Annotated in this window: 46 protein-coding genes (2 of these 46 running past the window's edge); 18 read left to right on the top strand and 28 right to left on the bottom strand. The window is 73.8% G+C overall.

Annotated features, from left to right (window positions below; genetic code table 11):
• A protein-coding gene (locus tag ACZ6WH_RS13860; RefSeq protein WP_469728306.1) for a hypothetical protein crosses the window boundary here: on the top strand, window positions 1-893 show its 3' portion. 58 nt of this gene lie to the left of the window's left edge; the window shows 893 of its 951 coding nt (coding positions 59-951); its start codon lies beyond the left edge, outside the window; the stop codon is at window positions 891-893.
• Here ACZ6WH_RS13860 and ACZ6WH_RS13855 read toward each other — a convergent pair.
• The 4 genes from ACZ6WH_RS13855 to manD form a co-directional block, all read right to left on the bottom strand.
• The gene (locus ACZ6WH_RS13855; protein WP_469728305.1) at window positions 856-1,899 is read right to left on the bottom strand and encodes an L-idonate 5-dehydrogenase; all 1,044 of its coding nucleotides are present in this window, start codon (window positions 1,897-1,899) and stop codon (window positions 856-858) included. The two genes, ACZ6WH_RS13860 and ACZ6WH_RS13855, sit on opposite strands and share 38 nt — an antisense overlap.
• Entirely contained in the window at window positions 1,896-3,290 is a 1,395-nt protein-coding gene (locus ACZ6WH_RS13850) for an MFS transporter (RefSeq protein WP_469728304.1), read from the bottom strand. The genes ACZ6WH_RS13855 and ACZ6WH_RS13850 overlap by 4 nt, the downstream gene beginning before the upstream one ends.
• Before the next feature lie 74 nt (window positions 3,291-3,364).
• Window positions 3,365-4,825 (bottom strand): mannitol dehydrogenase family protein, encoded by a 1,461-nt coding sequence (locus ACZ6WH_RS13845; protein ID WP_469728303.1) that lies wholly within the window; start codon window positions 4,823-4,825, stop codon window positions 3,365-3,367.
• Window positions 4,826-4,830: 5 nt separating this feature from the next.
• A complete protein-coding gene (manD, locus tag ACZ6WH_RS13840; protein ID WP_469728302.1) occupies window positions 4,831-6,039 on the bottom strand; it encodes a D-mannonate dehydratase ManD in 1,209 nt (402 codons plus the stop codon).
• Between the two features lie 194 nt (window positions 6,040-6,233).
• Between manD and ACZ6WH_RS13835 the strand changes: the two genes are divergently transcribed.
• Window positions 6,234-6,947, top strand: a complete 714-nt coding sequence (locus ACZ6WH_RS13835; protein ID WP_432861753.1) for a GntR family transcriptional regulator — start codon at window positions 6,234-6,236, stop codon at window positions 6,945-6,947.
• Window positions 6,948-6,957: 10 nt separating this feature from the next.
• Here the strand turns inward: ACZ6WH_RS13835 and ACZ6WH_RS13830 are convergent, their stop codons facing one another.
• From ACZ6WH_RS13830 to ACZ6WH_RS13795, 8 genes are read right to left on the bottom strand one after another with little or no spacing between them, the layout of a single operon-like run.
• A complete protein-coding gene (locus ACZ6WH_RS13830; protein ID WP_469728301.1) occupies window positions 6,958-8,640 on the bottom strand; it encodes a class I adenylate-forming enzyme family protein in 1,683 nt (560 codons plus the stop codon).
• Window positions 8,637-10,331: a CoA transferase gene (locus tag ACZ6WH_RS13825; RefSeq protein ID WP_469728299.1), complete on the bottom strand. Its 1,695-nt coding sequence runs from the start codon at window positions 10,329-10,331 to the stop codon at window positions 8,637-8,639. The genes ACZ6WH_RS13830 and ACZ6WH_RS13825 overlap by 4 nt, the downstream gene beginning before the upstream one ends.
• Window positions 10,328-11,173, bottom strand: coding sequence for a methyltransferase domain-containing protein (locus tag ACZ6WH_RS13820; protein WP_469728297.1), 846 nt, complete (start codon window positions 11,171-11,173; stop codon window positions 10,328-10,330). The genes ACZ6WH_RS13825 and ACZ6WH_RS13820 overlap by 4 nt, the downstream gene beginning before the upstream one ends.
• 30 nt (window positions 11,174-11,203) lie before the next feature.
• Entirely contained in the window at window positions 11,204-12,799 is a 1,596-nt protein-coding gene (locus tag ACZ6WH_RS13815) for an AMP-binding protein (protein WP_469728295.1), read from the bottom strand.
• On the bottom strand, window positions 12,786-14,156 hold the full coding sequence (locus ACZ6WH_RS13810; RefSeq protein WP_469728293.1) for a protoporphyrinogen/coproporphyrinogen oxidase: 1,371 nt from the start codon (window positions 14,154-14,156) through the stop codon (window positions 12,786-12,788). The genes ACZ6WH_RS13815 and ACZ6WH_RS13810 overlap by 14 nt, the downstream gene beginning before the upstream one ends.
• Entirely contained in the window at window positions 14,153-15,133 is a 981-nt protein-coding gene (locus tag ACZ6WH_RS13805; RefSeq protein WP_469728291.1) for a UbiA family prenyltransferase, read from the bottom strand. The genes ACZ6WH_RS13810 and ACZ6WH_RS13805 overlap by 4 nt, the downstream gene beginning before the upstream one ends.
• Window positions 15,134-15,150: 17 nt before the next feature.
• On the bottom strand, window positions 15,151-16,281 hold the full coding sequence (locus ACZ6WH_RS13800; RefSeq protein ID WP_469728290.1) for a DegT/DnrJ/EryC1/StrS family aminotransferase: 1,131 nt from the start codon (window positions 16,279-16,281) through the stop codon (window positions 15,151-15,153).
• The gene (locus ACZ6WH_RS13795) at window positions 16,278-17,366 is read right to left on the bottom strand and encodes a DegT/DnrJ/EryC1/StrS family aminotransferase (protein ID WP_469728289.1); all 1,089 of its coding nucleotides are present in this window, start codon (window positions 17,364-17,366) and stop codon (window positions 16,278-16,280) included. Before ACZ6WH_RS13795 ends, ACZ6WH_RS13800 begins: the two co-directional genes overlap by 4 nt.
• A 331-nt stretch (window positions 17,367-17,697) precedes the next feature.
• Here ACZ6WH_RS13795 and ACZ6WH_RS13790 point away from each other — a divergent pair, with 331 nt between their 5' ends.
• The 6 genes from ACZ6WH_RS13790 to ACZ6WH_RS13765 are packed head-to-tail and all read left to right on the top strand — an operon-like array spanning window position 17,698 to window position 23,421.
• On the top strand, window positions 17,698-18,732 hold the full coding sequence (locus ACZ6WH_RS13790) for a Gfo/Idh/MocA family oxidoreductase (protein ID WP_469728287.1): 1,035 nt from the start codon (window positions 17,698-17,700) through the stop codon (window positions 18,730-18,732).
• A complete protein-coding gene (locus tag ACZ6WH_RS13785) occupies window positions 18,722-19,621 on the top strand; it encodes a sugar phosphate isomerase/epimerase family protein (RefSeq protein ID WP_469728286.1) in 900 nt (299 codons plus the stop codon). The genes ACZ6WH_RS13790 and ACZ6WH_RS13785 overlap by 11 nt, the downstream gene beginning before the upstream one ends.
• Window positions 19,618-20,943 carry a M20/M25/M40 family metallo-hydrolase gene (locus ACZ6WH_RS13780; protein ID WP_469728285.1) on the top strand — a complete coding sequence of 442 codons (1,326 nt, stop codon included), beginning with the start codon at window positions 19,618-19,620 and terminating at the stop codon, window positions 20,941-20,943. The genes ACZ6WH_RS13785 and ACZ6WH_RS13780 overlap by 4 nt, the downstream gene beginning before the upstream one ends.
• A complete protein-coding gene (locus ACZ6WH_RS13775; protein WP_469728283.1) occupies window positions 20,940-22,064 on the top strand; it encodes an Ldh family oxidoreductase in 1,125 nt (374 codons plus the stop codon). The genes ACZ6WH_RS13780 and ACZ6WH_RS13775 overlap by 4 nt, the downstream gene beginning before the upstream one ends.
• Window positions 22,061-22,996, top strand: coding sequence for a Gfo/Idh/MocA family protein (locus tag ACZ6WH_RS13770; protein ID WP_469728282.1), 936 nt, complete (start codon window positions 22,061-22,063; stop codon window positions 22,994-22,996). The genes ACZ6WH_RS13775 and ACZ6WH_RS13770 overlap by 4 nt, the downstream gene beginning before the upstream one ends.
• A complete protein-coding gene (locus ACZ6WH_RS13765; RefSeq protein ID WP_469728280.1) occupies window positions 22,993-23,421 on the top strand; it encodes a DUF6917 domain-containing protein in 429 nt (142 codons plus the stop codon). Before ACZ6WH_RS13770 ends, ACZ6WH_RS13765 begins: the two co-directional genes overlap by 4 nt.
• A gap of 86 nt (window positions 23,422-23,507) precedes the next feature.
• On the opposite strand, the gene ACZ6WH_RS13760 is transcribed toward ACZ6WH_RS13765, so the two are convergent.
• From ACZ6WH_RS13760 to ACZ6WH_RS13750, 3 genes are all read right to left on the bottom strand, one after another.
• Window positions 23,508-24,041, bottom strand: coding sequence for an EF-hand domain-containing protein (locus ACZ6WH_RS13760; protein ID WP_469728278.1), 534 nt, complete (start codon window positions 24,039-24,041; stop codon window positions 23,508-23,510).
• A gap of 157 nt (window positions 24,042-24,198) precedes the next feature.
• Window positions 24,199-25,458: a nucleotide sugar dehydrogenase gene (locus ACZ6WH_RS13755; protein WP_469728277.1), complete on the bottom strand. Its 1,260-nt coding sequence runs from the start codon at window positions 25,456-25,458 to the stop codon at window positions 24,199-24,201.
• A 37-nt stretch (window positions 25,459-25,495) separates the two neighbouring features.
• On the bottom strand, window positions 25,496-25,801 hold the full coding sequence (locus tag ACZ6WH_RS13750; protein ID WP_469728275.1) for a hypothetical protein: 306 nt from the start codon (window positions 25,799-25,801) through the stop codon (window positions 25,496-25,498).
• 166 nt (window positions 25,802-25,967) lie between these two features.
• On the opposite strand from ACZ6WH_RS13750, the gene aac(3) reads away from it, so the two are divergent.
• The gene (gene aac(3), locus ACZ6WH_RS13745; RefSeq protein WP_469728274.1) at window positions 25,968-26,825 is read left to right on the top strand and encodes an aminoglycoside 3-N-acetyltransferase; all 858 of its coding nucleotides are present in this window, start codon (window positions 25,968-25,970) and stop codon (window positions 26,823-26,825) included.
• A gap of 31 nt (window positions 26,826-26,856) precedes the next feature.
• Here aac(3) and ctaD read toward each other — a convergent pair whose 3' ends face one another.
• From ctaD to ACZ6WH_RS13720, 5 genes are all read right to left on the bottom strand, one after another.
• The gene (ctaD, locus tag ACZ6WH_RS13740; RefSeq protein WP_469728272.1) at window positions 26,857-28,587 is read right to left on the bottom strand and encodes an aa3-type cytochrome oxidase subunit I; all 1,731 of its coding nucleotides are present in this window, start codon (window positions 28,585-28,587) and stop codon (window positions 26,857-26,859) included.
• Between the two features lie 114 nt (window positions 28,588-28,701).
• Window positions 28,702-29,412, bottom strand: coding sequence for an ANTAR domain-containing protein (locus tag ACZ6WH_RS13735; RefSeq protein ID WP_469728270.1), 711 nt, complete (start codon window positions 29,410-29,412; stop codon window positions 28,702-28,704).
• 388 nt (window positions 29,413-29,800) lie between these two features.
• Complete coding sequence (locus tag ACZ6WH_RS13730) at window positions 29,801-31,039, bottom strand: cytochrome P450 family protein (protein ID WP_469728269.1); 1,239 nt, start codon at window positions 31,037-31,039, stop codon at window positions 29,801-29,803.
• 147 nt (window positions 31,040-31,186) lie between these two features.
• Window positions 31,187-32,713, bottom strand: coding sequence for a sensor histidine kinase (locus tag ACZ6WH_RS13725; RefSeq protein WP_469728267.1), 1,527 nt, complete (start codon window positions 32,711-32,713; stop codon window positions 31,187-31,189).
• Window positions 32,714-32,806: 93 nt separating this feature from the next.
• Window positions 32,807-33,463: a response regulator gene (locus ACZ6WH_RS13720; RefSeq protein ID WP_469728266.1), complete on the bottom strand. Its 657-nt coding sequence runs from the start codon at window positions 33,461-33,463 to the stop codon at window positions 32,807-32,809.
• 143 nt (window positions 33,464-33,606) lie between these two features.
• Here ACZ6WH_RS13720 and ddaH point away from each other — a divergent pair, with 143 nt between their 5' ends.
• Together ddaH and ACZ6WH_RS13710 are read left to right on the top strand one after the other, a co-directional pair.
• Window positions 33,607-34,440 carry a dimethylargininase gene (gene ddaH / locus ACZ6WH_RS13715; RefSeq protein ID WP_469728264.1) on the top strand — a complete coding sequence of 278 codons (834 nt, stop codon included), beginning with the start codon at window positions 33,607-33,609 and terminating at the stop codon, window positions 34,438-34,440.
• A 60-nt stretch (window positions 34,441-34,500) separates the two neighbouring features.
• Window positions 34,501-35,679: a MalY/PatB family protein gene (locus ACZ6WH_RS13710; protein WP_469728262.1), complete on the top strand. Its 1,179-nt coding sequence runs from the start codon at window positions 34,501-34,503 to the stop codon at window positions 35,677-35,679.
• A 15-nt stretch (window positions 35,680-35,694) separates the two neighbouring features.
• On the opposite strand, the gene ACZ6WH_RS13705 is transcribed toward ACZ6WH_RS13710, so the two are convergent.
• From ACZ6WH_RS13705 to ACZ6WH_RS13690, 4 genes are all read right to left on the bottom strand, one after another.
• Window positions 35,695-36,606 (bottom strand): DMT family transporter, encoded by a 912-nt coding sequence (locus ACZ6WH_RS13705; protein ID WP_469728260.1) that lies wholly within the window; start codon window positions 36,604-36,606, stop codon window positions 35,695-35,697.
• Window positions 36,607-36,633: 27 nt separating this feature from the next.
• Window positions 36,634-37,557, bottom strand: coding sequence for a DMT family transporter (locus ACZ6WH_RS13700; protein ID WP_469728259.1), 924 nt, complete (start codon window positions 37,555-37,557; stop codon window positions 36,634-36,636).
• 48 nt (window positions 37,558-37,605) lie between these two features.
• On the bottom strand, window positions 37,606-38,343 hold the full coding sequence (locus ACZ6WH_RS13695) for an SDR family NAD(P)-dependent oxidoreductase (protein ID WP_469728258.1): 738 nt from the start codon (window positions 38,341-38,343) through the stop codon (window positions 37,606-37,608).
• Between the two features lie 233 nt (window positions 38,344-38,576).
• Window positions 38,577-39,332, bottom strand: a complete 756-nt coding sequence (locus tag ACZ6WH_RS13690; protein WP_469728256.1) for a polysaccharide deacetylase family protein — start codon at window positions 39,330-39,332, stop codon at window positions 38,577-38,579.
• A 68-nt stretch (window positions 39,333-39,400) separates the two neighbouring features.
• Between ACZ6WH_RS13690 and ACZ6WH_RS13685 the strand changes: the two genes are divergently transcribed.
• On the top strand, window positions 39,401-40,594 hold the full coding sequence (locus ACZ6WH_RS13685) for an MGDG synthase family glycosyltransferase (RefSeq protein WP_469728255.1): 1,194 nt from the start codon (window positions 39,401-39,403) through the stop codon (window positions 40,592-40,594).
• A 78-nt stretch (window positions 40,595-40,672) separates the two neighbouring features.
• Window positions 40,673-41,599 carry an esterase/lipase family protein gene (locus ACZ6WH_RS13680; protein ID WP_469728253.1) on the top strand — a complete coding sequence of 309 codons (927 nt, stop codon included), beginning with the start codon at window positions 40,673-40,675 and terminating at the stop codon, window positions 41,597-41,599.
• An 18-nt stretch (window positions 41,600-41,617) separates the two neighbouring features.
• On the opposite strand, the gene ACZ6WH_RS13675 is transcribed toward ACZ6WH_RS13680, so the two are convergent.
• Genes ACZ6WH_RS13675 through ACZ6WH_RS13660 form a run of 4 tightly spaced genes read right to left on the bottom strand, consistent with a single transcriptional unit; the run spans window position 41,618 to window position 50,899 of the window.
• Window positions 41,618-42,613, bottom strand: coding sequence for an LLM class flavin-dependent oxidoreductase (locus ACZ6WH_RS13675; protein ID WP_469728252.1), 996 nt, complete (start codon window positions 42,611-42,613; stop codon window positions 41,618-41,620).
• 28 nt (window positions 42,614-42,641) lie between these two features.
• A complete protein-coding gene (locus tag ACZ6WH_RS13670) occupies window positions 42,642-44,225 on the bottom strand; it encodes a long-chain-fatty-acid--CoA ligase (protein ID WP_469728948.1) in 1,584 nt (527 codons plus the stop codon).
• Window positions 44,226-44,257: 32 nt separating this feature from the next.
• Window positions 44,258-50,575 carry a type I polyketide synthase gene (locus ACZ6WH_RS13665; protein ID WP_469728250.1) on the bottom strand — a complete coding sequence of 2,106 codons (6,318 nt, stop codon included), beginning with the start codon at window positions 50,573-50,575 and terminating at the stop codon, window positions 44,258-44,260.
• 15 nt (window positions 50,576-50,590) lie between these two features.
• Window positions 50,591-50,899: an acyl carrier protein gene (locus ACZ6WH_RS13660; RefSeq protein ID WP_432861848.1), complete on the bottom strand. Its 309-nt coding sequence runs from the start codon at window positions 50,897-50,899 to the stop codon at window positions 50,591-50,593.
• 134 nt (window positions 50,900-51,033) lie between these two features.
• Here ACZ6WH_RS13660 and ACZ6WH_RS13655 point away from each other — a divergent pair, with 134 nt between their 5' ends.
• The 5 genes from ACZ6WH_RS13655 to ACZ6WH_RS13635 form a co-directional block, all read left to right on the top strand.
• Window positions 51,034-52,485 carry a CoA transferase gene (locus tag ACZ6WH_RS13655; protein ID WP_469728248.1) on the top strand — a complete coding sequence of 484 codons (1,452 nt, stop codon included), beginning with the start codon at window positions 51,034-51,036 and terminating at the stop codon, window positions 52,483-52,485.
• 95 nt (window positions 52,486-52,580) lie between these two features.
• Window positions 52,581-54,173 carry an aldehyde dehydrogenase family protein gene (locus ACZ6WH_RS13650; RefSeq protein ID WP_469728946.1) on the top strand — a complete coding sequence of 531 codons (1,593 nt, stop codon included), beginning with the start codon at window positions 52,581-52,583 and terminating at the stop codon, window positions 54,171-54,173.
• Between the two features lie 5 nt (window positions 54,174-54,178).
• The gene (locus ACZ6WH_RS13645) at window positions 54,179-55,330 is read left to right on the top strand and encodes an acyl-CoA dehydrogenase family protein (protein WP_469728247.1); all 1,152 of its coding nucleotides are present in this window, start codon (window positions 54,179-54,181) and stop codon (window positions 55,328-55,330) included.
• Between the two features lie 16 nt (window positions 55,331-55,346).
• Window positions 55,347-55,856: a PaaI family thioesterase gene (locus ACZ6WH_RS13640; RefSeq protein ID WP_469728245.1), complete on the top strand. Its 510-nt coding sequence runs from the start codon at window positions 55,347-55,349 to the stop codon at window positions 55,854-55,856.
• A protein-coding gene (locus ACZ6WH_RS13635) for a thioesterase II family protein (protein ID WP_469728244.1) crosses the window boundary here: on the top strand, window positions 55,853-56,502 show its 5' portion. Its footprint extends 133 nt past the window's final position; only the first 650 of its 783 coding nucleotides appear in the window; it begins with the start codon at window positions 55,853-55,855; the stop codon falls past the right edge of the window. Before ACZ6WH_RS13640 ends, ACZ6WH_RS13635 begins: the two co-directional genes overlap by 4 nt.

Raw genomic sequence — 56,502 nt, 5'->3', positions numbered from 1 at the left:
CCGTCGCGTCGGCGCCCGCCAACTCGCAGCTCGCGGGCGTCCTGGCAGGCTTCGTGTTCGCGGGATTCGTCATGATCCTCACCGAACGCAGAATGAGCCCGCTCCGGACCGCCACCCTCCGATTATTCATCGCCGGATTCATCGTCCTGGCCCTCGACAGCTACGCCTTCTCGCTGCTCACCGGAGACGTCGCGGAGCAGGCGTGCGGCCGGGTGTGGACCGAGTCCCTCATCGCCAGCGGCATGCTGGTCGTCGGTGCCGTCGCCGTCATCAGCGGCATGTCGTGGCTGCTCGCCTCGTACGTCGAGGTGCAGAGCGGCGAGGAGCCGGACGACGGCACGGCCCCGGCCGACGGGCACCAGGAGGCCATGCGCACCCTGGAGCGGCTGCTCCGCAGATCCGTCTACGGCATCACGACGCTGACCGTGCTGCTGCTCTCCACGGCCGCCCACGACTACGTCAACGTGGTGTTCGGCGGCCGGCAGCCGCCGGGGTGGGCGTCATGGGTGTCGCCCCTGTACGTCCTGCTGGTCGGCGCCGCGATGATCGTGACGGTGTGGCGGCGGCAGCGGAGACGGACGCGGCGGGCCGGGGAGCCGGCGGCGCCGCCGCGCAATGAACTGCCCATCGCCTTCACCTGCGCGGTCTCCTACGCGGTCCTGGGCACGGCGGCGATCGGCGTCACCACGAGTACGCCGGTCAGCGCCTGGAACCCGGTTCCCGAGGCGGTGGCCGCCTGCACGGTCGGGGTCGTGCTGATCATGCCCGTCCCGACCGTGCTCGCCCTCATCTACGCCATGCCCCGCTCGGCAGCCCGGCTGCCCGGCCCGCGGGCCTCCCCGGACTCCGGGGCGTTCACCGGCCCGGAGTCCGCAGGTCCAGACGGAGCATGACCTTGCTGCTGCCGCTCGTACGGTCGGCGGCGACGGCCAGCGCCCGGTCCGCCTCCGCCAGGCCGAAGCGGTGGCTGATGACGGGCGACACGTCGAGGCCCTGCCGCATGGCTTCGAGCGCGTCGTCGATCTCCTCGGCGAAGCGGTACGAGCCGACCCAGGTGATCTCGCGGGTGACGAGGTCGCCGAGGGCCGCCGGGGCCGCCGCGCCGGGGAGGTTGCCGACCTGGACGAGCGTGCCGCCGCGTGCGGTCGCCCGGAGAACAGGGCCCAGCGCGGCCGGGGCACCGGACGCCTCGAAGACCAGCTCCACGTCCTCGGGGAGCGCAACCCCCTGTCCGAGGTCGACCGTCTCGTCAGCGCCCATGGCCCGCGCCACCGCGAGGGAGGAGGCGGAGAGGTCCGCGGCGATCACCGTGCCGGCACCGCGGTGCTTCGCCGCGGCCACCACCAGGGAGCCGATCGGCCCGGCCCCGTTGACCAGTACGGTCTTCCCGCGGACGTCCCCGGCCCGGTGCACGGCGTGCAGGGCGACGGCCAACGGCTCGGCGAGCGCGCCGTGTTCGGTGCTCACGTTCTCCGGCAGCGGCCGGACCTGCGCCGCGCGGACCACCCGGTACTCGCTGAACCCGCCGTCGGTGTGCGGATGGAAGGCGGCCGAACCGAAGTAGCGGACGCGCGGGTGCAGGTTGGTGCGGCCGGCGAGCCGGTCGGGCAGCGGCTCGTCGCCGACCGGCGTGGCCGGGTGGACGGTGACCGCCCGGCCCTCCGCCAGGCCGGTCACGCCGTCGCCGAGGGCGGCGATCCGGCCGGCGACCTCGTGGCCGAGCACCAGCGGATCCTTGAGCACGGCCGTACCGGTCCCGCCGTGCTTCCAGTAGCCGATGTCGGAGCCGCAGATGCCGCCCCACTCCATGGCGAGCAGCACCTCGCCGGGGCCCGGTACGGGGTCCGGACGCTCGTCGATCCGGAGGTCACCGGGACCGTGCACGACAACAGACTTCATACGGCGTCCTCCAGACGCACCAGGTCACGCCCGCGCGTTTCGGGGGCGAGGACGATCGAGACGAGGGTGATGAGCGAGTAGACGATCAGCATCGCCGCGACGGGCCACCAGCTGCCGGTGACGGCGGTGAGGGTGGCCGCGACGACGGGGCCGATGGCGGTGGCGAGGATGCCGCCGATCTCCTTGGCCAGCGCGAGCTGGGTGAAGCGGGTCCGGGCGCCGAACAGTTCGGCCATGGTCACGCTCTCCAGCGAGAAGAGGCCCAGGACGCCGACGTTGAGCCCGATGATCATGCCGGCCATGACGCCCGCCGTGCTGCCGGAGGCGATCAGCAGCATCACCGGGAACGCCAGCACGATGGTGAGCACCGTGAGCGCGATGTAGAGCGGGCGGCGGCCGAACCGGTCGCCGAGCAGGCCGATCAGCGGCACGGTGGCGAAGCCCAGCAGCGAGCCCCAGACGATGGCGTCGGTCGGCACGGACCGGTCGGCGCCCAGCGTGGTGGCGATGTAGCCGACGAGGAAGGTCTGGACGAGGCCCGAGTTGCCGGCCTGGCCGAAGCGCAGCCCCAAGGAGAGGAAGAACGCCTTGCCCTTGCGCTGGCGGAGGCCGGCTTCGAGGACGCTCTGCTGCTCCTCGACGGTGTCGTGGGCGACGGCGGTGGCGACCTCGGCACGGGACATCGCCACGCCGTCCACGACGTCGGCCCGCTCCTCGAAGACCGGGCTCTCCTTGAGGTTCCGGCGCAGCCAGACGGCGAAGAGCATGAGCGCGAAGCTCAGCAGGAACGGCAGCCGCCAGCCCCAGGAGACCAGCTGCTCCTCGCTGAGCACGGCCAGCAGCACCGCCCACAGGCCGGACGCGGCCAGGGTGCCGGAGTTGGTGCCGAGGGAGACCAGGGACGAGACCAGTCCGCGGCGCTTGGTGGGCGCGTACTCGGCGAGCATGACCGTCGCCCCGGCGATCTCGGCCCCGGCCCCGAAGCCCTGGACGAGCCGCAGCGCCACCAGGAGGATCGGCGCGAAGATACCGATCATGCCGTACGTGGGGAGCACGCCGATCAGCGTGGTCGACGCGCCCATCAGCAGGATGGTGAGGAAGAGGACCTTCTTGCGGCCGATGCGGTCGCCCATCCGGCCGAAGTACAGCGCACCGGCGAGCCGTGCGACGTAGCCGACGCCGTAGGTGGCCATGGCGGCGATCAGGCCGATGGCGGGGCTGACGTCGGGGAAGAAGATCTTGTTGAAGACGATGGCGGCCGCCAGCGAGTACAGCTGGAAGTCCATGAACTCCATGGCGGTACCGAGCCAGCCGGATACGGCTGCCCTGGTGAGGTCGCGGGTGGTTCTCCGCGCGGGGCTGTTCGGCTCCGTCTGCGTCGTGTCCGTCATGAGGAACTCCGTTGTTCTCTGGCCGTGCGGGAGCGGGCGGTACGGGGCTTTCGGGGGGCTGTCCTGGTGGCGGGTCAGATCTCCACGCGGCCGGCGCGCAGCGCCGGGAGCCGGGTGGCGACGGCGGTGACCAGGCCGGGGTCCGCGGCCAGGTCCGCGGCGCCGAGCGTGTGGAGCAGCCGGCGGACCGTGTCCTCGGGGTCCGTGCCTTCGTGCCAGCAGCGGCCGAGGGCAGGGGCGGCAGGGTCGGTCGTGCCGAACAGCTGGCCGCCGTCGTCGGCGGGGCGGGTGGCATTGGCCCAGGCGGCGAGGGCGAGTTCGAGCACCGGCGTGGCGGCGGAGGCGGCCCGCAGCGTCCGCAGGGCGTCGAGCCACCGTTCCGGGATCTTCAGGGACCCGTCGGAGCCGATCTGCCGCAGCAGGTGCCGGATGCCGGGGTTGCCGAACCGCTGGACCAGGTCCTCGGCGTACGCGGCCGGGTCGGGGCCGCCGGCGGGCAGCGTCGGGGCGATCTCGGCGCACAGGGACCGGACGAGCCGTTCGCCCCAGCCGGTCGCCATGGCGTCGGCGACGGTCGTACTGCCTGCCGCCGCGCCCAGGTGGGCCAGCGCCGAGTGGCAGCCGTTGAGCAGCCGCAACTTGGTGAGCTGGTAGGGCACGACATCGGGCACGAACAGGGCGCCGTCCAGCTCCCACGGGGGCCGCGGGCCGGCGAAGGAGTCCTCCAGCACCCACTGGCGGTACGGCTCGCCGACGACCGGCAGCGCGTCGTGCACCCCGAGCGCGGCCCGCGCCGCCCGCCGGTCCGCCTCGGTGGTCGCGGGCACGATGCGGTCCACGATCGTCGAGGGGAACGCGACCGAGGCGGCCATCCAGTCCAGTACGGCCTGCCGGTCCGGCCACGGCGCCGCCGCGACGAAGTCGCGCACCACCCGGCCGAGCGCGGCGCCGTTGGCCGCCATGTTGTCGCAGGACACGACGGTGACGGGGGCCCCGCCGGCGCGCATCCGCGCGGCGAGGCCGGCGGCGATCCGGCCGACGACGGTGGTGAGCGCCGCGGTGTCCGCCGCCGCGAGGTCGGCGGCGACCGCGGGCGCCGCGGTGTCCAGCGCGCCGGTGCCCGCGCGCCGGTGGTAGCCCTTCTCGGTGATGGTCAGGGTCAGCACGGAGACGTCGGGCGCGGCGAGCAGCGCGTCGAGCCGTTCGGCGCCGGGCCGCATGCCCAGTGCCTCGACGATCGCCCCGGACACCCGGGTGACGGTGTCCGAGGGCCGCAGCTCGGTCAGCGAGTAGAGGCAGTCCTGGGCCCGCAGTTCCGCCGCGGTACCGGCCGAACGCGGGGCGACGGCGACGATGCCCCAGGGATCCCCGGAGCGGTACGCGGCGTTCTCCGTGTAGCGGGCCTGGTGCGCCCGGTGGAAGGCGCCGAGCCCGAAGTGGACGATGCGGGGCCGTAGTTCGCGCGGGTCGACGGGCGGCCGCAGGTGCTCCGGGACGCGGGGCAGGGCGGCCAGGTTCAGTACGGGGGAGGTCATGGCGGTCACCAGTCGTGCACGGAGCCGTCGAGGCGGCGCGCGACGGGCAGGTAGCGGGCCTGGTACGGGAAGCGCTCGGCGGCCTTCTCGTCGTACTCGACGCCGAGGCCGGGCTCCTCGGACACGTGCAGCATGCCGTCGGCGAACGTCACCCCGCTGCGGAAGACCTCGCCGGTCTCGTCGGCATGCTCCATGTACTCCTGGATGCCGAAGTTCGGGACCGCGGTGTCGAGGTGGACGGCCGCCGCGAGGGTGACGGGCGAGAGGTCGGTCGCGCCGTGCGAGCCGGTCCTGACCTGGTACAGCGCGGCCAGGTCGAAGATGCGGCGCAGATGCGTGATGCCGCCCGCGTGCACGACGCTGGTGCGGACGTAGTCGATCAGCTGCTCGGTGATCAGGTGCTGGACGTCCCAGATCGAGTTCAGCACCTCGCCCACGGCCAGCGGCGTCGTGGTGTGCTGCCGGATCAGCCGGAACGCCTCCTGGTTCTCGACCGGCGTCGGGTCCTCCATCCAGAACAGCCGGCAGTCCTCGATCTGCTTGCCGAAGCGGGCCGCCTCGATCGGGGTGAGCCGGTGGTGGACGTCGTGCAGCAGGTGGAAGCCGAAGCCGAAGCGCTCGCGGACCGCTTCCAGGTAGGTGGGCGCGAACCGCAGGTACGCCTCGGTGTCCCAGGGCTGCTCCTCGGGCAGCGCGCTCGCGGCCGGCTCGTAGACCTTGCCCTTGCGCACCCCGTAGGTGCCGCCGACGTCCGGGACGGCGGCCTGGGCGCGTACGGCCCGGTAGCCGAGGTCGAGGAAGCGGTCGACGTCGTCGAGGAGGGCCGGGGTGTCCGCGCCGCTGGCGTGCCCGTAGACCATGACGCCGTCGCGCGAGCGGCCGCCGAGCAGCTGGTAGACCGGCAGGCCGGCGACCTTGCCCTTGATGTCCCACAGGGCGGTGTCGACGGCGGCGATCGCGGTCATGGTCACCGGGCCGCGGCGCCAGTACGCGCCCCGGTAGAGGTACTGCCAGATGTCCTCGATGCGGGCCGGGTCCCTGCCGATCAGCAGGGGGACGAGGTGGTCCTGGAGGTAGCCGGCCACGGCCAGCTCGCGGCCGTTCAGCGTGGCGTCGCCCAGGCCGGTCACGCCGTCCGACGTGGTGATGCGCAGGGTGACGAAAGTCCGCCCCGGTGAGGCGACGAAGACCTCGGCACGCTCGATCTTGCTCACAGAAATCTTGCTCCTTCGGAATCCGCATCGCGGCCGGTGGCCTGCGCCGATCCGCGCGTACGGCACACGTCGCCCGGGGCGACTGGTCGACCAGCACTGGTATACAAGCATTGGTCGTACAGGTGCGCAATACTTTGGAAACATCGATCGACCTGCGGGACGGCGAGAGCGGCGAGCCCCGATACGATGAGCGCATGGCCCGATCGAACCGGCAGCGAACCAGTCGCCGCGCCGTCTACGAGACGCTGCGCCGCAAGGTGCTGACCCTTGAGCTCCCGCCGGGCGCCGCGCTGTCCGAGAACGAGCTCGGGGCGTCCCTCGGGGTGAGCCGGACCCCGGTCAGGGAGAGCCTGATCCTGCTGGCCCAGGAGGGCCTGGTGCAGATCTTTCCCCAGGTCGGGTCCTTCGTCTCCCGCGTCGACCCGGCCAGGGTGGCCGACGCGCAGTTCCTGCGGGAGGCCGTGGAGCTGGCGGCCCTGGACGACCTCCCGGCCGAGCTCGACCCCGAGCTGGTCGAGGAGCTGCGCCGCAATCTCGCGGAGCAGCGGCGGCCGGGCCTGGGCCTGGAGGAGTTCTTCGAGCTGGACGAGGCCTTCCACCACGCCCTGCTGCGGCTGAGCGGCCACGGCAGCGCCTGGGCCACCGTCGTCTCGGCCAAGGGCCACCTGGACCGGGCGCGCCGGCTCGGCCTCTACGAGACCGCCTCGCCGGACGGGTTCGCCGCCCAGCACGTCGAGATCTTCGACGCGGTGCTCGCGGGCGACGCCGCACTGGTCCGCTCCGCCATGCGCGCCCACCTCCGGGCCGTCTTCGACGACGTCGAACGCGTCCGGGCCCGCTCCCCGGAACTCTTCGCGGCGGACACCGGCTCCGTCCCCGTACGCCGCAACGTCGTCGTCTGGGAGTGACGGACCGGCCTCAGCGGCGGCGCGCGGGGAGCGGCAGCCCGGCGGCGCGGGAGGCCAGGGTGCGGCGGCAGATCTTGCCGGTCGGGCCCAGGGGCATCTCTTCGACGCGGAGCAGGAGTTCGGGGAGTTTGCGGCGCTCCAGGCCGCGGGCCTCCAGGAAGGCGGTGAGGGCGGGCAGTGCGATCGCGGGCGCGCCGGGTGTCCCGCGTACGCAGGCGCACAGCCGCTCGCCCAGCTCGGGATCGGGTACGGCGACGCAGGCGACCTCGGCGACGGCGGGATGGGCCGCCACCTCCCGCTCCACCTCGGCGGGGCTGATGTTCCAGCCGCCGCGCACGACGACCTGCCGGAGCCGGCCGAGCACGTGCAGCCGTCCCTCGGCGTCCAGCAGCCCGCGGTCGCCGGTGCGCACCCAGCCCGTCGCGGTGCGGTAGCGCGCGTCGAGGTCCGGGCTCGCGACGTAGCACAGCGGGGTCATCGGGCCCCTGGCGAGGATCTCGCCCGGCCGTCCCGGGCCGAGGACGGTGCCGTCCTCGGCGGTGATGCGGATCTCCGCGACCGCCGGGTCGGGGCGGCCGGTGCCGGTCTCCGGCGTGAGGCCGGTCGCCGCGGTGTGGCAGTTGACGCCGTCGGAGGAGCCGTACACGGCGATGACCGGGCGGCCGAAGCGCCGGCGGCAGGCGTCGGCGGTGGCCGGCGGGAGGGCGGCGCCGCTGGCGACGAGCGCCCGCAGGCCGGTGAGGTCCTCGCCGGGGACCGGTGGCCGGTCGGCGAGGCGGCGGAGCATGGTCGGCACGCCGAGGACGTGCGTCGGGCGGTGCTCGCTGATCATGCGGAGGGCGCCGGCCGGGTCGAAGGAGTCCTGTACGAGGAGGGTGCCGCCGAGCGCGGCGACCGTGACGGGCGTCCCGCAGGAGCCGAACGACGAGGCGAGCGGGACGAGGACGAGGTGGCGGGGCGGCGTGCCGCCGGTGTGCAGGGCGCGCACGTACGCGGCCCGGCCGCCGGCCAGCGCGTTGTGCGAGTAGGCGACCATCTTCGGCTCGGCCTCGGAGCCGGAGGAGACCAGGATGCGGGCGGGGGACCCGGGGTCGGGGGAGGCCGGGCGAAAGCCGGGGGGCGGTGTGCTGTGCCGCTCGTCGCCGGGGGAGGGGAACGGCCGGACACCGGGGACACCGGGGGTGGCGTCCCCGGTGGCACCGGTGGTGAACACCGCTCGCAGAAAAGGCAGTTGGTCCCGCAGGGCGAGATCGGCGGGGGAGGAGAGGACGGCGCCGCGGGCGCGGGCGCGGCCGAGCAGGCTCAGCGTGTCGCGGGTGCCGCGGCCCGGCGGGTACGGCAGGGACACCGCGCCGATCGCGGCCACCGCCAGCTCGGCCACCACCGCGTCACGCCCGTTGGGCAGCCGGATCGCGACGATGTCCCGTTCGCCCAGGCCGGCGGCGGTGAACGCGGCTGCCGCGCACCGGACGCGGGCGGCCAGCGCGGCGTAGTCCAGCACGCCCGCCGAGTCGATGACCGCCTCCCGGCCGGGGTGCCGGCGCGCGTGCCCGGCGAAGAGGGTGTAGAGATCCCGGTCCGGGCAGTGGTCTTCGGCGGCCCACGCGCGGCGGTACCGCGCAGGCACCAGGTCGCGGACGGCGATCCCGTCCCGCGAGGTCCACACCGTCGCCGGGGCTTCCGCGGTGGTCATGTGAACTCCCAGGGGGTGCGCGGGAACACGTGCTCGGCGCTGGCGAGGGCCCGGTGGAAGGCCGGGGCGCGGGGCAGGTCCCGCAGGTCGGTGCAGACCGGCGTCGCCGTCAGGCCCGCCTCGTGCAGTAGCGGCGACCAGTAGCCCGTCGGCCGCAGCCGGAAGCGGAGCAGCGTCGTGGCGAGGTCCGCCGACGCGCCGGGCCCGGTGAGCCGGGCGACCAGCTCCGGCCGGGCGCGGGCGCCGGGGCCCAGCGCGAGGTAGCCGTCCGCGGTACGCAACGGGTGGTCCAGCGGCGTCCATTCGACCCGGCGCCGGCGGCGCGGGATCACCGCGGCGGCGGACAGCAGCGAGGAGTCCACGCGCCCGCCGTAACCGGTCCGGACGCGGGTCAGCAGCGCCGCGAGCACCCCCTGTGCCGACACCAGTCCGCCCAGCACGTCGGTGAGCGTCATCAAGGAGGGGACGGGCATCTCCTCCGCGGGGCGGAGCGCCGCCGCCAGACCGCTGCGGGCCTGCACCAGATAGTCGGTGCCGACCGGCGGCCCGGACCCGAACGCGTCACCCCACCCCGAGGCCCAGGCGTACACCAGGCCGGGGCGGGTGCGGCGCAGGTCGTCGGCGTCCAGCCGGAGCTGGGCCGCCTTGCCCGGCGCCCAGTTGTGCAGGAAGACATCGGCCCGGGCGACCAGGTCGTGGACCTCGCGCCGGCCGGCGTCGGTCGTGATGTCGATCTCCGCCACGGTCTTGTCCGCGTTGAGCGCGCTGAACCGTGCCGAGCAGGTGCCCGCCATCGGCGGGATGCCGCGCATCGGGTCGCCGCCCGGCGGTTCGACGCGCATCACCTGCGCGCCCAGCAGCCGCAGTACGTGCCCGGCGAGCGGGCCCTGCACCCGCCGCGTCGACTCCACGACGCGCAGGCCGTCGAGCGGCCGCTCCCGCGCCGGGCGGGGCCGGCCGGCCGCCCGCTCCGGGAACGGCGTCCGGGTCCACGGCCGGATGCCCATCGGGGGGAATGGGTCCTCCCGGACGGTCAGCACGCTGACGCCCACCTGCACGGCGGCGTGCCGTACGGTCCGGAACGGTACGCGCGCCACCGCCTCGTGCAGGCCGAGGGGCAGGGGACAGGTGGCGGTGGCGAAGCGCTGCTGGAAGGGGAGCCAGCCGCGGCTGACGTCGGCCGGGGGAGCGCCGAGCAGCCGCCAGAACGCCTGCCAGCGGTGCGGGTCCAGGGTCTCGAACTCGAAGAGCACCCCGTCCAACGTGGTCCACGAGCAGTCGCCCGGCGCGAAGGGCTCGGGCGGGCCGTCGTCGGCGGTCGCGGCGGCGAGGTACTGCGCGACGGACAGCAGCGCGGCCTGGGCGACCGAGGTACGGACCCCGTCCAGTGCGAGCCCCCGGGAACGCGCGATCAGGACGGCCAGGGCGCCCTGCGCCGCCAGCACACCGGCCACGGCCGAGGCGTAGTCGACGGCCAGCGGCGCAGGGCGGCCGCCCGCGCGGCCGTGGACGTGCATGATGCCGCAGGCCGCCTGCACGGCGCGTTCCTCCGACAGCGGCAGGCCGACCGGTCCCGCCCAGTCGATCTCGTACGGGGGGCGGCCGGCCCGGGGCGCGTCCGCGAGGTCCAGGGCGCGGGCCGCGACGCGCCCCGCGACCGCGGTCCCGGCGTGCGGCGCCGGTCGGGTCATGAGCCGGCTCCCGGCAGGGGACGGCGCCCCTGCGTCGAGTACAGGATGCTGGACGCCGCGCGGAAGGACGGGTCCCGCATCAGGGCCCTGACCTCTTCCAGCTCCCTCTCGGTCATGCCCTCGGCGAGCAGTTTGTCGCGCAGGTGGTAGGTGTGGTGCAGCTGGAGCCGGAGCCCCGCCGACCGGGCGTGCCGGAGCTCGATGAAGGGCAGCGGATCGATGTCGACGAGCCCGGCGGCCCGCATGGCGGCCGGTACCCGGCGCCCCCAGTGCGGGTCGCCGCCGCCGGCCCGCATCGCCGCCGCCTTGGCCCGCAGGAAGGCGGAGTACAGCTCCGCCGCGCGGGCGTCCGGGGCGAGCAGGGGCGGTTCGTAGGAGGTGTCGAACTCGTCGATCTGCAGCAGGCCGCCCGGCTTGAGCGCGCGTACCAGCTTGTCGAGCACGGCCAGGCGCTCCGGGAGGTGCTGGAGGACGAGGCGGGCCACGACGAGGTCGAAGGCCGCTTCCGGCAGCGGGTCGGTGACCACGTCGTGCGCTGCCACGGTCAGGCGCGGCGTCTCGGGGATGTGGTGCGGCTTGACGTCGGTGGCCAGCACCTCGCCGGCCGGGGCGACCCGGCCGGCCAGCCAGCGGGCCACGCTGCCGCCGCCCGAACCGACCTCCAGGCACCGCCAGCCGTCCCCGACGCCCGTCGCGGCCAGCCGCTCCAGGGTCACCGGGTCGTACGCGGCGGCCAGGCAGCGGTGCTGCTCCCGGCTGTGCGCGCTGTCGTTGTCGAAGACGTAACCGGGCACGGTGTCCAGGGACTGGCGCAGGGTGCTCCCCGCCTCTCTGCGGTACATGGGTTCGCTCCTCCTCCCTGCCGGGGCCGTTCAGGTCCACCGGCCGGAACCGCAGGTGTCCGTACGGCCGGTGAGCCGGGACCGCAGGGCGCCGCGGCGTACCTTGCCCGTGCCCGTGCGCGGGACCTCGTCCCAGGTCAGTGCGGTGGGCGGGCGCAGCGCCGGGAGGTCGGCCACCGCCTCCTCCCAGCGGGCGGGGTTCAGCGTGCCGTCCGCGGTGACCACGACGGGCAGCGGCGGCTCGCCCGGGGTGGCGAGCAGCACGCACTCCAGGACCTCCGGCAGCCGGTCCTCCACGACGTCCTCCGTGGCCAGACAGCTGAGCCGGTGCGCGCGGTCGACCTCGCGGTCGAGCAGCCGGACACTGCCGTTCCGGTGCCGGACGCCGAGGTCGCCGGTGTTCCACCAGCCGCCGTGCTGCTTCGCCTCCCACCGGCCGTCCTCACCGACGTACGCGAGGCCGCGCGCCGAGGTCCTGACCAGCACCAGGCCCTCCCGGCCGCGGGGCAGCGGGGCGAGCGTGTCGGCGTCGACCACACGCAGCCGGGTCTTGAACGGGACCGGACGGCCGAGGTTGCGGGTGCCGGCACTGCCGGCGGCGCCGTCCGCCACGGAGCGGCGGGTGTGGAAGCGGAAGGTCAGCGGGCCGGTCTCGGTCTGGCCCCAGCCCTGCATCCACAGCGGCGCGCGGTGGCTGCTCGCGCGCAAGTACGCGCGGATGGTGGGCGGATGCACCGCGTCGTACGTGCTGACGCAGAGCCGGACGTTGCGGAAGGGGTTGTCCAGGCGCGCGGTGAGCGGCCGGAAGCGGACGAACGTGGCGGGGAGCGCCTCGACGATCGTCGGCGGCGCCTCCCGCAGCAACGGGTCGACGGCGTCCGGGTCCTGGCCCGTGACGATGGTGATCCGGCGCGGCGCCAGGCAGAGCACGCTCGCGGTCCAGCAGAACGTCCGGCCGTGGGCGAACGCGCTCGCGTTGAGGAGGGAGTCGGCGCGCCGTACGCCGATCTTCGGGTAGCGCACGGTCTCGAAACGGGCGAGCTTGCCGATGATCGTGCGGGTCGAGTGGACCACCAGCTTGGGCACGCCGGTCGTGCCGGAGGTGTGGTTGATGACCAGGGGCTCGTCGTCGTGCCGGCGACGCGGGGCCGGCACGGGGTGCCCCTGCAGCGTTTCGAGGGCGAGGGCGCCCGGTGACTCGCCGTCCAGCACGACGCAGACGCCCGCGGCCGGCAGCAGGTCGGTGCCCTCGGTGCGGCAGCGTTCGAGCAGGCCGGAGGAGGTCACGAGCAGGGCGGGACGCAGCCGTTCGAGGAGGAGCCGCAGGGCGTCCGGCGGGAGCTGCCCGGAGAGCTGGGCGGGCAGGGCGCCGATGCGTACCGCGGCGCAGGCCAGCAGGTCGTAGTCCCAGTGGTTGTCCTTGACGATCGCGATCCGGTCCCCGGGCCGGGCCCCGGCGGCGGCCAGCCGGCCCGCCATGTCCTGGACCAGTGCGGCCAGCCCGGCGACGGAGTGCGCCGTACCGGTCTCCGGCGCGATGTCGAAGGGCCGGTCCAGCCGGATCACCGTGTCGTGGCCCCGCTCGGCGCACTCGTCGAACAGGACCCCCATGTCATGCGGCTTCATGCGTCGTCCTCCGGTCGGTCGCGTCGTTCGGGCGGGGGCCGCGCAGCCGGCCGATGACCCGCGAGGCGGCGAGCGCCGCGGCCCGCACCGCGCCCTCGGAGGACGGCCGCAGCATCACCCAGTCGCCCGCGTACTCCACGGGACCGGTGGCGCGGGCCATGAAGCGCGCACGGCGGTTCAGCGCCGCGGGCGTGGCCTCCGGCAGGCCGTGCCGGAACGCGTGCACGAAGGTGCGCATCCGGGCGTGCTCCAGGCCCGGTACGTATCTCCTGGCCGCCGTGGTCAGGCGTGCGACGACCTCCCGGTGCGGCGCCGTGAGCAGCTCGGGGACGGTGCGGGCGTCCGCCAGGAGCGTCAGCAGCCCCTTGCCCGCCGGTGCCCGTGCCGGGTGCTTGACGTGGTCGGCGATGATGCCGGAGAGCGCGCTGTCCTCCGCGTCCGGGGTGAGGAGGAGGTAGGACGGCCGGCCCGCCACCGGGCCGAGCGGCCGGTCCAGCAGGCAGCTCACCTTCAGCGTCGGCGTGAAGGTGCACGCGGTGAGGTAGGCGGCCACCTCCGGGGCCGGGTTGGCGTGCAGCCGGGCCGCGACGGGCGCCGGCACGCACAGCACCGCGGCGCGTGCCGTGACGACCTCGCCGCCGATGCGCACACCGGCCGAGTCCCGGTCGGCGACGACCTCGTGCACCTCGCTGCCGGTCACCACGTCGAGGTCGGCGGCGAGCCCGCGGGCGAGCCGGTCCATGCCGTCCGCGTACGTACGCCAGGCTGCGGGCGGGCCCACCTCCCGCAGCAGGCTCAGCAGCGGGGCCGCGGCGGAGCGCGCGGTGTCCCAGCCGAAGAAGCAGCCGGCGACCGGCTGGAGGAGGTAGTCGTGCAGGTCGGGGTGGTAGCGGCCGGCCAGCTCCTGGAGGGTGATCCTGCCCAGCGGGGTCCGCTCGGGGTGGTCGGTGTCGAACTCCTCGCCGTGGCGCGCGAGCCGGCCGAGGAGGCGGGCCAGGTCGATGCGGGCGCGCGGGCCGAGCCCGGCACCGGTGATCACCGCGGACCGCTCCGCCAGGCCCGGCCGGGCCTTCCCGCCGCGCCACACCGCGAGCCGGCCGCCGAGCGGCGCCACCTCCTCGCGCGACAGACCCAGCCGCTCGATCAGCTCCCAGGTGGCGCGGTAGCCCTGCCGGGAGATCTGCTCGGCGCCCTCGTCGACGGTGTAGCCGTCGTGCCGGAAGCTGTGCATCCGGCCGCCGACGTGCCGCCGCTCCTCGTACACCCGCACCGTCAGCCCGGCCCGCCGCAGTTCGTGCGCGGTGGCGAGGCCCGCGATCCCGGCGCCGATCACGGCCACGTCCAGGTCCGGCCTCATGCGGTGGCCCCCGCGGCGACGAGGAGGTTCGCGGCCACCAGGAGCGCGACGCTCACCCGGTGCACGGCGAACCCGGTCCTCCGGGCCCGCATGATGTCGCCGAGGACGAACCCGGTGAGGAACTGCTTGGTGCGCAGCGCCGTCGCCGGGAGCATCAGGAGCACGAACCACCACGGCGCGAGTCCCACCGCCGAGGCGACCGCGCCGAGCAGGAACTCGGCGGCCGACAGGCAGCCGATGAAGACCGCGTTGCCGCGCTCCGACACCAGCGCTGCCACGGTGGGCCTGCCGACGGCACGGTCGCCCTCGACGTCGTTGGTGTTGGAGTACACCCCGAACATCAGCGGCCCGAACCCGAACAGCACGCCCTGGACGAGGAGGAACCACGAGAAGCGGCCCACGGCGAAGCCGTACGGCGCCACCACCAGCACCAGGCCCAGCCAGACGAGGAACGCCTCCTGGAAGCCGTGGTAGCTGAGCTTGAGGCCGTAGGAGTACTGGAGGGAGACCACGAACAGGGCCGCGGTCAGCACCGCCGCCCACAGCGGCCGGTGCGGGGCGACGGCCACGGCGGCCGCCCACAGGACCGCGCCGGCCAGCGCCGTCCACCGGGCGAACGCCATCGCCTGACGCTCCGTCAGGGTGCCGGCCACCAGGGGCTTGCGGAGCTTGTTGCGGAGGGGGTTGTCCGGGCCGTAGTTGGCGGTGTCGCTGCCGTCCCGGAAGCCGGTCACATCGTCCAGGGCGACCATCGCCATGATCACGCAGACCTGGCCGAGCAGGAACAGTAAGAGCATCGTGGCGGTGGCCGGGCCGGACCGCACGAGCGGCGGCAGCACGGCGGCGAGCACCACCAGGATGCTCAAGTAGTAGTCGAAGACGTCGAGTTTGCCCAGCCGGGCGTAGCTGCGCAACCGGTGCTCCGGCCGGCTCGTACCGGCCGTCCGCAGGCCGGATCGGAGGTCGTGAGAGGCCATCGGTTTGCTCCTTCCGCTCAGTTGCCCGCGAACTCGCACACGGCGTCGGCGACGTGCTCGACGTCGGCGTCCGTCAGCCGGTGGTGCACGGGCAGTGACAGTGCGCGCCGGCCGGCCCGCTCGGCGTGCGGCCAGCGGTCCCCGGGCGCGGCGAACACCGCGAACGCCGGCTGCAGCGGCAGCGGCAGGGGGTAGTACGCGTGGCAGTCGACGCCACGCTCGCGCAGGTGGTCCGCCAGCGCCTGCCGGCGGTCCGCGAGCACCGTGTAGACGTAGTAGCAGCGGCCGTCCCGGCCGGCGGGCGGCGGGACGATCCCGCGCTCGGCGAGCGGCGCGAACCGCTCGGTGTAGTACGCGGCGATGGCGGCGCGCCGCTCCAGCCGCCGCGGCAGCCCGCCGAAGCGGTGCACCTGGAAGGCCGCCTGGATCTCGTCGAACCTGCTGTTCCGCCCGATGACGTGGTGCAGGAACCGGCGGCTGCCGTCCTGCCCGTGGTTGCGCAGCATCCGTACCCGCTGCCCGATGCCGGCGTCCCTGGTCACCACCACGCCGCCCTCGCCGGGCATCCCGAAGGACTTCACCTGCACGAACGAGAACACTCCGGCCTCGCCCCACAGTCCGGCGGGCGTACCGTCGAGCACCGCGCCCTGCGCGACGGCGGAGTCCTCGATCAGCCGTACCCCGTGCCGCTGCGCCAGCTCGACGAAGGCCCGCATGTCGGCCATGACGGAGAAGACGTGCGCCGGCATGACCGCCTTGGTGCACGCGGTGATCCGGCGCTCCACCTCCACGGGGTCGGCGACCATCGTGCGGGGATCGATGTCGGCGAAGACCGGGGTGGCGCCGAGCTGGACGACGGACGCGGCGAGCGGGGCGCAGCCGAAGGCCGGCACCACCACCTCGTCGCCGGGGGCCACGCCCACCGCGGTGAGCGCCAGGTCCAGCGCCGAGGTCCCGCTGCCGCACGCGACCACGTCCGCCGCACCGAGGGAGTCCTGGAGCAGCCGCTCGAACCGCTGGGTGTGTTCCCCCAGGATGAAGCGCTGCTGCGGTGACATGCCGAGCTCCAGCAGGAGGTCGAGCAGGACCGTACGGTCGTCCTCGAAGAGGTCCGGCGGGAAGAACGGAATGCGGGCCGGGGTGGTCATAGCGGCCTCCCTCGGTAGAAGGCGCCGATCGCCTCGCAGACCCGGTCGAGCTGCCGCTCGGAAAGGTCCGGGTGGAAAGGCAGCGCCACCGCGTGCCGGCTCGCGGCCTCCGCATTCGGGAAGTCGCCCGGGGAATGGCCGGTTTCGGCGAAGCAGGGCTGGAGGTGCAGTGGTGTCGGGTAATAGACCTCGGTGCCGATGCCGTGCCGGGTGAGGTGCGATACCAGTTCGTCCCGGCGCTCGGCCTCGATCAGATAAACATAGAAGACGTGCGAGGAGCCGGGGCCGCGGTCGACGACTTCGGGCAGCCGCCGGACGCCGGGAATTCCGGTGAGCCGCTCCCGGTAAAGCGCGGCCAGTTCGCCGCGGCGGCGGATGTCGGAGTCCAGCCGGGTCAGCTTGGCCAGCAGTACGGCCGCCTGGATGTCGTCCATCTTGCTGTTCACCCCGGGCAGCGCGCTCCGGGTGGAGATCGCGGGGAAGTCGTCCAGGGTGCGGCCGAGCCGGCCGTGGTGGCGCAGCCCGGAGACCAGTTCCGCCGTCCCGGGGTCGTCGGTGAGCACGGCCCCGGCGTCGCCGAGCGCCCCGAGCGTCTTGCTCGGGAAGAACGACAGCACCCCGCCCGAGCCGTGCAGGCCGGCGTGCACCCCGCGCTGCCGCATGCCGATCGCCTCGGCGCTGTCCTCCACCAGCACCAGCCCGTGACGTGCGGCGACGGTGGCCAGCGCGGGCATGTCGGCCATCTGATGGAAGAGGTGCGCCGGCATCACGAAGCGGCTGGCGGGGGTGGCGGCGGCGGCCAGCGCCGCGGGGTCCATGGCGTACGTCACCGGGTCGATGTCGACGAACTGCGGCCGCCCGCCCGCCAGTACCACGGACGTGGCGGTGGCCGCGAAGGAGTACGCCGGCACCAGTACGCCGTCACCGGGGCGGATTCCGCAGGCACGCAGCAGCAGTACCAGCGCATCCGTCCCGCTGTTCACTCCGATCGCATAACGCGCTCCGGTGAACTCGCACAACGCCTTTTCCAGTTCCGCCACCTGACGGCCGTGCGAGAATTTTCCGTTGGCGAAGACTTCGTTCACTCGGCGCTCGATCAAGGGCCACAGCCGGGCGAATGTCGCCGCCTGCGAGAAGAATGGGACTGTATGACAATGAACTTGAGAGGACGCCGCGCTCTCATCGGTCGTACCGCGGCGATCCATGCCGAGAGATACCTCGACCACCCCCTGGGACGCATTCGGCGGTTTCCCGCAGGGTGAGACTCCCCGGTTCGCTGCATCCGACACTCTTCCTCTGTCATATTCACACTTTGCGGTAAGCCCTCTTCATATTTCTTGACTCACCAAACGGCGGCACGGAGCATTCGCTTGTCCGATGAACGGCGCGCACGCCGCGCACCGCTTTTGGAGGAAGATGCTGCAGCCCCTCGTGATCGGGCTGGGCCGTTCCGGAGCCGGACTCCACGTGAAGGCTCTCGCCCGCCTGGCCTCCTTACCCGAAGCCCCGTTGACCGTCGGCCCGTTGGTGGCCTGCGACTCCCGACCGGAGGCCGGTCGCGGTCTGCCGGGAGTGACGGTCACCCACTCGCTCGCCGAAGCCGTCCGGCTCGTCACCCCGCGGCTCACCGTCGTCCACGTCTGCACGCCACCGGCGTCGCGCACGCCCGTCCTCACCGAACTCGCCGCGCTCGGCTTCCGCAGGTTCCTGGTCGAGAAGCCCCTGGCAGCCGACCGTGCGGCCCTCGACGACATCGTCCGGCTCCGCCGCCACTACGACCTCGACCTGGTCGTCGTGAGCCACTGGCTGGCATCCGGCCTGACCGGCCGGCTGCGCCGGATCGTCCACGAGCGCCCCTTCGGCGCCCTGCGTCACATCGCCTTCGCCCAGCACAAACCGCGCTTCGTGCGGACCTTCACCCGCGAGGGCCACCCGACCGCCTTCGACGTCGAGATCCCGCACTCCCTCGGCGTCGCCCTCGACCTGGCCGGACCGGCCGAACTCGTCGACGCGCACTGGAGCGATCTCCGCTGCGACGACGGCGTACGCCCGCACATGGGCAGCGCCCGGCTCACCCTCCGGCACCACTCCGGCATCCGGACCGAGATCACCTCCGACCTCGCCTCGCCCGTACAGCAGCGCAGCGTCACGCTGCGGTTCGAGCGGGGATCGGTGACCGGTCACTACCCCCTCAGCGAGCACGACGACCACGCCCAGCTCGTCCTCCCCGACGACCCGCACGGCCCGCGCGTCTTCCGCGACGACGCGCTCACGGCCTTCATGCGCCGCACCTACCAGGACTTCGCGGCGGGCCGGCGGAACCACTCCGCCGTGCCCTACGACGTGGTCCGCCTGCTGTGCGCCGCGAAGGACCACTGCCGGGCCGCCGAACGCACGACCGCGGGGGAGACCCCGGACGCCCCGACAACCGAGGAGCAGTATGTGCGGTGAACCCCCCTTCCCCCGGAGCCGGCTGGCCGGCATCGGTGACGAGGCGGCCCCCGGCCTCGACGGGCAGCTCGCCGCGCTCGGCCGGCTGGGCTGGGGCGCGCTGGAACTGCGCTCCGTCGACGGCACGGCCGTGGCCGACCTCGATGACGGAACGTTCCGCGACGTCGTCGCACGCGTCCGGGACGCCGGTCTCGACGTGGTCTGCTTCGCCTCCCGGATCGGCAACTGGGCCCGCCCGGTCACCGGCCCCTTCGCCGACGACCTCGCCGAACTGGACACACTGGCCGAGCGCTGCGCCGCCCTGGACTGCCGGCACGTCCGGATCATGTCGTACCCCAACGACGGCCTCGCCGAGCCCGAATGGGCAGCCCGCGCCATCGACCGCGTCGGCCGCCTCGCCGACCGGGCCGAACAGGCCGGCCTCACCCTCCTGCACGAGAACTGCGCGGGCTGGGCCGGCGACCGCGCCGACCGCATGCTGCGCCTGGTGCGCGAGGTCGACAGCCCCGCGCTGCGCCTCCTCTTCGACACCGGCAACGGCATCCCGCACGGCTACGACGCCTTCGGCACGCTGGAGAAGGTGCTGGCGCACGTCGCCCACGTCCACGTCAAGGACGCCGTACGGGCGCCGGACGGCACGGTGGCCTACACCCTGCCCGGCGACGGCCGCGCCCGCGTCGCCGACTCCCTGCGGCTGCTCCTGGAGACCGGCTACACCGGCGCCTTCTCCCTCGAACCGCACCTCGCCTTCCGTCCGCACGAGTCGCCCGACGCACGGGACGGCACCCAGGACCCCTTCGTCGAGGCCGGGCGGCGCCTGGAACGGGTGCTGGCCCGGCTGGCTCCGTACGCGAGGCCGGCCGCCGTCCCGGAAGGAGCCCGCCGATGAGCGGCCGCCCCCTGCTCGGACCCGCCGACCACGACCTGCTCCTGCGCCTGCTGCGGACCCCGACCGCCGGCCCCCTGGAAGCCGGCCCCGAGGACGCGCACGCGCGGCTGTGGGACGCACAGCGCGCCTACGCGCGGGCCGCCGGGGAGTTCGGCATGCGGGTCGTGCACCACGCCCCGCCGCCCGCCGGCTGCCTGGACCGCCCGGACGTGCCCGCCGCCGTACGCAGGGCCGCCGCTGCCGACCCCGGCTTCCTCGACGCCCAGCCCAGCCTCGTCCTGCGCCTGGGGCCCGCACTGCCCCCGGCGGCGACCGTGATGTGCAACGTCCACCTCGACACGGTCGCCGGGCAGGAACCGGTGGCCTTCGACGGGCGCCGCTTCACCGGGCGGGGCGCCGTGGACGCCAAGGGCCCCGCGGTGGCCCTGCTCGCCGGATTGCGGGCGGCGGCAGCGGCGGACGCCTCGCTCGGCCGGGACACCGCCGTCCTCGTGCAGGCGGTCGCCGGGGAGGAGGGCGGCGCACTGGGCACGTACGGAACCAGGCCGCTGATCGAGGCCGGATACCACGGACGCCTCAACCTCTTCTGCGAACCGACCGGGCTGCGGTACCTCCCGAGGGCCACGGCCGCCATGACCGCGCGGATCACCGTCGAGGGTCAGGACGCGATCGACGACCGTCCGGACGCCGGGCACAACGCCACGGTCCTCCTCGGCTTCCTGGCCCAGCACCTGGCAGCGACGCTCGACGGCGCGCTGCCCGACGGCCGGGTATGCGTCGCGGGGCTGCACACCGGCGACCGGCACAACCGCGTCCACGGCAGCGGGTGCCTGCTCCTCAACCTCTCGTACGCGCGCACCGCGGACGGCGCAGCACTGGAGCACGCGGTGGGCGAGGCGCTCCGGACCGGCCTACTGGCGTTCGCCGAACGCTTCGGCCGCACCCGGGAGTTCGCCCGCACGGCCGCCGACGCTGCCCGGATCACCCGGCTCGACTGGGACAAACGCGGGCTGCCGTGCCTGGCCGATGCCGACCCGTGGACCGAGGCCGTCCTCGCGGACGCGGGCGTGCCCCGATGGCCCGCCGACGAACCGGCCTTCACCTGCGACGCCCTCTGGATGGCGGACCGCCCCGGCACCTTCACCGCGGTCCTCGGCCCCGGCTCCCTCGACACCAACCACGCGCACGCGCAAGGGGAGTTCGCCGACCTCGCCGAGCTGGAGGACTTCGCCGCCACGGTGTCCGCGGTGCTCACGGCGTTCGCCCGGCACACGGCCCGGCCGACGGACCGCCCCGCGGCACACCAAGGGAGCCCCGTATGACCCTGCCCCGACAGCACCGGGCACCGCAGCAGCCGGTACCGGTCGACCACAACGCCCTGCGTGCCGCCGTCACCGGCCGCTTCGCCTCGTACGGCATCCCGCACCGGCGCGCCCGCACGGCCGCCACCGCGCTCTGCTACGGAGACCTCACCGGGCTCGACTCGCACGGCGTCTTCAACCTCGGCCGCCTCTACCTCCCCCTCCTGGACAGCGGCCGGGCCGATCCGCTGGCCGACCCGGCGACGCTCACCGACCTCGGAGCCTGCGTCGTCCTCGACTCCCGCCGCGCGCTCGGGCTGTGGGCCGCCGCCGAGGCGATGGATCTCGCGGTGGAACGGGCCGGGCTGTACGGCATCGGCCTGGTGTCGGTACGCAACGCCACCCATTTCGGCTGCGCCGGCTTCCACACCGCGCGCGCCGCCGACCAAGGCATGATCGGTGTGCTCGCGGGCAACTGCGGCGGGCAGCGCATCGCCCGCCCGCCGGACGGCAGGCTCGCCATGCTCGGCACCAACCCGCTCAGCGTCGCCGCACCCGCCCTCACCGGCCGCCCCTTCGTCCTCGACATGAGCACCACGGTCGTGCCCACCGGCCGGATCCGCACCGCGGCCCGCCGCGGCGAGTCCGTTCCCGAGGGGTGGCTGGCGGACGAGGCGGGGGAGCCGCGTACGGACCCGGGCGCGTTCGACCGCGGCGAGGCGTACCTGCGCTGGCTCGGCGGCGCCCCGGAGACCGGCGCCTACAAGGGATTCGGGCTCGGCCTGGCGGTCGAACTGCTGGCCGCGCTGGTGCCGGGCGCCGCCGTCGGGCCGTCCCCCGAGGCGCTCCAGGGCGACGGCAGGCCGCACGGCAGCGACGACGACATCGGCTTCCTCGCACTCGCCGTCGCACCCGAGAAGCTGCGGCCGGACGGCGACTTCGCCGGCGCGGCCCGCGGGCTGTTCGGCACGCTGCTGGCCTGCCCGCCCGTCCACGAGGACCGACCCGTGCGCTATCCGGGCTGGTGGGAGGCGGAGCGGGCACGGAAGCGCCGCCGCGAGGGCATCCCCCTCCCGGCCCACCTTTACGAGGAGCTCACGGCCCTCGGCGTCCTCGACCCCGTGGACGGAGGGGTGCGATGACGCCCCGCCGCATCGCCGTGATCGGGCTCGGCGCGATCTCCCGGTACTACCTCGCCGCGATCGACCGGCTGCCCGGCTGGACCCTGGCGGCCGTGTGCGACGCGCGGCAGGAGGCCCTGGCCCCGCACCGCGGCCGCGTGGCCTGCCACACCGAGCACCGCGCGCTGCTGGCGGAGCCGGGCCTGGACGCCGTGGTCGTCGCCGTACCGAACCACGCGCACGCCGGGATCTGCGCGGACGCGCTGCGCGCCGGCCTCCCGGTCTGCGTCGAGAAACCACTCGCCCTGCACGCGGCGGAGGGGCGGGAGCTGGCCGCGCTCGCCAGGTCCCGGGCGACCCCGCTCTTCACCGCGTTCCACCGCCGCTACAACGACGGCGTACGGCTGCTGCGGCGCGACCTGGCCGCGGCGCGCGCACCCGTGGCATCGGTCCGCGTCCGCTACCTCGAACGCATCGAGCAGCACATCGCGGGCGACACCTGGTACCTCGACCCCCGGCGCTGCGGTGGCGGGTGTGTCGCGGACAACGGTCCCAACGCCTTCGACCTCGTACGGCTCCTCCTCGGCGACGTCGAGGTCGAAGGCGCTGAGGTCACCCGCGATGCCCGGGGCACGGACCGGCAGGCGGTCATCGCGCTGCGGGCCGTCGGCGGGGCCACCGCCACGGTGGAGCTGGACTGGTCGTACCCCGGCGAGACCAAGGACATCGAGGTGCGGCTGGCGGACGGCACCGTGCACCGCACCGACATGCTGGCCGGGCATACGGGCTTCAAGGCGTCGCTGTGGCACGAGTACGAGGGCATCCTCGACGGCTTCGCCGCGGCAGGACCGCCGGCGGACACCGGGGCCGACGACGGCCTCGCCGCGCTGGAGCTGGTGGCGGCCGTCTACCGCACCGAACAGGCCGTAAAGGCAGAGGGGGGACGACAGTGACCGGTCGGACGCCGGAGGAGAACGGCGCGAAGCGCTCCGTGCGGGGCGACCTCGTGAAGGTGCTGCTGCACCGCCGTACGGACCGTGGCATGACGCTCGAACCGCACGCCAGCCGCTGTGTACGCCGCGGCGAGGTGCACGAACTGGTCACCACCGACCAGCGGGACACCGGTCCGGGCGCCCGCATCGACCGGGTCGGCTTCCTCGGCTTCGTGGAGCTGGCCTGCGCCGGGGTGATCGACCGCGGCGACGACGTGTGGATCGACGGTCTGCGCATCGGCACCGTGATCGGCTTCGACGCCTGCCACTTCCCGAACCACTACAACATCCTCATCGCCGGCGGCCGGCTCGTCACCGGCGGCGACCTGGAGCTGTGCCCGGAACTGCCGGTCGCCTTCACCCAGGTACGGCCCGCCGCGCCCTGACCGGACCCCGCGGCCCGCGCACACACCACGGCCGGTGGCCCCTTCCGGGACCACCGGCCGCACCCGTTCCGGGGTGGTGTGCCGCGTCAGCCGAGCAGCTCGACGTTCAGCCGGCCGAAGTGGTACTCGCGTACCGCGGCGAGCAGTTCGTCGACGGACAGCTCACCGTCGTTGTCGGAGTCCACCTTGTCGAACGCCTCCTGGGCGGCGGAGCCGTTCACGCCGACGCCGGTCAGCCAGGCCTCGAACTCGCCCGCGTTGATCTGTCCGTCGGAGTTCTTGTCGCAGAGACCGACGATCCCCTTGACCACCGGACCGAGCGCGCGGTTGAAGTCGGCCTCGCCGCCCTCGAAGATCAGGTTCTGCGTGACGCTCATGAACTGGTCCTTGGTGAGCGGACCGTTCGCGGGCGCCCCGGCCGCCTGCGTGAGGTGGTCGAAGAGGTTGCGGAAGCCTTCCCGCAGCGTCTTCGCCTCCTTGGAGCGGGCGTCGGCCCCGAAGTTCTGGGCGATCTTGGCCGCCTCCTGTTCGAAGTCACCCCATTCGAGGATTCCATTGCCGTCCGCGTCCCACTTGTCGAACCTCTTCTCGAGCCGCTCGTTCGCCACGGGAGTAGTCATTACGGTGTCCTTTCCTCGGTCGTACGGGACATGCGCGATGCCGGAAAGGTTTTCCGGCACCGCCTCGCGCGGCCTTCCTTCCCCGAAAGCCGGCAAGTTCTGATGAAGCTCCGTGGATTGCTGGAACACTCCGCCGACGGCGGAATGCAGAATCCCTTCAGAGCAGGGTGACCCGGGGCCCGGAGGCCTTTCCACGGGTGTCGAGCAGGGCGCATTCCGCGCGGGCCAGCGACGCCATGTCGTAACAGGCGTGGTCCTGCAGGAGAATGGCCAGATCCGCGCCCGCCAGGGCGTCACGCAGGGATTCCACGCGGCGCAGCGCCACGCCGTCGGCGGCGAATTCCGGGACGTACGGATCGTGGTAGCGGACCGTCGCCCCCCGGTCGCGAAGACCGCGTGCCACCGGTCCCGCCGGCGACTCCCTGGCGTCGGCCACATCGGGCTTGTACGCCACCCCGAGGAGCACCACGGACGCCGCTTCCGGCGGCTTGCCCAGCTCGTCGAGGAGCCCGACGGCCCGGCCGACGACGTGCGCCGGCATCCGCGAGACCACCTCGTGGGCCGCGGCCAGCATCCGGAAGGAGAAGCCCTCGGCCTCGGCCCTGGCGGCGAGGTAGCGCGGGTCGACCGGTATGCAGTGGCCGCCCACCCCGGCCCCGGGCCGGAAGGACGCGAAGCCGAAGGGCTTCGTCCCGGCGCAGTGCAGTACGTCCCAGACGTCGATGCCCGTCCGGTCGCAGTACAGCGCCACCTCGTCGACCAGCGCGATGTTGATGTACCGGTAGGTGTTCTCCAGCAGCTTGGCCATCTCGGCCTCCCGCGTGCCCCGCGAGACCACCAGCGTCCGCACGAAGCGGCCGTAGAAGGCGACCGCGTGCTTGGCGCACAGGGGAGTGCAGCCGCTGACCACCTTCGGGGTGTTGTGGAGCCCGTACCGCCGGTTGCCCGGATCGATGCGCTCGGGCGAGTAGGCGAGATGGAAGTCGGCGCCCGCCCGCAGCCCGCTGCCGTTCTCCAGGAGCGGGCGGACGACTTCCTCCGTGGTGCCCGGATAGCTGGTGGACTCCAGCACCACGAGCATGCCGGGCCGCAGGCAGCGGGCCACGGTCCGGGCCGCCGCGCGCACCGCGGAGAGATCCGGGGCGCCGCCGGCGCCCAGACCGGTGGGCACGCAGATCACCACGGTGTCCGCCAGGCCCGGCGCCCTCGGATCCGAGGTGGCGCGGAAGCCCGCCGCGCGCATGGCGGCGACGGCCGCGTCCGCGACCCCGCCGACGTGCGAACGCCCCCCGTTGAGACCCGTCACCACGGCGTCCGAGACGTCGTACCCCACGGTGGTCAGCCCCGCGGCGCACGCGGCCCGTGCCAGCGGCAGCCCCACGTGCCCCAGTCCGATCACGGTGAGATCGGCAGTCATGACATGTCCCCCCTGTCTGTGACGGCTCGTTACCGGATCAGGCGGAGAAGCTCCCCGTGCCCGCGGCGAGATGCGAGCCGTGTCCCGGCTGCACGGTGAGGCTCGGGGTCATGCAGAACGGGTCCGCGTACACCTTGACGGGGCCGTCGGTGCGATTCGCCAGCACGTGGGAGCCGATCGGCAGTTTGGTGCAGCCGCTCGGATTCTGGTACGTCGTGAGAGGCTGGAATTCGGTTTCGAACACAATGACCTCGCCCTCGGCCGCGGCCGCCGGGACGGTCGTCGCGGCCGTCGTGAGAGCCGCGGCTGCGAGGAGGAGGAGAGCGGATCCGATTCGGCGCATATGCCTTTCCTTTCGTGGAGAGCAATCGCTGCTCGAATGCTGCCCTTCGGCCGCCCGGCGTAATATTCACCCGTCAAGGTGCACCCGAATCAGCGACAATGCGGAGATCCGGTCGCATGAGGCGATCGTATGATCGGCGCCGCCGGGAATGGATATATTCGCGACCATGGATGAAATGGCCCTGCTGGCACGCTCCGACGGCCCGGTCACCCGCGCCCGTCTCCGCCGCGACCTCACGGCGCTCGGCCTCGCCGAGGGCGACACCGTCATGTTCCACACCCGACTGTCGGCCCTCGGATACGTGGCGGGCGGGCCCGAGACCGTCATCGGCGCGCTCGGCGAAGTCGTCGGCAAGGGCGGCACGTTGATGGTCACCTGCGGCTGGAACGACGCCCCGCCCTATGACTTCACCGGCTGGCCCCAGGCGTGGCAGGACGCGCTGCGCGCGGAACACCCCGCCTACGACCCGCTCATCAGCGAGGCGGACCATGCCAACGGCCGCCTCCCGGAGGCCCTGCGCCGCCTGCCCGGAGCCGTCCGCAGCCGGCACCCCGACGCGAGCTTCGCCGCGCTGGGCGCCGCCGCCGAGGAGCTGATGGCCGACCACCCGTGGGACGGCCCGCACGGCCCCGGCAGCCCGCTCGCACGGCTGGTCGACACCGGCGGCCGGGTCCTCCTCCTGGGCGCGCCGCTGGACTCCCTCACACTGCTGCACCACGCCGAGGCGCTCGCCGACGCGCCGGGCAAGCGGTTCGTGACGTACGAGCAGCCGGTCGTGGTGGGCGGCGAGCGGGTGTGGCGACGCTTCCACGACATCGACTCGGAGGACGGCGCCTTCGACTACTCGGCCGTCGTCCCCGAGGGGACATGGCCGTTCGAAGTGATCGTCCGTGATCTGCTCGCCGCCGGCCTCGGCAGCAGCGGGCGGGTCGGCGCGGCGGAGAGCCACCTCTTCGAGGCCCGGGACGTCGTGGAGTTCGGCGTCGCCTGGATCGAGGAGAAGCTGCGCGGGCCCGCCTCCTGAAGACCGCGGGACCTCACCGCCACTTGCCTGGTCACTGCCCCCGCCCGCCGCGGAGCGCGGGGTCGGGGGCCTCGTCGATCAGGCCCCGGCGTTCGGTGGACTCTGCCTGGTCCGGCCGGGGGATCTCGGGGTGGTGCAGGTCGAAGGCGGGGGACTCGGAGCGGATCCGGGGCAGCGCTGCGAAGTTGTGCCGGGGCGGCGGGCAGGCCGTCGCCCACTCCAGCGAACGCCCGTACCCCCAGGGGTCGTCGACCGCGACCCGCGGCGCGTACCGGGAGGTCTTCCAGACGTTGTAGAGGAACGGCAGCGTGGAGATGCCGAGCAGCAGGGCGCCGATGGAGGAGAGCGTGTTCAGCACGGTGAAGCCGTCGGCCGCGAGGTAGTCGGCGTAGCGCCGGGGCATGCCTCCGGCGCCGAGCCAGTGCTGGACGAGGAAGGTGGTGTGGAAGCCCACGAAGAGCGTCCAGAAGTGGATCTTTCCCAGCCGCTCGTCCAGCAGGGTGCCGGTGAACTTCGGCCACCAGAAGTGGAATCCGCCGAACATGGCGAAGACGACCGTGCCGAACACCACGTAGTGGAAGTGGGCGACCACGAAGTAGCTGTCGCTCACGTGGAAGTCCATCGGGGGCGAGGCGAGGATGACGCCGGTCAGCCCGCCGAACAGGAAGGTGACGAGAAACCCCAGGGACCAGAGCATGGGTGTCTCGAACGACAGGGAGCCACGCCACATCGTGCCGATCCAGTTGAAGAACTTCACCCCGGTCGGCACCGCGATCAGGAACGACATCAACGAGAAGAACGGCAGCAGGACGGCGCCGGTGACGAACATGTGGTGCGCCCACACCACGATCGACAGACCGGTGATCGTGATGGTCGCAGCGACCAGCCCGAGGTAACCGAAGACGGGCTTACGGGCGAAGACCGGAATGATCTCGCTGATCACACCGAAGAACGGCAGCGCGATGATGTAGACCTCGGGATGCCCGAAGAACCAGAACAGGTGCTGGTACAGCAGGGCGCCGCCGTTGGCCGGGTCGTAGACGTGCGCCCCGAACTTCCGGTCGGCGGCGAGGGCCAGCAGGGTGGCGGCGAGCACGGGGAAGGCCATCAGCACCAGCACGCTGGTCAGCAGGACGTTCCAGGTGAAGATCGGCATCCGGAACATCGTCATGCCCGGCATGCGCATGCAGATGATGGTGGTGATGAAGTTGACGGAGCCGAGGATGGTGCCGAAGCCGGAGAGCGTCAGCCCCAGTACCCACATGTCCCCGCCGATCCCGGGTGTCCGGGTGGCGTCGGAGAGGGGCGTGTACGCGAACCACCCGAAGTCGGCCGCCCCGTCCGGCGTCAGGAACGCTCCCACCGCGATCAGGGAACCGAAGAGGAAGAGCCAGTAGGACAGCATGTTGAGGCGGGGGAACGCGACGTCCGGCGAGCCGATCTGCAGCGGCATGACGGCATTGGCGAAGCCGGAGAACAGCGGGGTGGCGAACATCAGCATCATGATCGTGCCGTGCATGGTGAACGCCTGGTTGAACTGCTCGTTCGACAGGAGCTGCAGGCCGGGCCGGGCCAGCTCGGCGCGCATCGACAGCGCCAGCAACCCGCCGATCAGGAAGAAGACGAAGGCCGTCACCATGTAGAGGGAGCCGATCTTCTTGTGGTCCGTGGTGGTCAGCCACCTCACCACCGCCGCGCCTCGCGTACGGCGCGGCTTCTCCCGGACCGTCAGCTGATCCGGATCTTCCGTCTGCGTCCCCATGGCGCCCGCTCTCTTCCCGCGTCCCGTCCGGTACCGGCCGGTATACGGCACCGGGCGGGAGCGGCCGGGCCATTGCGCCGTACGTGGGAGGGGACGGGGGGCCGGTGCGCGGCGTCAAGGTTCCGGAATGAGGGCCCGCTCCAGGACGTCCCGGGCCACCTCCCGCAGCAGCCGGCTGTGGCTGCGGGCGTGGCCGCGCATCGCGTCGAAGGCCTCCTGGACGCTCACCCCCATGCGGTGGGACAGGAAGCCCTTGGCCTGCTCGATGGTGACGCGGCTCTGCAGGGCCGTGCGCAACTGGTCGTTGACCTTGCGGTAGGCGCTCAGGGACTGCTGGTGGCACAGCGTGGCGGCGGCGACATGGGCCAGCGCCTGACTCAGCCGCACGTCCCGCTCGGGCACGGGGTCGGTGGTACGGAGCAGCAGCAGGGCCCCGTCGGGCCGGTCCCGATAGGCCAGCGGTACCGCGCCGGCGAAGCGGTAACCGGCCGCGAGGGCCGTCTTGGCGAAGCGGGGCCAGCGGTCGGTGGTGCGCATGAGGTCCACCGGGCCGATCGGGGCGGCCGTGTGGTAACTCTCCCGGGCCGGCCCCTCCAGCGGAGAGGTGGCCAGCAGGCCGGTGAAGGCCGGATCGGTCTCGCTCGCCGCGGCCGGCCGGAGACCTTCACCGGGCGGCGCGCACAGCACGCCCGCGGCCGACACGTCCAGTAATTGCACGCACCGGAGGGCGAACCGCTCCAGATATCCGCTGGTGTCGACGAGATCCCGGCAGCAGGCACCGGCGAGGTCCACGAAGACGTCGGCCAGGAGCTGTTCACGACCCATGTTCATCCTTAGAGCACCGAGAAGGGAGCGGAAAACGATCGTCCGGCCGACAGGAGGGCGGCCCACACCGTCGGCCGTTGCGCCCTCCTCCGGCGATGCCGCACACCGCGCGGTCACCACGCGGTGCCGGCACCCTCTCAGGATCTCGTACAGACCCGGGCCCATGACTATGACTCGGACATGTACACCTGCCCGTGTACCCCTGGAGTCCGGATTCACCCCTCTCATGACCGATCGGTTGTGTCCGTCCGGCCCTCTTCGGGACCAGCGACCTTGCCGTTGGGGCATGCCCCGGGGACAGGTGCGTCTGTCGTAGTCGGCCAATCGGCGGGCCCGCGACATTGGCTCGTACGGGACCCGGTGTTCCGACCCGGTGCTCCCCGTACGGTCAGGCCGTCGCGTCCCGCCCCAGCAGCGCCGGCACCTCCTTGTGGCCATTGGCGAGGAACGAGCCCTGGGGCCGCAGTTCGTGCGGCGGGACGGCGAGCGCCAGGTCCGGGAAGCGTGTGAAGAGCCCGCGGAGCGCGATCTCGGCCTCCATGCGGGCCAGCGGCGCGCCCAGGCAGAAGTGCGCCCCGTGCCCGAACGCCAGGTGCTCGCTGCTGGACCGGGACAGGTCGAACTCCTCTGCGGTGGGCCCGTGCAGCGCGGGATGGCGGCCGGCCGCCGAGTACGAGGCGAGGATCGCTTCGCCCGCCTTGATGGTCTGCCCCGTCGGGAGGGCGATGTCCTCGGTGGCGAAGCGCATCGGCAGATGGGGGACCGGAGCCTCCCAGCGGAGGGCCTCCTCGACCACGGAACCCCACTCGGCCCGGCCGTCACGCACGGCGGCGAGCTGGTCGGGATGGCTGAGCAGGGCGGTGACGGCCTGGTCCAGGAGGTTGACGGTGGTCTCGTAACCCGCGCTGATCACGAGCAGCAGGGTGTCGAGCAACTCCTGTTCGCTGAGCCGCGAACCGTCGCCCTCGACGTCGCGGGAGGCGATCAGCGTCGAGGTGAGGTCATCGGCGGGCGCCGCCCGCTTCGTGGCGACGAGCCGGGTCAGCAGCCCGTACAGCTCCTCGGTGTTGGCCGTGGCCTCCTCGGGCGTGAGGGTGGTGGCGAAGACCGCGTCCACGGCCCCGCGGAAGGAGCCGATCGCGTCCTCGGGCAGGCCCATGAGATGGCCGATGACCTGGATCGGCAGCGGGTAGGCGAAGCGGGCGCGGAGATCCGCCGGTTCGCCGGGCGGCGTGGCCGCGAGGTCGTCGAGCAGCCCGTTCGTCACCTCCTCGATCCGCGCCGTCAGCGCCTGCACGCGGCGCGCGGTGAAGGCCGGGCTGACCAGGCGGCGCAGCCGGCGGTGGTCGGCGCCGTACGCGGTGAACATGTTCCGCACGGCCACCCAGAGAGCCAGCGGCCACTTGCCGACGATCTGATCGGGGAAGAGCGGCCAGTGCTGGTGCGGGTCCTTGGAGATCCGGGAATCGGTCAGCAGCCGCTTGAGCAGGGCGGGATCGGTGACGGCCCAGGCCGGTACGCCGAGGACGTCGACGCGCGCGGCCGGGCCGCGGGCGCGCAACGCCGCGTCCTCGCCATGCCGATCGCTCCCGGTGGGATCCAGAACGAGTATCTGCTGGTCGTCCATGCGGTTCTCTCCTCGGTGTGTGCGCTGTGCGCGGATGGGGTGGGGCTGTACCTGGACAGGCGGTGCTGCACGTGGCTGCGCGGTGTGACAAGTGGGCTCGTGGAGCGGCGGGTTCGTACGGGGCTGTGGGTACGCGCGTCGCCCTGATCACTCCTCCGGACCGTCGCCCACCACCGCCTTCCCCGTCAGCCGGCCGTGCGCGAAGCAGAGCCGGTAGGCGTCGGTGGCGAGGACGTCCGTGCTGTAGTACACGCACCGCTGCCCGCGGGGCAGGGGCGGTGCGCCGTCCGGTGGCCCGTCCCGCGTGAAGGCCGGCAGCCGGGCGTCGACCGCGGGCTGCGGCTCGCCCACCCGCAGCCGGTCGTACGCCGCGCGGTCCAGCACCGAGAAGGACGAGCTGAGCAGGGCGACCGGGATCATGAGCAGGAGAATGCCGGTCAGTGCGGCCGGGGGAGCCACGACGGTCTGCGTGAGCCGCCGCCGCACCTGCGACCGGGCCCGGGCCAGCTCCCGGGCCGACGCGCCGGTCCGGGCCGGGGAGCCGGCGGCGCGCGGAGCCGTCCCCGGGGCGGTCGGCAGTTCGGCCACGACCTCGAAGCCGCCCCCGGGCGTCGGCCCCGCCCTGAGCGTTCCGCCCGCCAGCCGGACCCGCTCGTCCAGGCCCACCAGCCCGGCGCCGCCCGAGGCCAGCCCGGGCGGTGGTGTGCCGATGCCCGGCGGGTCGTTGACCACCGCGACGGACACGGTGCCGGCCGTGTGGCCGATGCGTACGCGTACGGCGGCGCCCGGCGCGTGCTTGGCCGCGTTCGTCAGCGACTCCTGGACCACGCGGTGCACGGCGCGGCCGGCCATCGGCGGCAGCCCGGCCGGGTGCTTGTCATGATCCGGGCCGGCCACGTTCCCGTCGTGCTCCAGGCGGACGTCGACACCGGCGGCGCGGGCCCGTTCGGCCAGTTCGTCCACCGTCTCCTCGGACGGGGGAATCGGCGCCCCCTCGTCGTCGGCCCGCAGCACGCCGATGATCTCCCGCAGCTTCCCGGTGGCGGCGGCCGCTGCCTCCCGCAGCTCCCCGACGGCCGCCTGCTGCCGGGCGTCGAGGGTGGGGTCGACCTCCAGCGCGCCCGCCCGCACCGCCAGCAGCGTCAGCTCGTGGCCGAGCGAGTCGTGCATGTCCCCGGCGATGCGGGCGCGTTCGCGGATCCTGGCGCGGTCGGCGACGGCCTGCTGCTCGCGCTCCATCCGGTCGGCCAGCCGCCAGCCGCCGCCGGCCAGTTCGGCGTACTGCCGCCCGAGCCGGCCGAGCAGCCAGGGCAGCATCACGGTGAGCAGCAGGGTGAGGAGCAGGGTGGGCCAGCCCCACGGGTCGCGGCCGACGATCGTGCACAGCGGCAGTCCGGCCACCGCGACCGCCGCGAAGAACCACAGTGCCGGCCGGATCTCCGCCGTGCGCCGCCCGGCCAGGAAGGCGAGGACGGCGAGCGCCGGCCAGTACAGCGGGGCGACCAGCTCAACGCTGTGCGCCAGGGCCGGCAGCACGGGTAATGCGAGGGCGGCCAACGGCCTGCGGCGGCAGAGCAGTACGGCCGCGGCGAGCAGGGGAACGGCGGCGGCCGCCACGTACCGGGGCAGGCCGGCGGGCAGGGTGCGGACGGCCACGGCCGGCGGGGCCGCCAACGCCGCCCACAGGACGAGATCCAGGGCCCGGGAGTACCGACTACTGCTGCCGGGCGGCCGCTTCAGCCTTACTGCCGGGCCGGACACCGCGGCTCAGTGCTCGCCCGCGAGGCCGGCCTCGTGGGCGAGGATCGCGGCTTGCACACGGTTCCTGACGTCGAGCCGGTCGAGGATCCGGCTCACGTACGCCTTGACCGTCCCCTCCACCACATGCAGCCGGCGGGCGATCTCGGCGTTGGACAGCCCGGCCCCGACCAGGGCCAGCACTTCCCGCTCGCGGCCGGTCAGCACCTCGATGCGGGACCGGGCGCCGGCCTGCCTGCCGAACCGCCCGGCGCCGAGCCGGCTGATCACCCGGCGCGCGACGGCGGGGGAGAGGCAGGCGCCGCCCTCCGCGACCGCCCGGACACCGGCTATCAGTTCACGCGGGTCGCCGGACTTCAGCAGGAACCCGGAGGCGCCGGAGTCCAGCGCGCTCGCGATGTACTCGTCCTCGGAGAACGTGGTGAGCATGACCACCGCGGTCTCCGGCACCACCCGCCGCAGCTCCGCGACGGCCCCGAGCCCGTCCAGCCGCGGCATCCGGATGTCGAGCAGGCACACGTCCGGCCGGTGCCGTACGGCGAGCGCCACGGCCTCGTGTCCGTCGGACGCCTCCGCGACCACCTCGATGTCCGGTGCCGCGCCGAGAATCGCCCGGATGCCGGCCCGGATCATCGCCTCGTCGTCCGCCAGCAGCACTCGCGTCATGATCTCCCCCTTGACCGGGGCCCAGGTTACCGCCGGGGCGGCCCGCGGCACCCCGCCGGCATCCCCCATTCCCGCGCCCTTCACCCCCTGCACACCCCGCACCCGGAGACTCCGAACCCCCACCGGAAGAGGAACACCACGCCATGCACCGCACCGGCCACGCGCCGCTCCGTACCGCCGTCCCGCGCAGGCTCCTGATGTGCGCGCCGCGCCACTTCGACGTCAGATACTCGATCAACCCCTGGATGGTGCCGGAGAAGCCGGTCGACGCCGGGCTCGCCCTCACCCAGTGGCAGCGGCTGCGCGACCTCTACCGCGAGCTGGGGCACACCGTGGAGACGATCGAGCCGGCCGGCGGGCTGCCGGACATGGTCTTCGCCGCGAACGGCGCCACCGTCGTGGACGGCAAGGCACTGGGCGCCCGCTTCCGGCACGAGGAGCGCACCGCCGAGGGCCCGCTGTACCTCTCCTGGCTGCGCGCCAACGGCTTCACCGAGACGTACTGGCCCGAGCACATCAACGAGGGGGAGGGCGACTACCTGCTCGCCGGGCGCCGCCTCCTGGCCGGTACCGGCTTCCGCACCGACCCCCGCGCGCACGCCGAGGCACAGGAGTTCTTCGGCGTGCCGGTCACCGGCCTGACGCTGGTCGACCCCCGCTTCTACCACCTGGACACCGCGCTGGCCGTGCTCTCCGACGACGAGGTCATGTACTGCCCCGAGGCGTTCACACCGGGCAGCCGGGCCGTGCTGCGCGAGCTGTTCCCCGACGCGCTGACCGCGACGGCCGAGGACGCGGCGGTCTTCGGCCTCAACGCGTTCTCCGACGGACGCCACGTACTGCTCCCGGAGGCCGCGACGGGGCTGATCGCGGGCCTGCGGGAGCGCGGCTTCGAGCCGATCGGCGTGGACCTCACCGAACTCCTCAAGGCCGGGGGCAGCGTCAAGTGCTGCACGCTGGAGCTGCGCGAGGACTGAGGACGCCCGCCTCCGCCCGGCCCATGGGGAATTCGTGACGGCAGGCCTATCGTGAGGCGCATGGACAGCCTGCCGCGCGACGCATCCGCCGAAGCGAACCCGCTGCGCCGTCTCACCCTGGCCGAACTGCGCCGGCGGACGAGCATGAAGTGGCGCACCTACCCCGACGACGTGCTGCCGCTGTGGGTGGCGGAGATGGACGTGCCGCTGGCCGAACCGGTGGTCAGGGCGGTCACCGAAGCGCTCGCGCTGGGCGACACCGGCTATCCGGCGGGGACGGCGTACGCCGAGGCGTTCGCGGAGTTCGCGCGGGTGCGGTGGGGGTGGGACGGGCTCGCCGTGGAGCGCACGGCGATCGTGCCGGACGTGATGCTGGGCGTGGTGGAGATGCTGAAGCTGACCACCGGGCCGGGTGACGCGGTGATCGTCAACTGCCCCGTCTACCCGCCCTTCTACCAGTTCGCCGGCAACGCGGACCGGAAGATCGTGGAGGCGCCGCTCGGCCCCGGTCACCGGATCGACCTCACCGTCCTGGAAGCGGCCTTCCGCACCGCCGTCGCGGACGGGCGCCGGGCCGCGTGCCTGCTGTGCAGCCCGCACAACCCGACCGGCACGGTGCACACGGCGGCGGAACTGACGGCGGTCGCCGCGCTGGCCGCCCGGTACGGCGTCCGGGTCGTGGCCGACGAGATCCACGCGCCGGTGGTGGGCCCCGGCGTCTCCTTCGTGCCGTACCTGAGCGTGCCGGGCGCGGCGGACGGGCTGTCCCTGCTGTCCGCCTCCAAGGGCTGGAACCTCGCCGGGCTCAAGGCGGCCCTCGCCGTCGCGGGCCCGGCGGCCGCCGACGACCTCGCGCGCCTGCCCGAGGAGGTCGGCCACGGCCCCAGCCACGTGGGCATCCTCGCGCACACCGCGGCGCTCCGGGACGGCCGCGGCTGGCTGGACGCGCTGCTCGCCGGACTGGACGAGAACCGCCGCCTGCTCGCGGACCTGCTGGCAGCCGAACTGCCGGCGGTGCGGTACGCACCGGCCGAGGCCACCTATCTCGCCTGGCTGGACTGCCGCGGCCTCGGCCTGGGCGACGACCCGGCGGCGGTCTTCCTGGAGCGCGGCCGTGTCGCCCTCAGCTCCGGCACGGACTTCGGCACCGGCGGCGCGGGCCACGCCCGCCTGAACCTCGCCACCTCCCCCGAGGTACTGACCGAAGCGGTACGGAGAATGGCGGTGGCGGTGCGCTGAGGGCTTGCCCCTGACCTAGTCGCCCTCCGGCGTCGGCTCTTCCGCTTCCCGGTGGGAGCCGGCCGGCTTCTCGTCCCGGTGGGAGCCGGTGGGCATGGCGGGGTGGCGGCCGAGGAGGAAGACGCCGGCCACAACTGCCGCGAGGCCGGCGAATTCGCCGGCCAGGGCGCCGGGGGTGACACGGATGCGGTCGCCGAGGAAGCCGATGCCGCAGGCGATGCCGGCCAGCGGTTCGGCGGCGGTGAGCGCGGGCAGCGACATGCGCAGCGGCCCGGCCTCGAAGGCGCTCTGCACGAGCATCAGGCCGGTCACGGCCAGCACCACGATCACGTACGGCTCCCAGCTCACCAGCAGCCGGGCGAGGCCGTGCTCCTCCGCGATCGAACTGGACACCCGGGTCAGCGCGTCCTGCAGGCCGTACAGCACGCCGGCAGCGGCGGCCAGCAGCGGCGGCTCCTTCACCAGCTTCAGGTGACGGGCCGTCAGTACGAGGAGCAGGGCGACGCCGAGGACGCCGCCGAGGACCAGCCAGTGCCGCAGTGAGCCGGTGTCGTCGGGGCCGCTGTGCGGGCTGCCGGCGATGATGAAGGCCGTCACGCCGCCGCTGAGCAGGAGCACCCCCGCCCAGCCCGAGAGGCCCAGCCGTTCCCCGCTGAGCCACCGGGCCAGCACCATGGCGAAGAGCAGGTTGGTGGCCAGCAGCGGTTCGACCCGGGACAGGTCGCCGCGGCTCAGCGCGAGCACGCTGAAGATCTGGCCGGCGACCATGCAGCCGATCCCCGCGAGCCACAGCGGCACCTTCACCAGGTCCAGCAGCAGCCGGAAGCTGAGCATGTCGGACAGCGGCGCGTTGCGCGCCGCGTGCTGCTGGAGGACGAAGCCCAGTCCCAGCATGCACGCGGCGAGCACACCGAAGAGATAGAGCATGCGGTGACTCCCTGTGTCCGGGCGGGCTCAGCGGGGCGGTGGCGGGGATCCGGCGGCGGGCGCCATCCGGTCCGCCTCGATCAGCGCCTCCTCACCCTTCAGCAGCGGAGAACGGGTCAGCACGACCACGGAGCACGCCATCAGCACCCCGCCGGCCACCGCCGGTACGACGTACCAGCCGCCCCGTACGTGCTCGGCGAAGGCGAAGCTGCCCCAGAGGATGGCCACGATCGGGTCGGAGAGCGTCAGCCCGGGCTGCGCGGCGAGCAGGTTGCCGGCGTGCAGCGCCGACTGGAGGAGGAACATCGCGAGGATGCCGGCCGCGACCATGGCGTACAGCTGCCAGGTCGCGAGCACCGCGCCGATGCCGTCCTCGCCGTGGCTCATCGCGCCCTTCATGAAGGCGGCCGTCAGGCCGAACTGGCAGCCGGCCGCCACGCCGAAGGCGCCGGCCCTGCGGCTGCCGCCGCCGGGGCGGGCGGGTGCGGCGCGGCGGCCCCACTCCACGGCGACGACCACGATCAGGAGGTTGGCGGCGACGCCCACCGTCCAGGCCCGCCACCCGGCCACCTCGCCCGCGCCGGCGGCGGGGGAGAGGAAGTACAGCAGCGCCGCCAGCCCCACGGTCATCCCGACGATGGACAGCCACTCGCGGTGGTGCAGCCGGGTGTGGAACACGAACGACGCCAGCAGCAGCGTCACCGGCAGTTCGACGACGAGGATCGGCTGGACGACGGACAGGCTGCCGGTGGCCAGCGCCGCGGCCTGCAGGACGAAGCCGAGGATCACGCAGAGGAAGCCGGCGAACCACACGGGGCGGCTCAGCAGGTGCAGGATCAGCCGCGGCCGCAGGCTGTCCTCGCTCGGCAGGTCGCGGCTCGCGCGCCGCTGCAGCACCGAGGCGGCCGCGTTGGCGCAGGCGGCGAGCACGGCCAGGAGGTAGCTCAGCACGACGTCCTTCCTCGGCCGTCCTCCCGGGAGGACGGAGCGGTCGGTCCCTCAGGCGAAACGGGTGGCCAGCCGCCGGAACAGGGCCGGGGCGAGCCCCTTGACACGGGCGGGGAGCTGCAGCCAGCCGGGCACGAAGACCTCGCTGCGTTCGTGCGCCACCGCCTCCCACACGGCGTCGGCCACCCGCGACGCGTCGATCGGCCGGGGCCGGGAGCGCTGGTACGGCGCCCCTCTGCGGGCGAAGAAGGGGGTGTTCACCGCGCCGGGCACCACGAGGGACACGCGCACGCGGGTACCGGCCAGTTCGTACCGCAGGCTCTCGGCGAAGGCCGCGACCGCCGCCTTGGCCGCCGAGTAGACGGCCTCCTCGCGCACGCCCACGGCGCCCGCGATCGAGCCCACGAAGAGCAGGTGACCGCGGTCCCCGCGCACTATGTGGGGAAGGACGCGGCGGGTGAGGTGCACGACGGCGGCCAGGTCCACCGCCAGTACCTCGTCGATCGCGTCGGGCGGCATCGTGGCGAACGGCCCGGCCCAGCCGATGCCGGCCCCGGCGACCAGGACGTCGACCCCGCCCGCCGCATCGAGGGCGGCGCCGACGAGCTGCTCGCAGCCGGCCGGGTCGCTCAGGTCGCGGGGCAGTGGCGTGGCGTCGCAGCGGGCCGCGACCCGGCCGAGCCGTTCCTCGTCCCGGCCGTTCAGCAGGAGCTGCCAGCCGCCCTCGGCGGCGAACCGGGTGGCCACGGCGGCGCCGATGCCCGACGAGGCGCCGGTGATCAGAGCCACCGGTGCCCCGGTCCGGTGCGGCCGCCGCGCGGAACCGTGGGGTCCGGGCCGGCCCTCGGGGAGCACAGGGCTGTGCGGCAGTGGTCCCGTGGCTTCCACAGGAGACCTCCTCCGGAGACGGTACGCACCCTCAGCGGCTGTGCCCGGGCCCGAGCGGGGCGGGGCACAGACTCCGACATCTCCTCAGCATGCCACGACTTTCGTGATGATCCGGGCAATTGCCACCACAGGGGTCACGGCACCGTGTCGTCGGCTCCGTGGTCGCGCAGCGGGCCCACCGTGAGCCCCTGCCGCCGGCAGTTCCGTACGAGTACGGGCAGGGCCTGGAGCGTGCCGCGCCAGGAGCCGGGCGTCGAGGTCCGGTCGCTGTCGTGCAGCAGTACGGTCCCGCCGCCCTCCAGTCGGTGCTCCACGGTGCGCACGATCGTTTCCGCGGAAGCGCCCGCCACCCAGTCCCGGCCCCACGCCGACCACAGCACGGTCCGCAGCCCGAGGTGGTGCGCCGCGGCCCAGCGGCCGCCGGTGAGGATGCCGTACGGCGGCCGGTACCACCGCGGCCGTTGCCCGCAGATGTCCGTGACCGCGCGCACGGCCCGGCGCAGCTCGCGCAGCTCACGCACCGGTCCCGGCCACCACGGCCTGCGGTGGTCCCAGCCGTGCAGCCCCACCTCGTGCCCGCGGGCCACCAGTTCCCGCCCCGTCTCGGGGGCCTCGGCCAGCGCCGAGCCCAGCACGAAGAAGGTCGCCCGGACGTCCAGGTCGTCCAGCGCGTCCAGGAAGCGCGGCGTGCTCGCCCGGTCGGGTCCGTCGTCGAAGGTGAGGGCCACGTGACCGGGCTGCCCCTGCCCGTCCAGGCCGGGAAAGAGCATGCGCCGTACCGGAGGCAGCCAGGTCCCGGCCGGTCCGATGTGCAGCGCGGCCGTCGCCGTGGCGGCCGCGGCCGCCACCTGCCACGCGGCGGGTCCGAGCGGAGGACGGTCGATGCGCATGCCGTCCAGTATGGTCGCGTACGTTGCGAAATGCTCGGGAATGGCATCCGGACCGGGGGCGTGGACACATGGGCGGACGTTTCGTCATCCTCAGCGCCGGCATGGGGGCCGGCCACCACGCGGTGGCCGGTGAGCTGGCCCACCGGCTGACCGGCCGCGGCCACCGCGTCGCGACGCTCGACGTCCTGGACCTGCTGCCGGCCGGTACCGGTGCCGCGCTGCGCGGCTTCTACGCCGCAACGATCCGGTACACACCCGCGCTCTACGAGGCGATCTACCGCGCCTACTTCGTCCCACGCGCGCCGGCCGGCCCCGGCCACCCGCACCCGGGCCACGACACCTCACCGGTGGTCGCCCCCGCGGCGCGGGAACTGCGACGGCGGCTGGCCGGTGAGCGGCCCGACGCCGTGCTCGCCACCTTTCACCTGGCCGCGCAGGTCACCGGCCGCCTCCGGGAGACCGGGGCGCTGCGCTGCCCGAGCATCGTGGTGGTCACCGACTTCGCCGTGCACCGCCAGTGGCTCCACCCCGCCAACGACCTGCACCTCTGCCCGACCCGGCGGACGGCGGAGGACATCGGGCGGCTCGGCGGCCGGGGGGCCGAGGCGGTCGGCCCCGTCGTGCCCGCCGCGTTCCACGCCCCGCCGGACCCGGCCCGTACCGCGCGCTTCGCCCGTCGCTTCGCCGCGCTGGCACCGGGCCGCACCCCGGTCCTCCTCTCCAGCGGCGCCTGGGGCGTCGCCTCGCACCTGGCGCGCACGGCCGCGCTGCTCCGTGACGGGGGCTACCTCCCGGTCGTGATGTGCGGCCGGAGCCGGTCGCTGCGACGGCGGCTCGGCCGGGTGCCGGGCACCGTCGCCCTCGGCTGGGTGGCGGACGTACCGGCGCTGATGGCGGCGGCCGGGGCGCTGGTGGAGAACGCCGCGGGGCAGACCGCGGCGCAGGCACTGGCCGCCGGGCTGCCGGTGGTGACCCACCGCCCGATCCCCGGGCACGGCGCTGCGGGCGCCCGGCGGATGGCCGAGGCCGGGCTGTCCGGCCTCGCCGACGGCCCGGCCGACCTGCTGCGGGCCCTCGCCGACCTGACCCGGGACGGCCCGGTCCGGCAGGCCCGGATCGCCGCCGGCCGCGGCCTGTTCCGGGCCGACGCCGCCGACGCGGTCCTCGCCGCCGCGCGGCCCGCGGACACCGCGGCTCCTGGTGTGGCGGGATACCGGCCCCGCGGCGCACCGGACGGTAGCGGACGGCTCCGGTGGCGGTAGCGTGAGGCGACATACCGGGGCCCGGCCGACCATTCGGGGTAGACCGGGCTATTCCGCTGTGCCGGGGAGGATTTGCTCATGTTTCCCACAGGAAAAGGGCCCAAGTTACCGCTCACCAACCCGCTCGAAGCGGTCACCCAGACCGTGACCGGCAAGATGACCGAGGGCCTGGCCCTCGCCCAGGCCGCGGCCATCACCACCCAGGCGGCCACCGCGCTGAGCCGCTCGCCGGGCATCGACGACTGGTCCGCGCGCCCCGACGAGGAGCACCCGCGCCCGGTCGTCCTCGTCCACGGCACGTTCGGCAACGCCGAGACCTACTGGCTGACCGTCGCCCCGGTCCTGGCCGCCGCCGGATACAGCGTCTTCCGGCTCGACTACGGTGCGGACCCCCGCATCCCGGTCATGCACGGGCTCGCCTCGATGGAGGAGTCGGCCGCCGAACTGGACGCCTACGTGGAGCGTGTCCTGGCGGCCACCGGCGCGGAGAAGGTCGACATCATCGGCCACTCGCAGGGCGGCATGCTCCCGCGCTACTACCTCAAGTACCTCGGCGGCGCCAAGAAGGTGCACCACCTGATCGGGCTGGCCCCGAACAACCACGGCACCACCGGCAACGGCATCGCCGCGCTCATGAAGCAGTACCCGATGTCCATCGAGCTGACCAACATGGTCATGCCCGCGCTCACCGAACAGCACAAGGGGAGCGAGTTCATGAACAAGCTCAACGACGGCGAGGACACCGTCGAGGGCGTGCGCTACACCGTCATCGCGACCAAGTACGACGAGGTGGTCACCCCCTACACCTCGTGCTGGCTCAAGGGTCCGAACGTCCGCAACATCCTCGTGCAGGACCTGTGCGTGGCCGACCTCAGCGAGCACAACGCCGTCGTCTACTCGCCGTTCGTCATGCGCGAGGTGCTGCGTGCGCTGAGCCCGGCGAAGCCGAAGAAGACCAAGGAGGCCGCCCCGGCGGCAGCACCGCAGCCGAAGCCGGCCCCCTAGCAGCCACCACAAGGAGGATCAGGTGCCCGCGCGCAGCGCGGGCACCAGTTCCCGCGCCGCCTCGGCGAGTTGCTCGCGCTGCGCCGCCGGGTCCAGCGAGCCGATCCGCAGGATGATGTGCCGGGCCCCGGCCCGTACGTAACCGCCGAGCCACTCCGCGCACTCCGGCGCGCTGCCGTACCCGTACGCCTGGAACGCCGCCATCTGCTCCAGCGAACGGCCGTAGTAGGCCTGCGTGTAGGCGTCGAGCTGCTTGCGGGCCGCCGCGCGGTCCGGGTCGATCGCGAGGGTCGCGTACAGGCCCGGCGTGACCGCGCCCGGCGGCCGCCCCTGGCCGGCGGCGAGTCGGCCGATCCGCTCCCAGGCGCGCGCGTAGGCATCCGCGTCCGGCAGGAACGGCAGCCACCCGTCGTATCGTTCCGCCGTCCGCGCGAGCACCCGCGGGGTGTCGCTGCCCGCCAGCCAGAGCGGCGGGCCGGCGGGGGAGGCGGGGGACGGAAGTCGCTGAGGGCCGCCCGGCCCGGCTTCCTGCCCCGGCTCCGCCTCGGTGGCGCCCCGCCAGGTCTCCCGCCACAGCCGTACCGTCTCGTCCAGGCGGCGGAACCGCCCCGTGTACGGCACGCCCACCGCCGCGAACTCCCGCTCCGTCTCCGGCACCGGGAAGCCCGCGCCGAGCGCGGCCACCAGGCGCCCGGCCGCGGCCCGGTCCAGGCTCGCGATCTGGTGCGCGCCGAGCAATGGATGGCGCAGCGCTGCCGTGTACGCCGCCGTGCCGAGGGTGACGCGCGAGGTCACGGCCGCGGCGGCGGCGAGCACCACCACCGGGTCCAGCCGGGGCCGGGCGAGCAGTGAGTCCCCCGTCCACACCGAGTCGTAGCCCAGCCGCTCCGCCTCGCGGGCGAAGTCCAGCAGGGGCGCGACGGCGTGGTCGCCGTTGATCGCCGCCTCCCGGGTCGGCAGCAGGACACCGACCCGGAGCCGGTGTCCGTCGTCCGTACGGTCCTCGACACGCAATGCTTGGCCTCCCATTTCTGACGGGACTTCAGTTGACCTTGCGCTCCCGGCCCTGCCACAGCGGGTCCCGGAGGGCGCGGCGGAGTACCTTGCCGTTCGGGTTGCGGGGCAGCTCCTCCAGGAACGCGTACGTCGTGGGGATCTTGAAGTCGGCGAGCCGGCCCCGCAGGGAGCGCATCAGCTCGCGCGGGGTGGCCTGGTGACCGGGCCGCAGCACGACGTACGCGTGCACGGCCTCGCCCCAGCGCTCGTCCGGGACGCCGACCACGGCGGCGTCGGCCACCGCGGGGTGAGCGGCGAGCGCGTTCTCGATCTCGCTGGGATAGACGTTCTCGCCGCCGACGATGATCGTGTCGTTGATGCGGTCGCACAGGAAGAGGTAGCCGTCGGCGTCGAGCCGGCCCGCGTCGCCCATGCGGACCCACCCGTCCCGCACCGTCTCCCGGGTGGCCTCGGGCTGCCGGTGGTACCCCAGCATCCGCGCGGGGCTGCGGACCCAGACCTCGCCGACCGCACCGGGCGGCAGGGTGGCGCCGTCCTCGTCGACGATCCGCAGGTCGATGCCCGGATAGGCGCGCCCGGCGGCCGTCAGCCGCGGGCTGCCGGGCACATGGTCGGCGGGCGGCAGGCAGGCGGCGAAGTTGCCCGTCTCGGTGCTTCCGTAGATCTGCGCGAACTCGCAGCCCATCGTCTCCAGGCAGCGCTTGAGCAGCGGCCCGGAGATCGGCGCGCCGCCGTAGATCACCTTGCGGACGGAGCGGAACGCGGCCGGGCCCGCGCCCGGCTCGTCCAGCAGCATCTGGAGCATGGCGGGCGTCACCAGGGCGTGGGTCAGGCCGAGTTCGCCGATCTGCCGCAGCACGTCACCGGCGACGAACATCGGCATGCTGACCATCGTGGCCCCGGCGACGAAGCCCTGCATGGCGTACGACAGGCCGCCGATGTGGAACCCCGGCATGCCGATCAGACACCGGTCGCCGGGGTGCCAGTCCACCCAGTCGCAGCCCTGCGCGATTCCCTCGTCGACGTTGAAGAAGCTGCGGTGGGCCAGGACCACGCCCTTGGGCAGGCCCGTCGTGCCGCTGGTGTAGATCTGCGCCACGGCGTCGTCCGGGCCGAAGCCGGCGGCGGCGGGGAGGTCGTCGGCCGGGTGCCCGGCCCGCCAGGCCCGGAAGCCCGAGCCGCGGTCCTCGGCGGTGTCCAGCGGGACCACCTCGCGCAGCCGCGGCAGGACCGTGCCGAGCTCCCCGGCGACGGCCAGCCGCTCGCGCTCGGTGAAGAGCAGTTCGGTGTCGGAGTCGCGCAGGATGTGCGCGATCTCGTCCCGGGTCAGCCGCCAGTTGACCGGTACCAGCACGGCGCCGGTCTTGGCGCAGGCCAGCGCGATCTCGTAGAACCGCTCGGACTCTTTGCCGAGATAGGCCACCCGGGAGCCGGGGCCGAGCCCTGCCGCGCGCAGGGCGTGCCCGGTGCGGTTGCTCTCCCGGTGCAGCTGCCCGTAGGTGAGCGTCCGCCCCTCGCAGAGCACGGCGGGATGGCCGGGCCGGTCCGCAGCCTGACGGGCCGCGACCGCGGCGAGCGTACGCGGCCGGGCCACCGGGGGCGGGCGCATGAGCGTGTCGTCGTCGAGCACCGTCGCCCCTCTCAGGACAGCTGCCGGTCGAGGAAGTCGGTGAGCTGCCCGACGGAGGGGTGGTCGAAGGTGACCGAGGCGGGCAGCGGCACGCGCAGCGCGGTCTCCAGCGCGTTCTTCAGCTCCACGGCGGCGAGCGAGTCCAGGCCCAGTTCCAGGAAGACGGCGTCCGGTTCCACGTCGTCCGTGCCGTCGAAGTGCAGCATGCCGGCGATCCGGGCGCGCAGGTACGTGTTCAGCTCCGCCCTGCGCTCGTCGGCGGGCAGCGTGAGCAGCCGGTCGAGGTCGAGATCCGGCCGGTCGGCGCTGCCCCCGTCGCGTACGAGGTGCCGGTACAGGCTGTGCGGGAGCGCCTGGCCCGCCGCGTACCGGTCCCAGTCGCAGTCGGCCGCGACGACCTGAGGCGCGGCCTGCCCGAGCAGGGTGACCAGCGCGTGCATGCCGTCGGCCGGGCTCATGAAGGCGACGCCCTGGTCCTGGAGCCGCCGGACGAGCGGCGCGTCGAGCCGCGCCGACATGCCGGCCTCGGCCCACGGGCCCCAGTTCACGGACAGCGCGGGCAGGCCATGGCCCGCGCGCCACCGCAGCAGGCCGTCCAGATAGGCGTTGCCCGCCGCGTAGTTGGCCTGCGCGGGACTGCCCAGCACGGCGGCGACGGAGGAGTAGCCGACGAAGAAGTCCAGCTCGGGGAAGGACGTGGCCGCCTCGTGCAGCAGCCACGAGCCGTACACCTTGGGCCGCAGGACCGTCTCGATGCCCTCCCAGGTCAGCGTGGCGGCCGGCATGTCGTTCAGGACGCCGGCCGCGTGCACGATGCCGCCCACCGGGTACGGCGACTGTTTCAGCTCCGCGGTGATCCGCTCCACGTCGGCGGGGTCGGCGATGTCCGCGCGCAGGACGGTGACCTGCACGTCCTTGCCGATCCTGGCCGCGAGCGCCGCGGTCCCGGACGCCGGCAGTGCGGTACGGCCGACGAGTGCCAGGTGGCGGGCGCCGAGTTCGGCGAGCTTGCGGGCGGTGACCAGCCCGAGGCCGCCCAGCCCGCCGGTGATGAGGTACGTGCGGTCGGGGCTGACGGCGAGCGGCCGCGCGGTCCTGGCCCGGTCGTCGGCGAAGCGCAGTACCAGCTTGCCGGTGCTCGCGCCGCGGCTGAGCGCCGAGAACGCCTCCTCGGCCTCGTCGAGCGAGTAGACGGTGGCCGGCACGGGCCGCAGCCGTCCGTCGGCCAGCTGCTCGACGACGGCCCGCAGGATCTGCCGGGTGTGCTCCCGTGCCTCGGCCTCGGGGCGTTCGCCCAGGTCGAAGCGGTGGTATTGGACGTCGGGGCGCTCCTGGCGCATCTCTTCCGGCGTCCAGGAGCCCACCTTGCCCAGTTCGACGAACCGCCCGCCCTCGGCCAGACAGCGCAGGCCCGCCGGGATGAACTCCTTGTTCAGGCTGTTCAGTACGAGGTCCACCCCCGCGCCACCGGTGGCGTCGAGCACCTCGTCGGCGAAGTCCAGCGTCCGGGAGTTCATGAGGTGGCGGATGCCCTGAGCACGCAGCAGCGGCCACTTGCCGGGACTGGCCGTGGCGAACACCTCGGCGCCGGCCTGCTGCGCCAGCTGCACGGCGGCCTGCCCGACACCGCCCGCAGCGGCATGGATCAGCACCCGGTCGCCGGGCTTGATGCCGGCGAGATGGTGCAGCGCGTAGTGCGCGGTGACGAAGACCGTGGGCGCCCCGGCCGCCTCGGCCATGGTGATCCGGGCGGGCTTGCGCACCGCCAGTTCGGAGGAGACGGTCAGCGTGCCCGACATGCAGTCCAGCGCGTTGACCATCACTTCGTCCCCGGGCCCGAAGGCCGCGTCGGGACCGGCCGCGACCACCGTGCCCGCGCACTCGAAGCCCAGCGGCTGCGGCCGGTAGGGGACACCCGTCTCCTCCGCGTACTGCTTGAGCAGCCCCAGCGCGTTGAGCACGTCCTTGAAGTTCAGGCCCGCCGTGTGCACCGCCACCTGGATCTGATCGCCCGTGGGCGGCACGGCCTCGACGGGCTCCGGCCGCACCCCGGCGAAGGAGCCGTACTCCTTGATCGCGAGCCGGACGGCGCTGTCGGGCCGGCGGGCGGGATCGAGCGGGTACAGCCGCCGTACGTGGCGGAGTCCGGACCGGTACGCCACCTGGAACTCCCCGGTGTCCCGCGCCAGCCACTCGTCCAGCAGAAGGCCCGCCTCACCGGCCGCTTCGCCGTCGCCGGGCAGGTCGACCAGCGTGACGCGGTAGCCCGGGTACTCGTGCCAGAGCGCCTGGCCGAAGCCCCACAGCGTGGCGGCCGCCGACGGGCCGGTGCCGCCCGGCGCGTCGTCCGGCAGCAGCTGGGCGCCGCCGGTGACCAGCCACAGCCGGCTGCCGTGGCCGAAGCCGCCGCGCTCCAGCCCGCCCAGCACCGCGAGCAGATCGCGGTAGTTGCGCCGGCACTCGGCGGCCGGCGGGACCGGCCCCTCGTCGCCGCCCGGCCGCCAGAACCAGCACACGTCGGTGGGTTCCCACTCGCGCAGCAGCTCGGCCGTCACATCGGCCCCCGCGGCGTACGCGAGCTCCGTGCCGGCCGCTGCGGCGCGCGCGGTTAGGTCACCCAGGTCCGCCGCCGTACGGTTCAGCACCAGTACCCGGCGCGGCTCGCCGGGCGGTGCGCCCTGGACGGGACCGGACAGCGCCCGCTTGATCCAGCGCGGCTCGTGGAAGACCTGCGCGTGCCGGCCGGCCCCCGCCGAGGTGTTGGCCACCCGCTTCAGCCCCAGCCCGGTCAGCTCGAACACCGGGCGGTCGCCCTCCAGCAGCGCCAGGTCGGCCGACACGTCCACGTCCTGCCCGGCGTCCGGCGGTACCGGCACGATCCTGGCCACCGTACGCAGCTCCGCCGCCTTCGGCTTCTTGAACAGCCGCAGCCGGCCGAACCGCACCGGCAGATACGTCTCCCCGGCATCGTTGAGGACCGCCAGCCCGTGCAGCGCACTGTCCAGCAGCGCCGGCGGCAGCTGCTCTGCGGGGCCTGTCCGTATGCCGCGCAGCTCGCTCACCGCGAGCTGCCCGTGGTGCCGCCGGGCCTGCGTCAGCCGGCGGAACTCCGGGCCGTACGCCACGCCCGCCGCGGTCATCCCGGCGTACAGCTCCGCGCCGCCGACCGTCGCCACCGGCTCGCCCGTGCCCTCCGCCAGCGCGCACAGCTCCGTACCGGCGCGGCCGAGCGCCGTGCCGGGCGGCACGGGCAGGCCCAGGACCGCGGTGGCGTGGCGGCGCTCGAAGTCACCGTCCCGGCCCGCGACCCGGGTCAGGATCTCGGCCTCGGCCGTGCCGTCCGCCCGGGTCCGCAGCCGGGTACGCAGCTCGGCGGTCCGGTCGGCGGCCAGGAAGACGGGTTCCAGGACCGCCACGTCCGTCACCGGGCGGCAGGTCTCCCCGTACACCGCGTCCTGGAGCGCGAGCAGCACCTCCAGGTAGGCCGCGCCGGGGAGGACGACCTGCCCCATGATGACGTGGTCGGCCAGGTACGCCGGATGCGCGGCATCCACCCGCGCGGCGAATTCCCTCACTCCGTCCCGAAGTTGAGCCTCCGAGGTGACCTCCTCGCCCAGCAGCGGATGGTGCTGCTGCCCGGTCGCCGCCGGAGCCCTGCCCCGGTCGCGGCCGCGCGGCGCCGGGAGCCAGTACGGCTTCCGGTCGAAGGCGTACGTCGGCAGGGTGGCGGGCCGGTCGGCCGCGCCGTGGTGGACGCCGGACCAGGACACCGGGAGACCGGCCGCGTACAGCCGGGCGAGGGCGGTCAGGACCGCGCCGCCGTCCGTGTCCGTGCGGTTCAGGCCGCCCAGCCACAGGTGATCATCGGCCGGTACGCACTGCCGGGCCAGGGAGGTCAGGGCCGAGCCGGGGCCGATCTCGACACACGCGTGACCGCCCCGCTTGGCCACCGCCCGCAGGGAGCCGGCGAAGTCCACGGGGGCGCCGATGTGCCGGACCCAGTACTCCGGCGTGGTCAGCTCACCGGGCCTGGCCACCTTTCCGGTGATGTTGGAGACCAGCGTCAGCCGCGGCTCGTGGAAGCGGATGTCCTTCAGCTCGTGCCGGAACGCGTCCGTCACCTCGGCCATCAGCGGCGAGTGGAACGCGTGCGAGACCGGCAGTTCCCGGACCTCGTGACCGGCCCGGCGCAGCAGGTCGCACACCTCGTCCAGGGCCGCCCGGCCGCCGGAGAGCACACACTGCCGGGGCGCGTTGCGGCAGGCGACGGCGAGGTCGGGGCGGTCTTCGAGCAGCGGGGCCAAGTCCTCGGGCGCCGCCGACACCTGGGCCATGCCGCCGGGCGCGGTCACCGACTGCATCAGCCGGGCCCGCGCCGCGACCAGCGCCACGCCGTCCTCCAGGGAGAAGACCCCGGCGACGGCCGCCGCCGCGATCTCGCCGATGCTGTGGCCGACCAGCACGTTCGGCCGCACACCCCAGGACAGCCAGAGCTGCGCCAGCGCGTACTCCAGCGAGAACAGGGCGGGCTGCGTGTGCACGGTCAGGTGGATCGCGTCACCGTCCGCCGCTTCGCCGGTCACCAGGTCCCGGACCGACCGGCCCAGATGCGGCGCGAACAGCCGGTCGCAGGCGTCCAGATGCGTGCGGAAGACCGGGTGACGCGTGTACAGTGCCCGGCCCATGCCCGGGTACTGGCTGCCCTGCCCGGTGAACAGGAACGCCACCTTGCGCAGGCCGCCGGCGGTTCCGCTGCCGCCGCCCGGCTCGTCCGCCCGCGCCAGCCAGTCGTCCAGCAGCCTCGTCACTCCGGCGCGGTCACGGACGACTCCGGCGCGGCGCACGGGGAGGTGCGCCCGGCCGAGCGCGGCCGTACGGCACAGGGCGGCGACCGGGACCTCGGGATGTGCGTCGGCGTACTCCCGGTAGCGCTCGATCTGGCGGCGCAGCGACGGGGTGCTCTTCGCCGACAGGGTGAGGACGTGCGGCGCGCCGTCCTCCTCCGGGGCGGGCGCGGCGGGCGGGCCGGGCGGCTCCTCCACGACCACGCAGCCGAGGGTGCCGGCGATGCCGAAGCCGTTGACCAGCGCGCGCCGCGGGCCCTCGGCGGGCCACGGCGCGGCCTTCGTGGGCACGGTCACCGGGCAGCTGTCCCAGGGGATGCGGGGCGACGGGGAGGTGAGGTGCAGATGCGGGTAGCAGACGCCCTCCCGCATCTGGAGCAGCACCTTGATGATGCCGCACACGCCCGCCGCCGATTCCAGGTGCCCGACGTTGGTCTTCACCGAGCCGACCACGACCGGCGCTGCCGTGCTGTGGGAGCCCGCGAAGGTGTCGCTGATCGAGCCCAGTTCGATGGGGTCACCCAGCGGGGTGCCCGTGCCGTGCGCCTCGACGTACTGGATGTCCCCCGGGGCCAGCCCGGCGTCGGCGATGGCGGCCCGCATCACGGCCTGCTGGGCGATGCCGTTGGGCGCCGTCAGGCCCGCGCTCTCACCGTCGGCGCGGACGGCCGAGCCGCGCAGCAGCCCGAGGACGCGGTCCTCGTCGCGGAGCGCGTCGGAGAGCCGCTTGAGCACCAGCACGCCGCAGCCCTCGCCCCGGCTGTAGCCGTCCGCGCTCTCGTCGAAGGTCTTGCAGCGGCCGTCGGAGCCGAGCATCCCGGCCCGGCGCAGGGTGTCCTGGATCAGCGGGTGGTGGACGGCGTTCACGCCGCCGCACAGGACGAGGTCGCACTCGCGGCGGCGCAGGCCCTGGGCCGCCAGGTGCGCGGTGGTGAGCGAGGACGAGCAGGCGGTGTCGACGCTCATGCAGGGGCCGCGCAGCCCCAGGAAGTACGACAGCCGCCCGGACACGGCGCTGTGCGCGTTGCCGGGGACCAGGGCGCCGGACAGCTCCTGCTCCGGGACGGCGACCGTCTCCGTGAGGTAGTCCATGGACATCACGCCCATGTACACGCCGGTGTCGGTGTCCCGCAGGCCCGTGGGGTCGATGTTGGCGTTCTCCAGCGCCTGCCAGGCGGTCTCCAGCACCAGCCGCTGCTGCGGGTCGATGTACGGGGCTTCCTTCGGCGATATCTTGAAGAACTTCGCGTCGAACCGGTCGAGTCCGTCGAGGAAATTTCCCTCCGGTTTTCCCTCGGTGTCCTCGGAGACCCAGCGGTCCTCGGGCACCGGCCCTTCCGCCGACCGTCCCGCGCGCAAGAACTCCGCGAATCCCTCGGGTGTTTCGTTACCGCCGGGGAAACGCAGGCCCATTCCGACGACGGCGATCGGCTCGGGCGGCTCCCGCCGGAGCATTCCGCCGGCGGCCTCGGGCGTTTCAGGCATGGCTGGTTCCTTCCCTCAGCGGGCCGGTTCGTCGAAGAGGCCGGGCAGGACATCGGTGGCCAGATGTTCCGTGAGCCGCGCCAGATTGGGGCTGTTGAACAGTACGTTGGAGCTGATCTCGCAGCTCAGCAGGGACTCCAGGCGCTGCTTCAGCTCCATGACGCGCAACGAGGTGAGGCCGAGGTCGAAGAAATTCTCCTCGGGTGGGAATTCCTCCTCATCGGCCATCAGCAGACAGGCCTTGAACTCCCTGGACAGGATTTCCGCCAACGCCTCCCGGCGTTCGGATCGGGGGAGCAGGTGAATGTCGTAGGAGTCCGCCATGGTCGGAGTCAAGCAAACCCCGCTGACAGGCCGCTGACACCTTGCTGACCAGGTGTTCCGGGGCCGCTCCGGAAATGGCACACTCGGCTTTCCCGTACCGGAAACTCGCCTGTCGGCGGAGAATCGAGGGACATATGGGGGACGAGTTCGACTTCACCGGGGAACTGGACGGCACGCTGAAAGCGATCGGCCTGGACCGGGACTCCGCGGTACACGGCCTCAGGGTGACCGGCTGCCTCCCGTACGTCCGCAGCTCCCTGCGCATGTCGGCCGCCATCGGGGTGCCGCTGCTCGCCGCGGCGGTCGGAGCCGCCCAGATCTGGCACCGGCGCACGGGCCGCGCCCAGCAGCTCTCCCTGCACCTGGGACAGGGCCTGCACCGCATGACCCCGTTCCTGGGCGGCGGAACCACGCTCAACGGCTACTTCTCCAGCATGGGCTCGCTGGCCGGGCTGACCGGCCTGGCGCCCGCGACCTGGGACTTCTACCGCACCGCCGACGACCGCTGGGTCATCCCCATCGCGTGCTACCCGCGCACCCGCGACACGCTGCTCGACCTCCTGGACTGCGCCCATACCCGGGAGCACATCGCGGCGGCCGTACGCCGCCGGGACGCGGCGGAGCTGGAGGAAGCGGCGGCCGAGCGGTGCGTTCCGCTCGCCATGGCCCGCACCCGCGAGGAATTCCTCGCCCATCCGCAGGGCCGCGCGGTACTCGCCGAACCGCTCGTGGCGGTGGAGCGGATCGCCGACGGGCCCGTCGTCCCGCTGCCCACCGGGCCCCGGCCGCTGTCCTCGCTGCGCTGCCTGCAGTACACCCACATCCTGGCGGGCACCGCGACCGGGCGGACGCTGGCCGAGTACGGCGCCGACGTCCTGCACGTGTGCGAACCGGACTCCTTCGAGCACGACGCCGTCTGGCACGAGTCGGCGGGCGGCATGCGGTCGGCCCGGCTGGACCTGCACGAGCGGAGCGCGGGCCGGGACACCTTCGACGGCCTGCTGCGCGAGGCCGATGTCTTCGTCCTCAACCACCGCCCCGCCAAGGCCCGGAAGCTCGGCCTCACCGCCGAGGAATGCGCGGCCGCCCGGCCCGGCATCGTCCACTGCTCGCTCACCGCCTACGGGCACACCGGCCCCTGGCGCGACCGCGGCGGCTTCGACCAGCAGGCGCAGGCCCTCACCGGCATCAGCCTGCGCGAAGGCGGTGGTGCGGTGCCCGGACTGCCGCCGGGCCGGATCCTGTGCGACTACGTCGCCTCCTACCTGGCCGCCGCCGGCATCATGGCCGCGGTCCTGCGCCGCGCGCACGAAGGCGGCAGCTACGCCGTCCGCGTCTCGCTCGCCGGCGTCGCCAACTGGGTCTGGGAACTGGGCAGCTGGGCACCGGACCTGCTCGCCGGGCTCACCGAGGACGCCGCCCCGCCGGCTCCCGAATGGCGGACCTCCGCCACCCCGCTGGGGGAGGTCCGGTACACCGCCCCGCCCGTCCGGCTCAGCGAGACCCCCGCCGGCTACGACGACCCGGCGCTCGTCCCGCGCGGCTCCTCGGCGCCCCGATGGCGCCCCGCGCCCGTGGGCCCGTGACCGATCCGACCGTTGGAGGCACCGTGCGGTTCTCTCCCCGCAGCACCACCGCACCGGCCGGGCCGGCAGCCGCCCCGCCGTCCCGCGAACGGCTGTTGCGCAGCTACTCCTCGTACATCGGAGGCCGTGACGTCGAGGGCGAGGGCTGGGTCTACACCGTCAGCGCCGGATCCCTGCTGGAGGACGTCTTCACCAGCATCAGCCTCAAACGCGCGCTGGAGCGCTCCCCGGACCCGGAATCGGAGGCCGCCCGGCACCCGTACGTCATCGGCCGGGTCGCCATGGCCGGTGACGCCGGCGTCGACGCGGCGCTCAAGGCCGCATCCGCCGCCGCGCCCGCCTGGGCCGCCGTCCCGCTGGAACAGCGCATGGCCCTGGGCCCGCTCTTCCGCGAACGGCTGGTCGGGCACCGCGCCGAACTCCTGGACCTGATGGCCGCCGAGGGCACCCCGCTGCGGCTCGCCCGCTGGCAGCTGAGCGGCCTGCTGGAGCTGTACGGCGAGGAGAGCTGCGCGTGGTACCGGCAGTGCATGCACACCGAGTTCCGGCAGGCGGGACGGCGCCTCCTCGTCCACCGGCAGCCCGACGGCGTGGTGTGCCTGAACCCGCCGCAGAACGCCCCGGCGCCCAGCGCGGCGCTCGCCGTCCTGATGCTCATGGCGGGCAACGCGGTCGTGGTCCGCGCCCCGCGCAGCATCGCGCTCAGCACGATGTACCTGCTGCGCGAGCTCGCCGGGCCCGCCCTGATGGAGGCCGGTGCCCCGCCCGGCGTGCTCGGCGCCGTCTGCGGCAACCCCGGGCAGATGCTCACCCGCTGGCTCGAAAGCCCCCTGGTCGACGACATCTTCTACGTCGGCGGCAGCGAGGAAGGACTCCGCTTCCAGCTGCGCTGCGTCGCCGCCGGCAAGAAGCCCGTCCTCGAACTCGGGGGCAACGACGGCATCGTGGTCTGGAAGGACGCCGACCTCCCGCACGCCGCCGAGGCCGTCACCGAGGCCTTCTACGGCTCGGGCCAGATCTGCATGGTCCCCAACTACGTCCTCGCCCACCCGGACATCGCCGACGCGCTGCTCGCCGAGGTGACGGCCAAGGCACGCGACATCCGGCCCGGCCACCCCGGGGACGAGGACGTGCTGCTCACTCCCGTACGGCGCAGCGAGCGGTTCTTCGCCCTGCTGGAGGAGGCCCTGCACGCCGGCGCCGAGCTGGTGTGCGGCGGGCACCGCACGGAGGCCGACGGAACGCGGTCGCCGACGGGGGTGTTCCTGGAACCGACCGTGGTCCGGGTGGACGGCCTTGCGGGCGCCCGCGCCCTGGAGATGGTGCGCCGTGAGACGTTCTTCCCGCTGCTTCCGGTCGTCGTCGCCGAGCCGGCCGCCGACGACGTGCTCCTCGACCGGTTCCTGGACTTCCTGAATGCCAACGCCTACGGCCTGCGCAACTCCCTGTGGACCCGCAGCACCTCCGTCGTGGACGCCTTCGTACGGCGGGTGGGCAACGGCGGCCTGCTCAAGGTCAACGACTCGCACATCGGCTTCCTGCCCTGCCTGCCCAGCCATGGTGGCACCGGCCTGACCGGCGGCGTTCACGGCGAGGCCAACTACCCCATGCTGACCACCTCGCACCTCCAGGGCGTGGGCATCAGCTCCGGTGTCAGTCCGCGGTACGCGGTCTTCGGCGAAAGGTGATTCCGATGCGCTCCCTGGAAAACGCGCGCACCACCTGCGAGCAGTACCACCCGGGCCTCGGCAAGGCCCTGGAGGAGATCGACCTGCTGGACCGGGAACAGGTCGGCAGCCCGGTCGTCGCGCTCTTCCGCGAACACGGCGGCCCCGGGCTCCTGGTACCCGCCGCGTTCGGTGGCCGCGGCGCCGACCCGGTGGACGCCGTACGCGTCATGCGGGCCGTCGGCTCGTACTCGCCCTCCCTGGCCGCCGCCGCGACCATGCACCACTTCACCGCCGCGATGCTCTACTCCCTGACCGACCGTGCCGACGGCCTCACCGCCGCCCAGCGGGAGCTGCTGGCCGGCGTCGTGCCGGGCCGGAAGCTGATGGCCTCCGGCTGGGCCGAGGGACGTACCCGGCAGAACATCCTCGCCCCCGCGGTCGCCGCGCGGCCGGCCGACGGCGGCTACCTGCTCAACGGCGCCAAGAAGCCGTGCAGCCTGTCCCGTTCGATGGACCTGCTCACCGCGAGCGTCACGGTCCCCGGCGCCGGCGGGCGGCCCGAACTGGCCGTCGCGCTGGTCACCGCCGGCACGCCCGGCATCACCGTGCACCCCTTCTGGGGCAGCGGCGCGCTCGCCGCCGCGGAGAGCGACGAGGTGCGGCTCACGGACGTGTTCGTGCCCGAGGACCTGGTGCTGCGCACCACAGCGGACGGGGAGGGCGGCCCGGACCGGCTGTCGGAGATGCAGAGCGCCGGGTTCGTCTGGTTCGAGCTGCTGATCTCCGCCGGGTACGCGGGCACCGCCGCCGCGCTCGTCCAGCGCGTACTGGAGCAGGCCCGCGGCAGCGCCACCGACCGCGCCGCGCTCGCGGTCCGGGCAGAGTCGGCGTACCTCCTGCTGGAGGGCACGGCCCGTGCGGTCCGCGACGGCGACCTGGCCGGCGAGGAGGCGGTCGCCGCCGTGCTCGTCGCCCGGTACGCGGCACAGGAGACGCTGTCCGACGCCGCCGGCCTCGCCCTCGAACTGCTCGGCGGCATGGACTTCATCCGCTCCCCGGAAAGCGCGCTGCTCGCGGCCGCGGTCCCTCCGCTGGCCTTCCACCCGCCGTCCCGCACCAGCACAGCGGAGCCGCTGCTCGGTTACTTCGACGGCGCCCCGCTCGTGCTGTCCTGATGCCACGATGTCGGACATGCCGGAGACAATGGAGAGCGCGATGCTCGCGCGGTGGCACGAACTGACCGGAACGCAGATGCTGCAGGCGCTGGCCGACGGGGAGGTGCCGCACGGCGCGCACCACGACCTGCTGGGACTGCGGGTGACCGGGGCGCGGAAGGGCGCGGTCGACGAGACCTGGCGGCCCCCGCGGCAGCTGGCGAACTTCGCGGGGAGCGGGGTGCACGCCGGATACCTCGCCATGGTGCTGGACGACGCCTGCTGCGCCGCCGGGACCAGCCACGGGGACCGCGCCCATCCCATGATCACGCTGAGCCTGCACCTCGACTTCCTTCGGGCCGTACGGCCCGGCCAGGAGTACACCGTGCACGCGGAGCTGGTCCACGCCGGCCGCCGCCGCATGGTCGCCAACGCCCGGATCGTGGACGCCGAAGGCCGTACGGCCGCCCAGGCCCGCGCCGACGTCGTCCCCGACACGGACTTCGCCGAGCGGATGCGGGCCGCCGCGGAAGGAGATGGGCCATGACGCGGCAAAGCCGCTGGTTCCACACCCCGGAGCCCCGCCCCGGCGCCGACCGCCAGCTGTTCTTCTTCCCGCACGCCGGGGGCAGCGCCGCGTACTACCACCGGTGGGCGGCGCTGCTCCCGGGTGTCGAGGTCCGGGCCGTCCAGCTGCCGGGGCGCCAGGAACGCCGGGCGGAGCCGCCGTACCGGCGAACGGGGCCGCTGGTCGAGGCGCTGTACGAGGCGATCGAGGCGGAGCTGGACGACCGGCCGTACGCGTTCTTCGGGCACAGCCTGGGCGCGCTGCTCGGCTACCGCCTGGCCGTGGCCGTCGAGGAGGCCGGCGGCACCGGCCCGGCCCTGCTCGGCGTGTCCGGCTGGGCGCCCGAGCGGTTCCGGCCGGTGGACGCGCTGCTGCCGCTGCCGGACGGGGAGTTCGCCGCGGCGGTCCGGCGCTTCGGCGTGCTGCCGGCCGAGGCCGGGACGGATCCCGAGCTGCTCGCGCTGGTACTCCCCGCCGTCCGCGCCGACCTGGCCCTCGTCGCTGATTACCGCGACGACGGCGCCGCGGTCGGCTGCCCGGTCGCCGCGTACGGCGGCCGGACCGACCCGACGCTGGAGCCCGGCGGGCTCACCGAGTGGGCCTGCCGTACGCCTTCCTTCCTGGG

The organism is Streptomyces sp. NPDC050806 (assembly GCF_055586425.1).
This window is presented reverse-complemented; position numbering and strand designations above follow the sequence as displayed.

What these genes read in the sequence shown, in the direction of transcription:
- ACZ6WH_RS13855 (WP_469728305.1), bottom strand. Translation starts at nt 1,899, where the DNA reads ATGAAGTCTGTTGTCGTGCACGGTCCCGGTGACCTCCGGATCGACGAG.
- ACZ6WH_RS13850 (WP_469728304.1), bottom strand. Translation starts at nt 3,290, where the DNA reads ATGACGGACACGACGCAGACGGAGCCGAACAGCCCCGCGCGGAGAACC.
- ACZ6WH_RS13845 (WP_469728303.1), bottom strand. Translation starts at nt 4,825, where the DNA reads ATGACCTCCCCCGTACTGAACCTGGCCGCCCTGCCCCGCGTCCCGGAG.
- ACZ6WH_RS13835 (WP_432861753.1), top strand. Translation starts at nt 6,234, where the DNA reads ATGGCCCGATCGAACCGGCAGCGAACCAGTCGCCGCGCCGTCTACGAG.
- ACZ6WH_RS13830 (WP_469728301.1), bottom strand. Translation starts at nt 8,640, where the DNA reads ATGACCACCGCGGAAGCCCCGGCGACGGTGTGGACCTCGCGGGACGGG.
- ACZ6WH_RS13825 (WP_469728299.1), bottom strand. Translation starts at nt 10,331, where the DNA reads ATGACCCGACCGGCGCCGCACGCCGGGACCGCGGTCGCGGGGCGCGTC.
- ACZ6WH_RS13820 (WP_469728297.1), bottom strand. Translation starts at nt 11,173, where the DNA reads ATGTACCGCAGAGAGGCGGGGAGCACCCTGCGCCAGTCCCTGGACACC.
- ACZ6WH_RS13815 (WP_469728295.1), bottom strand. Translation starts at nt 12,799, where the DNA reads ATGAAGCCGCATGACATGGGGGTCCTGTTCGACGAGTGCGCCGAGCGG.
- ACZ6WH_RS13810 (WP_469728293.1), bottom strand. Translation starts at nt 14,156, where the DNA reads ATGAGGCCGGACCTGGACGTGGCCGTGATCGGCGCCGGGATCGCGGGC.
- ACZ6WH_RS13805 (WP_469728291.1), bottom strand. Translation starts at nt 15,133, where the DNA reads ATGGCCTCTCACGACCTCCGATCCGGCCTGCGGACGGCCGGTACGAGC.
- ACZ6WH_RS13800 (WP_469728290.1), bottom strand. Translation starts at nt 16,281, where the DNA reads ATGACCACCCCGGCCCGCATTCCGTTCTTCCCGCCGGACCTCTTCGAG.
- ACZ6WH_RS13790 (WP_469728287.1), top strand. Translation starts at nt 17,698, where the DNA reads ATGCTGCAGCCCCTCGTGATCGGGCTGGGCCGTTCCGGAGCCGGACTC.
- ACZ6WH_RS13785 (WP_469728286.1), top strand. Translation starts at nt 18,722, where the DNA reads ATGTGCGGTGAACCCCCCTTCCCCCGGAGCCGGCTGGCCGGCATCGGT.
- ACZ6WH_RS13780 (WP_469728285.1), top strand. Translation starts at nt 19,618, where the DNA reads ATGAGCGGCCGCCCCCTGCTCGGACCCGCCGACCACGACCTGCTCCTG.
- ACZ6WH_RS13775 (WP_469728283.1), top strand. Translation starts at nt 20,940, where the DNA reads ATGACCCTGCCCCGACAGCACCGGGCACCGCAGCAGCCGGTACCGGTC.
- ACZ6WH_RS13770 (WP_469728282.1), top strand. Translation starts at nt 22,061, where the DNA reads ATGACGCCCCGCCGCATCGCCGTGATCGGGCTCGGCGCGATCTCCCGG.
- ACZ6WH_RS13760 (WP_469728278.1), bottom strand. Translation starts at nt 24,041, where the DNA reads ATGACTACTCCCGTGGCGAACGAGCGGCTCGAGAAGAGGTTCGACAAG.
- ACZ6WH_RS13755 (WP_469728277.1), bottom strand. Translation starts at nt 25,458, where the DNA reads ATGACTGCCGATCTCACCGTGATCGGACTGGGGCACGTGGGGCTGCCG.
- ACZ6WH_RS13750 (WP_469728275.1), bottom strand. Translation starts at nt 25,801, where the DNA reads ATGCGCCGAATCGGATCCGCTCTCCTCCTCCTCGCAGCCGCGGCTCTC.
- ctaD (WP_469728272.1), bottom strand. Translation starts at nt 28,587, where the DNA reads ATGGGGACGCAGACGGAAGATCCGGATCAGCTGACGGTCCGGGAGAAG.
- ACZ6WH_RS13735 (WP_469728270.1), bottom strand. Translation starts at nt 29,412, where the DNA reads ATGGGTCGTGAACAGCTCCTGGCCGACGTCTTCGTGGACCTCGCCGGT.
- ACZ6WH_RS13730 (WP_469728269.1), bottom strand. Translation starts at nt 31,039, where the DNA reads ATGGACGACCAGCAGATACTCGTTCTGGATCCCACCGGGAGCGATCGG.
- ACZ6WH_RS13720 (WP_469728266.1), bottom strand. Translation starts at nt 33,463, where the DNA reads ATGACGCGAGTGCTGCTGGCGGACGACGAGGCGATGATCCGGGCCGGC.
- ddaH (WP_469728264.1), top strand. Translation starts at nt 33,607, where the DNA reads ATGCACCGCACCGGCCACGCGCCGCTCCGTACCGCCGTCCCGCGCAGG.
- ACZ6WH_RS13710 (WP_469728262.1), top strand. Translation starts at nt 34,501, where the DNA reads ATGGACAGCCTGCCGCGCGACGCATCCGCCGAAGCGAACCCGCTGCGC.
- ACZ6WH_RS13705 (WP_469728260.1), bottom strand. Translation starts at nt 36,606, where the DNA reads ATGCTCTATCTCTTCGGTGTGCTCGCCGCGTGCATGCTGGGACTGGGC.
- ACZ6WH_RS13690 (WP_469728256.1), bottom strand. Translation starts at nt 39,332, where the DNA reads ATGCGCATCGACCGTCCTCCGCTCGGACCCGCCGCGTGGCAGGTGGCG.
- ACZ6WH_RS13685 (WP_469728255.1), top strand. Translation starts at nt 39,401, where the DNA reads ATGGGCGGACGTTTCGTCATCCTCAGCGCCGGCATGGGGGCCGGCCAC.
- ACZ6WH_RS13680 (WP_469728253.1), top strand. Translation starts at nt 40,673, where the DNA reads ATGTTTCCCACAGGAAAAGGGCCCAAGTTACCGCTCACCAACCCGCTC.
- ACZ6WH_RS13670 (WP_469728948.1), bottom strand. Translation starts at nt 44,225, where the DNA reads ATGCGCCCGCCCCCGGTGGCCCGGCCGCGTACGCTCGCCGCGGTCGCG.
- ACZ6WH_RS13665 (WP_469728250.1), bottom strand. Translation starts at nt 50,575, where the DNA reads ATGCCTGAAACGCCCGAGGCCGCCGGCGGAATGCTCCGGCGGGAGCCG.
- ACZ6WH_RS13660 (WP_432861848.1), bottom strand. Translation starts at nt 50,899, where the DNA reads ATGGCGGACTCCTACGACATTCACCTGCTCCCCCGATCCGAACGCCGG.
- ACZ6WH_RS13655 (WP_469728248.1), top strand. Translation starts at nt 51,034, where the DNA reads ATGGGGGACGAGTTCGACTTCACCGGGGAACTGGACGGCACGCTGAAA.
- ACZ6WH_RS13645 (WP_469728247.1), top strand. Translation starts at nt 54,179, where the DNA reads ATGCGCTCCCTGGAAAACGCGCGCACCACCTGCGAGCAGTACCACCCG.
- ACZ6WH_RS13640 (WP_469728245.1), top strand. Translation starts at nt 55,347, where the DNA reads ATGCCGGAGACAATGGAGAGCGCGATGCTCGCGCGGTGGCACGAACTG.